A 57,671-nucleotide genomic window follows, 5' to 3' on the forward strand; every position below is an offset into this window, starting at 1 on the left:
CCAGCTTAAAAATGGAGAACAAATGATGCGCTTCATGCAACAGGAAGAACTCTGTCCACTGCAGTATGTTCAAACGGCCATAGCGTTTGTGCACACCTACCCGCTGTAATTGTTCCTCCGCAAGGCTTTGCAGCAGCTGAATGATCTTTTGCCGGTCGGTTTCCAGCTCTTCCAGCAACGTGTTCATCGACTGGCGGCGCCAGTACAGGAACACCGGATCATCATCGCCCACATACGGCTCAAACAGCGGGTCCTGCGTATCCAGGATACGATACACCCTGCTCAGGAATGCCGGCTGATAGCTCACCAGGTGGGCTACCTGCTCCTGCACCGACCATTTGCCGGGCAAAGGCTGCGCCAGCAGCTGCTCCTGCGTTAAAGCCGATAGCATAGGCGGTAGTGCCTGATACTGGTTCAACAGACGTTCCAACAATGATGGATAAAACATATTGGCGAAAGGAGTTAGATATGGCTGCAAAATAAATAGTTTGCAGGTTGCCAAAACAGATGCAGTTTTAGTAATTTTGACCAGATCAGATCTTTAAGCCATGTTAAAAACCGCGGAGCATTTATACCTGCAGATAGCAGACCGTATAGAACAGCTGATAGAAAAAGATGTATTGAAAATAGGCGACAAACTACCTTCTGTACGCATGCTCAGCAAGGAACAGGGCGTAAGTCTCAGCACTGCTTTCCAGGCCTATTACCACCTGGAGGGCAAGGGATTGATTGAGCCCCGGCCTAAATCCGGCTACTATATACGTTTTAGCCCGCGTAAGCTGCGCGATATTCCCAAAACCTGCGAGCCGGTAAAAAAAGCATCGGAAGTAACGGTGCATGAAATGATAGACCGCGTGTTTGCACACATGGCGGCCGATAACATACTGAAGTTCTCCATTGCGGCTGCTGCCGATTCCCTGCTTCCCGCAGCCAAGATCTCCAAGTCAATGGTGCAGGCCCTCCGTAATATGCCCGGTAATGGTATTGGATACGAATCCATACAGGGGAATTTGCAGTTAAGACGGCAAATTGCACGCATGAGTATTTTATGGGGTGGCGTGGTAAGTGAAGAAGATGTGGTAACCACCAATGGCTGTACCGATGCCTTAACACTCAGCCTTTGCGCCGTAACACAACCCGGTGATACCATTGCGCTGGAGAGCCCCTCCTACTACGGCTCCCTGCAGCTGGCTGCCAGCCTGGGTTTAAAGGTGCTGGAAGTGCCTACCAACCCGGTAACCGGCGTGGAGCTGGATTACCTGGATAAAGCCATTCCACGGCATAATATTAAAGCCTGCTTATTTGTAACCAACTTCAATAACCCACTGGGCTCCTGCATGCCGGATACGCATAAACGCGAGCTGGTACATATACTTGAAAAGCATGGCATTCCCTTAATTGAAGATGATATTTACGGGGATATTTATTTTGGAAGGGAAAGGCCTGCCCTGTGTAAAACCTTTGATGAAAGCGGTATTGTGCTGGCCTGCAACTCCTTTTCCAAATCCCTGGCGCCCGGCTACCGCGTAGGCTGGACACTTCCCGGGAAGTATAAGGAAAAGGTGCTGCGCCTGAAACGTAATCACTCCATTGCCTGCGCCTCGCTGCCCCATGCAGCCGTAGCGCATTTCCTGGAAAATGGCCGTTATGAACACCACCTGCGCAGCATGCGCAAACAGCTGCATACCCAAAGCCTGCGCTACTTACAGGCAGTGGCGGATTATTTCCCGGAAGACACTTTGGTAACAAGGCCTATGGGTGGCTTTGTACTATGGCTGGCCCTGAATGAGAATATTAATACCTATGAGCTGTATGAGCTGGCGCTAAAGAATAAGATCAGCTTTGCACCCGGCCGTATTTTCTCCCTGCAGGACCGTTACCGTAACTGTATGCGCCTGAGCTACGGCAACCCCTGGAATAAACAGGTAGAGGAAGGCATTAAAACATTGGGGAAGCTGATCCGGAAGCTGAAAGGTTAAGCATAAAAAAAGCCGGAGCAAGAGTGCTCCGGCGTGCCTAAACCTACAACTGTTACACTGTAACAGACACTAAAGATCTTATGTTGTTTTCCGGTAATTCCAGATAGCAATACCATTCATCACTACTGCATATGCCAGCATAATCAGCAGGTATATTTGTATGTTGGCCCAGCCACTGCCTTTGAGCAATACCATACGTATCACCTTTACAAAGTAGGCAATAGGATTAAACCAGGTGAGCACCTGCGCCCAGTGCGGCATGTTCTCCACCGGGGTAAACAAACCACTCATGAGTATAAAGACGATCACAAAGAACCAGGCAATAAACATAGCCTGCTGCTGCGTTTCCGTAAAGGTGGAGATCAGCAAACCCATACCCAGCATAACCCAGAGGTAAACGGCGGCAAACAGGAACACCAGCCAAAGGCTGCCTACCATGGGCAGATGGAATACCAGCTTCCCTACCAGCAATCCCAGGGCCAGCTCAAACAACGCTACGATCCAGAACGGGATGAGCTTTCCTAGTATAAAGTGATGTTTACGTATAGGAGTTACGTTTAGCTGCTCGATGGTACCGATCTCTTTTTCTTTTACGATATTCATCCCGGACAAAAAAGCCCCGATCATAGTTACCAGCACCACAATAATGCCCGGCACCATGAATACTTTATAATCCAGGCGGGTATTGAACCAGTTTGAATAGGTAACCTCAATTATGGCAGGGCCATTGCGCCCATCCAGCGCCAGCCACTCCGTGCGGATGTTCTGGTTAAAGCTGCGGATAATATTATTGGCATAGCCATTTGCCAGGCCCGCCTTGCTGCCGTTAATGGCATTTACCAGCAGCTGCAGGGAGGCTTTATCTTCCCGTACCAGGTCGCGCTCAAAATGCCGGGGTATCATCAGTACGATGTCTGCTTTATCCAGCTGCAGGTCTTCAAAAGCGGCTTTTTCATTAAACGTTTGCCGGTGCAGCTTAAAGTAACCGCTGGCTGTAAGCTTATTTACCAGCCGCTGCGACCAGGAGGAATGATCCTGATCCACTACATCAATAGCCAGGTTCCTTACTTCATAGTTGGCAGCATTGGCCAATACCAGCAGCTGGACAATCGGGATCAGGAAGATGATGGCCATCATTCCCCTGTTCCGGAAGATCTGCAGGAACTCTTTTTGCAGTATAAAAAAGATGGTACGCATCAGCTTAAACGGATTTTGAATTTACGTATGCTTATTGTCACAAATAATAACGTCATACCGCACAGTACAAGGCTTTGCGGCCATACTTCACGCAGGCCGGAACCTTTGAGCATAATATCCTTGAGGATGATGATGAACCATTTGGCCGGCATTATGTTAGATAGTAGCCGCAGCGGAAGGGGCATACTTTCAACAGGAAAAATGAAGCCGGACAATAACACAGTCGGCATCAGTAAGCCCATCATGGAAGCCATCATGGCGGTTTGCTGTTTATCTGTAACGGTGGATATGAGAATACCTAAACCCAGAGAGGTTAGCACAAACAGCGCACATTCCAGCAACAGCAGCACAATACTGCCCTTAATGGGCATTCCAAATAACCAGACGCCCATGCCAAGGATCACCAGTGCATTTATGAACGATAATACAATATAAGGCACCACCTTCCCTGTTACGATCATTGCCGGCGGTAATGGCGATACCAGTAATATTTCCATGGTGCCCAGCTCTTTTTCCCGGGCAATGGTGATGGAGGTCATCATGGCCGATACCAGCAATAATATTAAGGTCATTACACCCGGCACAAACAGGAATACACTTTTTAATGCAGGATTGTATTGCATGCGCACCGTGGTGTTAATGGTAAGCGGCATTGCCTGCGGCCCGTTCAGCTCCTGCTGGTAATTACCGATAATGGCCCGGGCATAGTTAATGAGCGTGGTAGCGGTATTAGGGTCACCGGCATCTGCCAGCAGCTGCACCTGCGCTTTATGTAAATGGAAAAACGATTCCCCGAATTTAGGCGGGATCACCACCACCATTTTTATACGTCCTTCCCGGAAAGCCGCTTCAATAGCCTGGTGGCTTTGCAACTCCTGGTCTATTTTAAAATAACTGCCTGCCTGCAGCTGCTGTACCAGCCGGTTGCTGTAATAGTCCCTGGATTGGTCCAGCACAGCGATTTCCGCGTTTTTGATCTCATTGGTAATGGCAAAACCAAAGAGCACGATCTGCACCACTGGCATTCCAAAAAGAATGAGCAGCGTACGCTTATCGCGGAAAATATGGTAAAATTCTTTTCGGGCAAATACAAAGAATTGACGCATGAGATTCAATTACGAATTATTCAATTACGAATTACGAATTATAATGCAGCGATTGAGTGAAGCGATTGCTTATCCTGCCTTCTTTTTTTTAATTTTTACTTTTTTATTTTTTACTTTACTTCCCTCTTGCCAGTTTCAGAAATACATCATCCATCGAGTCCGCCTGGAACTGCGCTTTTAACTGCCGGGGCGTATCCAGGGCTTGTATACGGCCATCCACCATTATAGAGATCCGGTCACAATACTCCGCTTCATCCATATAGTGTGTGGTTACAAATACCGTTACCCCGCGGCCGGCTGCTTCATAGATCAGGTCCCAGAACTGGCGCCGGGTAACCGGGTCTACCCCACCGGTAGGTTCATCCAGGAACACTATGGACGGATCGTGCAGGATGGCTACGGAAAAGGCCAGCTTTTGCTTCCAGCCTAATGGCAGGGCGCTTACCAGCTGGTCTGCTTCAGCTTCCATCTGCAGCTTTTGCAGCAGCTGCTTTGTTTTTTCCTTGATCGTATTATTGCTTAATCCATAAATGCCACCGTAAAAGCGGATGTTCTCTTTTACCTTCAGATCTTCGTACAGGGAGAACCGCTGGCTCATGTAACCGATATTCTGTTTTACCTTGTCGGCCTGTGTGTACACATCAAAGCCGGCAACCTTAGCTTCCCCGCTGCTGGGCTTCAACAAGCCGCAAAGCATGCGCATGGCGGTTGTTTTACCGGCGCCGTTAGCACCCAGGAAACCGAAGATCTCCCCCTCCTTTACTTCAAACGTAATGGCATTGGTGGCTATGAAAGCGCCGAATTTTTTAGTAAGCTCTTTTGTAACGATGGGATGCATAACTTAAACTTTTTCGCTTTTCATCAGCTCCATAAAACAATCTTCAATACCCGCCTGTATGGGATGCATGCTAAACTCCTCGTGCCCTTTGGGCTGCAGGTAAGCCTGTAGCTTATCCAGGTCGGCCTCCCCGTGTTTGAGCGTAAGGTGCAGGTACTCTCCAAAAGCATAACAGCTCTCTGTTTCCGGAAAACTGCGCAGGTCCTGGATTAGCGGGTACATACGTTTAGCGTGAACGGCCCACATCGGTTTGTTGTATTGTTCAATGATATGCTGCGGCGTATCAATTTCCAGCAGGCGGCCATTCTGGATCAGCGCTACCCGGTCGCAGAGCATGGCCTCATCCATATAAGGTGTGGATACCAGGATGGCAATGCCTTTTTTGCGCAGGCGTTGCAGCATTTCCCAGAACTCCTTACGGGATACCGGGTCCACACCGGTAGTAGGTTCGTCCAGGAACAGCACCACCGGTTTATGCACCAGCGCGCAACACAGCGCCAGCTTTTGTTTCATCCCCCCGGAAAGCTTCCCTGCCGGCCGGTCTTTGAAAGGCGCTATCTGTACATATATTTCTTCTATCAGCTCGTAGTTGGCAGCCACCGTGGTATTAAAAATGGTGGCAAAAAAATCCAGGTTCTCCTGCACTGTCAGGTCCTGGTACAGGGAAAAACGGCCCGGCATATAGCCCACTATTTTGCGGATGGCTTTGTAGTCCTTTACCACATCCAGCCCATTTACGGTAGCCTGTCCTTTATCTGCCAGCAGCAGGGTCGTAAGAATGCGGAACAGCGTGGACTTACCGGCGCCGTCCGGTCCTATGAGCCCGAACAATTCTCCTTCATTCACCGTGAAAGAAATATCGTGCAGGGCTTTTACCTTGCCGAAGCTTTTGTGCACATCCTGTACAACAATGGGTGTTTCCATGAGTTATTGTTTTGCCAGTTTCAGCTCAGCGGGCATACCTATTTTCAGGCTGCCATCATTCTCTACTTTCACTTTTACGGCGTATACCAGGTTAGTCCTTTCTTCTTTAGTCTGTATTTCCTTGGGGGTGAATTCTGCTTCGGCAGATACCCAGGTTACGGTGCCGGGCCACTCGTGGTATTTACCTTCCGGCAGGTCGGTGCGTACAGTTACCTGCTGGCCTATCTTTAACAGCCCTAATTGTTCTTCACCCACATAAGCCCGCAGCAGCAGGGAGGAAAGGTCAGCTACTTTATACAGCGGTTTACCATAGTTCACCACCTCTCCCTTTTCCACATACTTTGTAAGTACTGTGCCGCTAACGGGGTTTACTATACGCGACTGGCGCAGCTGATCATTGAGCTGCAACACCTGGGCTTCCAGGGGCTGTGTTTCGCTGCTGTAGCCACTTACCTGTGTATTGAGGGTAGAGGCCAGGGAGCGGTATTGTTTTTCCAGCACAGCTACCTGCGCATTAATATCATCCAGCTGTTTAGTGGTAGCGGCGCTGGCTTTTACCAGGTTCTGTATACGCAGCTGCTCCCGTTTCTGGGTGGCTATCTGTTCGCGGATCACTTCCAGCTGGGGTGCGGTTTCCGGTATTTTACTCAGCACGGCTTTAATGTTGGCCTTTACCTGTGATTTTTTCAGGGCGAGCTGGGTGGAGTCTATCCATCCTACGATGGTATCAGCGGGTAAGGTCATTCCTTCCTCTACTGCAAAGGATAACAGCTTACCGGTACCTTCTGCAGATACCACTGTTTCTATGGCTTCAAAATTCCCATAGGCGTCTGCGTTATCATCATTAGAGCGGCAGGCCGGCAGCATAATAGCAAGTACTATAACATTGAATACAGTACGCATGGTGCAAATGTTTTTGAGTACAGGTAACATATGTTTAATAACCTTTTATAAGTTGATAATTAATATGGGCCAGCGCCAGCTGCACCTGGTGCGTGCTTTGGTCTACCCGGGCCTGCATTACGGCATTCAGGTCGATAATGTAATCGTGCACGGTAATAACCCCGTTATCCAGCTGGGCAGCGCTGGCATCTTTTACCCGGGCGCGCAGGGTCAGGATGTCGTTATCTTTTTCCAGCGTTTGCTGCAGGCGGCCTATTTCGGTTTGCTGCTGCGCCAGCTGTACCCGGGTGTTGAGTGTAAAGGTTTCTGTTTGCTGGTTTATGTTCTGCTGCTGCAGGCGCAGAATGTTTTGTTCCGTGCGGTTATAGCGCCAGTTCCAGAGGGTCCAGTTCAACCGGATGCCGCCCAGGTAAAAAGCAGCAAAATCATTTTTCAGCATATTTAAACCCGGCCGGCCGTAACCGCCCTGCACAAAAGCGCTTATACGGGGCAAGGGCTTGGTGGCGGTAAGCCTGGCCTGCTGGTTAAGGGCGGCGGATTGCAGCTGGTATAACTGCAGCTCCGGCCGGTTAAGTGTATCCGTTGAGGTTACCCCGGCTACCGTGGGCAGGGACAGTTTTATCGCCCCGGTTGTTTCATAGCCGGTAAGCAGCTGTATCACGGCCAGGTTAGCGCTGCGCGAGGCATCGGCGGAGATCTCCTGCTGGCTCGCCCTTAGCTGTTCTGCCTTTAACATATCTACATTCGAGGGCAGCACCGTACCATTCTGTACCCCGGCATTTAACCGGTCTATCCGCTGTTGCAGGTCCTGCTGCGTTAAGCGGGCAGCCTGTATGTATTCCGCTGCCAGCAAGGCATTGAAATAAGCCTGTGTTACCTGTTGTTTTACCTTGTACAGCTCTACTTCCACTTTCTGCTGCTCCGTTTGTTGCTGGATGGTTTGCAGCTCCCGCTGCTGGCGGGTAGCGCCGCCATCGTACAGCAGCTGCTTTACATCAATGGTAGCCCGGTACTGGTCTTTGGAAAATTCCGGTATGTTCACCCCCGGCACTTTAAACGGAAATTCTGTAACGGCGCTTTGGTAGGTAGCCTGCCCGTTCAGCTCTGCCTGTGGCAGGTAAGCGGTATTGGTATTTTTTACCTGCAGTTTTAAAATGCTGTCCAGCACCTGCTTTTGGCGTAGCAAAGGGTAATGCTCACGGGCCAGCTGCTGGCATTGTTCCAGGGTAAGCAAGGTGCTGTCCTGTGCATATAGCTGCGTGGTAGCGAATAGCCACACCCAAACGATATACTTCATTGTTAACTATTTTATTTAACTATTTGGTTAATTCAAAAGCAAAAAAAACTACGGTGTAATAGCTGCTAAAATAAAATCCGCCACAAACTGTTTCCGTTCTTCGATCAGGAGCTTAAACTGTACCTCATCTATCCCTGTAACACCCTTCAGCAAAGGTTTTGCCGCGAAAGGAAATACGCACATCGACAAAATATTCAGCATTAATTGCAGGGGGCTTATCTTTTTAATGATCCCCTTTTCTCCTGCCACGGCTATTTCCATAAGGAACTGCTGGATGTTCGGGAAGTTAGGTTTGGTTTTGAATTGCTTTACCAGCAGCTCCGGCTGCTGCTGCAGCTCGTTCAGTACAAATAAAGGGAGCTGCGGATTTTCCGTTAACCCCTCAATATAATTTTTAACGATCTCCCGGATTTTATCCGGCAGCGGCAAGTTAGCATTGATAACATTGCTCATACGATCCATTAGCTTATCCAGGGCTTCCGTGAAGACTATTTCAAACAGTTTCTCCTTGCTGCGGTAGTAATAGTGCAGCATGGCTTTATTAATGCCTGCTTCGTCTGCAATATCCTGCATACGCGCGCCTGCCAGTCCTTTGGTTGAAAATATCTTTTTGGCTGCCGCTATGATCTGTTCTTCCGTATTCCTTTCCTGGGACATAAACTATTTAGTTTAACCATTTGGTTAATGCAAAGGTATAAAAAGATTGGAAAGCGCAAAATAAATTTTAGTTAGGGGAAGGGAAGACTCAAAAGGGAACCTACATTTCAATATTAAACCGGGCTACCACTTTCTCCGGCGGCATTAACCGGGAAAAGAACCGGACACCATAGCTACCCATCCGAAGGCCAGTATGAAACGCCGCATTTGACTTTTTACTCAACTCCTATGCAGTCCATAAATGGCAGCACATCATTATTAGTATACACATATGCAGGAAGCTGTCCGGATACACATATGAGCCATCCGGGAAAAATGCCTTAACTTACCAGGCGTAAAGAAAAAGAGGAAAGGTTAACAAACAAGGTGCTGACAGCCGTTATCGGGTGCTGCCCTTACGTTTTGGGGTCAAACGCTATATGCAGAGAAAAGTACGATCGATTTAACAGTACAAATTTACTACCGGCCGGCCATGGGGGCAAGCGAAGTAACACCTGAAAAGATTGCGTATTTATACCTGTTTTTTCAGGCAATTCTACGAAGGGGTTTGTAGGGCATATCGGCTATTTTGCAGCTCAGTTCACCAAAAAAACCTCATACTCATGAACAAAAACCGCTTTACTTACATTGCCGCCCTGGTGGCAATTGTTTTGTTAAATGCATGCCAGCAGCCACAAGGCCCCATCCCTTTTGATCCCCAAAAGGCATCGATCCACACCATTCCCATAGACGAAGCCGCGAACCTGACCAGAGATTTCCGGAACACCCGGGACCAGCTTATAAAAAACATCCGGCTGGATTCGTCCCTGAAGATACCCACTGCCGAAACCTTTAACCGCGACGCTTTTGCCGTATTATTAAACCAGAAAGATGCACAGGGCATCCGCATTTATTATGGCCGTGGTAAGAATGGGGAAGTGAAGCTGGTAATGGTACCGGTTAATTCCAAAGGAGAAGATATTGTTGTAAAACTGCTGGACGGTAAGAACAGCAGAGGCGAGAAAGCCGTTGGTTTTATACCCGGTATTTCTACTGCCCAGGCGCAGTTTGATGATGCACAGGCCATGGAAAACGGCCAGCGTTGCGATCCCCCGCCCTGTGCCGCCAGCAAGCTAACCAGATAATCTACCCAATTTTTTTCAATGATCCCTGACCATATTGCCAGTTTCCTGTTAAGTGAAACAGTGGTTATCCCGTTGATTATAGGGGTGGTACGCTTTTATAAGATCAATACCAGCTACCACCCTTTTATTCTCTTATTACTGATGGCCTTTACCTCTGAGGTCATTAGCTTTATCTGCATCAGCTACCTGCATGCCAACAATGCGATCACGGTAAACCTGTACGCATTAATTGAATGCCTGATCCTGTTGTTCCTGTTCCGCTCCTGGGGCTTCCTGCAGCGTAAGCAAAAGCTGTTCTATTTCCTGATGGCTGCCTTTATTATCATCTGGATCACAGAGAACCTGGTATTCTTTAAGATAGAAACCTACAGTCCCTTTTTTAAGGGCGCCTACTCCTTTGTGATCGTATTGCTTAGCATCAATGAGATCAATTATATGATCGTACAGGATAATAAACAGCTGTTTAAGAACGCCAAATTCCTGATCTGCCTGGGCTTTATCATCTATTTTATTTACCAGATCATTTACGAAGCATCCTATTATGTGCTGGGGAAGGATAATGTGGTAAGCGTAGCTACGAAGATCATTAGTATGTTCGGGTATATGAATGCTTTTGTAAATTTGCTGTATGGAGTGGCAACGTTTTTAATCCCCGTAAAAAAGAACGATCTTTATTTTAACAGGCACTTTGAGTAAATAAAGGAGAAAGTAAGATGTAGGCCCCTGGCATCATCTCCAACGTCCTGCGGCCTACATCCTACTTTTCCTCCATTATGAAATTTTCAACAATGGGAGATAAGATCTTTTATACCACCGTCTTTGTTTCTTTGCTCATTGCAATTATCATCGTTTTTTTTGTAGTATCCATTATCCTGTACCACCGCCGTTATATTAAATTACAAAGGGAACGGATCACCGCGGAGATCACCATACTGGAAAACGAACGCAAACGTATTGCCACAGACCTGCACGACAGCGCCGGCCCGCTGCTGTCAACCGTAAAACTTTTCATTAACAGCCTGGATGTACGTACCGATGAGGATAAGCAGATCATAGCCCGCTCCAGCAAGTATATTGACGAAACCATCACCAACCTGCGGCAAATATCCCATAACCTGCTGCCCAATGCGCTGGAACGAAAAGGACTTACCGAAGCGCTACGCGAATTTATCCAGCAGATCAGCGAAAAACAACCCCTGCACATTGAGCTGCGCACCAGCGGCGACATACAGATACAGCCGGAAAAGGCCATCCACATCTTCCGCATTATCCAGGAAATTATCCAGAACACGCTCAAACACGCGCACGCCAAACAGCTGCAGATATCCCTGAACAAGGAAGAAGACCTGCTGCTGTTGCTGATCCGCGAAGACGGCGCCGGTTTTGACGTAAAAAAAGCCAAGGCCAACTCCACAGGCCTGGGTATGAAAAGCCTGGAAATAAGGACCGACATTATGCATGGCTCCCTGGCCATTGATTCCGCGCCCGGACAAGGCACCAACTACCTGATAAAAATACCGGCCTGAGTGCAGGCCCCTCCTGCCTTCCCTGCCGTCTGAACAAAAACTGCCGGAAATTTGTATATTTACCTCCTCAAAAGAGGCACTTATCCACCCCAATATTGCAGTTCGCAATTTTCAGTTGGGGCTCGTGGGGCACGCAACGCTTGTACGGCGATCATTATCACTCCGGAAACAATGGACCAACAAATCAGATTATTAATAGCAGACGATCATGAGATCTTCAGGGACGGACTGGCACTAATGCTTTCCAGGCAACCCGATATTCAGCTGGTAGGCCAGGCATCTGATGGCCGGGAGCTGGTGGACATGCTGGAAAATGTGCAGGCGGATATTGTACTGACCGATCTCAAAATGCCCCGTATGGATGGGGTAACTGCTACCCGCCTGCTGCTGCAAAAAAATCCCCTGCTCAAGATCATTGCCCTTTCTATGTTCGATGAGGAAGACCTGATCGTGGAAATGCTGGAAGCCGGCGCCAAAGGGTACCTGCTTAAAAATGCCGATAAACAGGAGATACTGGAAGCCATTACACAGGTGTATGCAGATAATATCTTCTACTGCAAACAAACTTCCGCCAAACTGGCCACCATGATCGTAAAGAGCCGGTTTGACCCGCAACGCAATAAAGAAAAAGTTTCCTTCACAGACCGCGAAAAAGAGATCATTAAACTGATATGCCTGCAATTCACCGCCCAGCAGATCGGTGAAAAGATCTTCCTGAGCAAACGCACAGTGGAAGGGCACCGCACCCGCATCCTGGAAAAAATGAATGTGAAGAATACCGCCGGCGTAGTAGTATTTGCGCTGAAGAATAACCTCATTAAAGAAGAAGACCTGCTCTGATATTTACTCCCCCACTACTAAGCGGCTGGCATATTTATATTCCTTAGATTAGCATGATTTCTGCTAATAACAGCTACCTACCTAACTACCATAGGCTATGAAAAAAGCACTTTTCTTTTTCCTCGCGTTATGGAGCTGTGCGCCGGTATTGACGGCGCAAACCATTCAGCCCCCGGACCAGTTATATGGCCCCCTCTTTAAAACCGTACAGTTATCCGGTATTTTCCGCGACAACAAAACCTTTGTAGATGCCGTGCCCAAAGAAGATCCCAAACAGGTAATGGCACAATACCTGGCTGCCGGGCAACCCAAGGATAGCGCAGCACTGCGGGCATTTGTACAGGCACATTTCCTGCTGCCGGATTCTATTGCCGTTCCACCGGCTTTTAACGGGCACGAAACCTCCGTAACAGCCCACATCAACCATTTATGGAATGTGCTGCAGCGGGATACCACCCATGCCCTGCCCTACAGCTCACTGTTAAACCTGCCCTACCCGTATATTGTACCGGGCGGCCGCTTCCGGGAAATTTATTACTGGGATAGCTACTTCACTATGCTGGGGTTGGAAGAAAGCGGGCGCATTACCATCATAGATAACATGGTCAAAAATTTTGCGTACCTGCTTACCCGTTATGGACATATTCCCAATGGCAACCGTAACTATTTCCTGAGCCGCTCACAACCGCCCTTTTTTTCACTGATGCTGGATATACTGGCCAAACACAAGGGCGATAGCATTTACACCGCTTACCTGCCGGTGCTGGAAAAGGAATATGCTTACTGGATGGACAGAACAGCGCCTACCAAGCACGTAGTAAAGATGCCGGATGGCAGCTTGCTGAACCGCTATTATGACCAGGATAATATTCCGCGGCAGGAAGCCTATAAAGAAGATATAGCGGTAGCTAAGCTTACACCCTATAAAGATATTTACCGGGAGCTACGTTCTGCCGCAGAAAGCGGCTGGGATTTCAGCAGCCGCTGGTTCCGGAATACCAAAGACCTGCACACCATTCGTGTAACCTCTTTTGTACCGGTGGATCTGAACGCCCTGCTATTTCACCTGGAAAATACACTGGCGCGCGCCCACCAGCTGGCCGGGCATGCACAGAAAGCCGCACAATACAAGCTGCTGGCCTCCAGGCGCCAGCGCAGCCTGGAAAAATATTGCTGGTCGGCCGCCGCGGGCTGGTATGTGGATTATGACCTGCTTAGCCACCGCCCGGGTAGCGCATTAACACTGGCCGGTATGTACCCCTTATTTACAAAAGCAGCTTCAAAAGCGCATATTACCATCATACAACAACAGATCAATCAAAAATTCCTGAAAGCCGGCGGCGTAACCACCACCCTGAAAAATACCGGGGAGCAATGGGATGCCCCTAATGGCTGGGCGCCATTACAATGGGTAACTATTGCGGGGTTGGAAAACTACGGCGCATCTGCGCTGGCTAAAAAAATTGCGGAACGCTGGGTGGCGCTGAATATACAGGTGTACCATAACACCGGTAAGCTCATGGAAAAATATAATGTGATGGATCTGCAGCTGGTAGCCGGCGGTGGTGAATATCCCACGCAGGATGGTTTTGGCTGGACCAATGGTGTGTTGTTGAAGTTACTGCAGCAATACCAGTTGAATGCGGAACGCTGAACGCTTAAGGCTGAACGCTGCTTGCGTTATGTTTAATACACGGAGGTAATTACCAGCTAAGCTTAATGCTGAACGCCGAACGCTTAACGCTGCCTGCATTATGTTTAATACATGGAGATGATTGCCAGTTAAGCATTCGGCGTTAAGCATTTCACATGGAGTACTAAGCGTTAAGCATTCAGCGTTAAGCGTTCCGCACATTTTCCGCAATGGTTTTCAATGCAGGCAATAACTCCGGTGCATTCCATACAGCGCCCATCGCAATGCGGATGTAGCCCTGATCTCCATGCACAGAAAAACTTTCACTGCTCATTACATCAATACCTTTCGCTTTCATTTGCGTCACAAAAATACCAGCCGGCAAATGTACAGGCAGCTTTACCCAAAAATGATAGCTACCGGGAAATATATTATAGGTCAGTCCTTCAAAGAGGGTCGTTATTTTTCCATATAATGCCAGCGCTATCTGCCGCTTTTCATGGATCACCTGTGGCAGCAGATCATGCTGTAGCAGGTGCTGCACAAAAGCATGGAATAATGCGGAGCTGCCGCTGGTAGTGATACTGATGATACTATCCATACCCTGTAGCAATCCTTTGGGATAAATAATATAAGCCAGCCTCACAAAAGGATTAAAGACCTTGGAAAAGCTGCACACATAAACAGTACGCTCCGGCATCAGCTGTAAAAAAGCCGGCGGCGGGGACGGATGCAGAAAACGGTAGGCATCATCCTCTATTAAATATACATCCTTAAAAGAGCGGATCACCCTGACGATAGCCTCCCTCCTTTGCAACGACATTACACTGCAGGTGGGATTATGTACCGTAGGCTGCACATACACGAGCCTGCTTTTACCGGTTTGCAGGTATTGTTCCAGCGCATCCGGCAGCATACCTTCTTCATCACAGGCAATGGTTTGAAACTGGTAGCCCAGCGCCTGCCCGCTCAGCTTAAAATTGTTGTAGGTAAATTTTTCAATAGCCACCGTTTGCTCCGTATGGCGGAAAAAAGAAAGAATGCAATACCCGGCGCTGTTTCCACTGGCAGTGGTGGTTACATCCATTTGCTGCTGCAGGGTATCCGGCGGCAGCTGCAGCCACTGGCCCAGGCGTTGTAAACCTGCAGCATTGGGCGTCATAGGGGCCGGTGATAACAATGCAATTTTTTCCTGCTCCGTTAATCCATTTACATATCTTTGAAAAATATCAGCCTCCTGTTTAACCGCAGGGTAGTTCAATCTCAGATCCAGCATAAATTAAAAATTACTTCAAAAATAAAAGATTCAGCTTATCCGGTTTATTTTTTATAAGAAGTGTTAAATTGACATTTATTTTTTTTACTTTTACTTTACATGGAACCAAACCCATAAAAATCGCGTTACAAGCACTATCAGCCAGGACCATATTTTTTATCAGCCATCAAAAAATTCCCGTATGAGAAGTCTATTCCACCTCATCGCTATTGAACCCAGGTATCCTTTTTTGTTGTTACCTGGAACTGATCAAAATACAGGTAAGCATCGTAAAAAACTTTACAAAAAACCACCGCCAGCTGTATGCTTTACCTAGCAGCCTAAAACACTTTTCAAATATAACAACGTATCACCGTGGTGCATAACTCCGATGGTATTATTTTCCATTTACCCTTTAAATTAAAATCCAGCGTTATGAGATCACTATTACACTTCCTGCACAGGAAGCGGCTGTTGGCGTGCGCACTGGTGGCTGCCATCATCAGCACGTTTTCTGCCTATGCACAACAAGGCAATCCACAAACCTACCACGGTACGGTTACAGACTCCGCCGGGCTGCCCATACCCGGCGCCTCTGTTATCCTAAAGAACACTAACCGTGGCGCCATCACCGACCAGAATGGCGTTTTTAACCTGCAGGCCCCGCAGGGCAGCACTATTGTGGTGACCAATGTAGGTTACCAGAACCAGGAAATTTTACTGGGCGGCGGCAGCACGCTGCGCATCCGGCTGGCCCAGGCATCCAGCAGCTTAACAGATATTGTGGTAGTAGGTTACGGCACACAAAGAAAGGCCACGGTGAGCGGCGCTGTAAGCTCCGTAAAATCAGAAGACCTGGTACGTACGCCTGCCACCACGGTGTCTGCCGCACTGGTAGGCAGAATGCCCGGCCTTACTGCGCGGGCTCCGGATGCAAGGCCCGGCAGAGGCACCAACATACAGATCAGGAACCTGGGTAACCCGCTGTATGTAATAGATGGCGTGCCCTACACCGGCAGCCCCAATACTACTGCATTCGGTTTTACGCAAGGCAGCGGACAGGACGTGTTTAACAGCCTGGGCATAGAAGATATTGAAAGCATTACCATCCTGAAAGATGCTTCTGCCTCCATTTACGGCTTGCGCGCATCCAACGGTGTGGTACTGGTAACCACCAAAAAAGGCAAACGCGGTGGTAAGCCAAACATCAATGTTTCCGGTTATTATGGCCTGCAGAACTTTACCCGTTACCCACATCCTGCTAATGCCGGGCAATATGTGCGCGCGCTGGTGGAATCTGAGCAGAACCTGGGCCGCGATCCTTCGCTGCTGTACTCCCCGCAGGAGCTGGCCAAATGGGAGGCCGGCACAGAAAAGGGATACAAGAGTTATGACTATTACAAAGAAACCTTACGCCCCAATGTACCGCAGTCTTACCTGAGTGCAAGCGCATCCGGCGGAGGCGAACGTTCTACCTATTATTTAGCCGTAAGCCGTATTCAGCAGGATGCTATTGTAAGGGATTTCAGCTTTGAACGCACCAACCTGCAGGCTAACCTGGAAAGCAGCCTGGCCAAGGGTTTGAAAGTAGGCACGCAGATCAGCGCCCGCCTGGAAAAAACGCATAATGTAGGCGTGCCCGGGCTGGATGATTACTTTAATCCTTTCCTGAGCATTTTCAGCATGTGGCCTACAGAAAGCCCGTATGCCAACGATAATCCCAACTACATTAATCAAACGCATAACGTAAACGTGAACCCCGCTACGTATAAAGATGATGTTACCGGTTACCTGGATGAGTGGTGGCGCGGCATTAACGTGAACCTGAATGCGCAGTATGATTTTAATTTCGGGCTAACGGCAAAAGGCATTTACTCTTACAACTACATGAACGAAGATTTTGACGGGTTTGAATATACCTGGGATGCGTATAAGTATGATGCCAACACAGATACTTATAACACACAGCCCGGCTTCGGTAACCAGAACCCCTGGCGTGAAAGGCATAAGCGGAATGTGATCTCCCGTTACGGGCAGTTCCAGCTAAGCTATAACAAGCAATTTGGCCCGCATGCTATATCAGCCGTGGCAGCCTATGAGCGGTCTGATTATGATAACTCTTATTACGTAGTACACACCATTCCTACTAACAACTACATCCCTACGCAGTATTTATCGGAACAGGATTATTTGTCGGATGAATGGACTACGGAGGCCCGTGCCGGTTATATAGGCAGGGTTAACTATAACTTTAAGCAAAAGTATCTGCTGGAACTATTGGGCCGGTATGATGGCTCTTACCTGTATGCCAAAGGCCACCGCTGGGGCTTTTTCCCGGGCATATCCGTTGGCTGGCGTATTTCAGAGGAACCTTTCCTGAAAGATAAGCTGGGCACCTTTTTGAATGACCTGAAGATCAGGGCATCCTATGGTGAAACCGGCAGCGAGATCGGCTTCCCGAACGGCGATCCTCCCCAACCCTTCAGCTACCTGTCTGGCTACAACTTTAACCAGGGCGGCGCTGTGCTGAATGGCGCATATGTGATCGGGATCCGTCCGCGCGGGCTGCCTATTACGCAGCTTTCCTGGGTAAAGAACCGCTCCACCAACATTGGTATTGACTTTACCCTGCTGGATAATAAGATCAGTGGCCAGGTGGATGTATTCAAGCGCAAACGTACCGGCCTGCCGGCAGCCCGTTATGATGTGCTGCTGCCCAGCGAAGTAGGCTACACCTTACCCAATGAGAACCTGAATGCAGATGCTACCCGCGGTATAGAAGGCATGGTTACCTACAGTGGCCAAACCGGCCAGGTAAATTATTCCATCGGGGTAAATGCCACGTATGCGCGGCTGAAAAGTGTAAGCACCTATAAACCCCGTTTCGGCAATGAGTGGGATAAGTACCGCAACTCTGTAGAAGACCGCTGGTCCAACATTACCTGGGGATACCATGTAACCGGACGTTTTGAATCACAGGAGGAGATTGATAACTATGGCATTAATAACGACGGGCAGGGCAACCGTACCGAGCTGCCCGGTGATTTCAAGTATGAAGATGTGAATGGCGATAAGATCATTAACGACATGGATCAGCGTCCCATTGGTTATGCACAGGGCGCGCAGCCATATGTAAGCTTTGGCATTAACGGCAGTGTGGGTTATAAAGGCATTACCCTGCGTTTTGATTTTGCAGGTGCCACTATGCAGTCTTACCTGCGCGACTGGGAGCTGCGTTATCCTTTCCAGAACAACGGTTCCTCACCGGCCTATATGTTCACCGACCGCTGGCACCGCGAAGATCCGTATGATCCAAACAGCAAATGGATTGCCGGCACCTACCCTGCCATCCGGAAAGACAATACCACGCATGTGAATTACCGGACCAATGACTTCTGGATCACCAACGTACGGTACATCCGGCTCAGGAACCTGGAACTGGGTTACAACTTTCCTAAAGCCTGGCTGAACAAGATTGGAGTGAACGCCTTCCGGATATATGTGAACGGCACTAACCTGTTCTCCCTGGACAATGTAAAGAAATATGAAATTGATCCGGAGATCAGCTCCAGTAACGGGCTCGTATATCCGCAGCAACGGCTGTACAATTTTGGTTTTAATCTTTCCCTTTAATGATGATAATTATGCAAAAGACATATAAATACATACTCCTGGGCCTTTGCCTGCTCACTGCCGGCGCGTGCAAAAAAGACTGGCTGGAGCGGAAGCCCCGCACCATATTGCTGGAAGAGCAGGTATGGAATGATCCCAAACAGATCGTAGCCCTGCTGGCTAATTTTTACGACCGCCTGCCGGTACAAACCGGCCTGCAGGATATTAATAATAATGGCGACCTGGACGGGCGCATAGCCCAGTGGCGCGATATGGCCAATATTGACGATGCCATGTGGTCCGGCCAGTCTAATGAAGACGGGCGTAATAACATTCCTGCCTATGGATTTGAAAGCTGGCGTTTATGGAACTATTCTTATATCCGCGACATTAATCTGGCGCTGGAAAACATAGCCCAGTACGGCGAGCGCTTAACGGACGATCAGAAGAAACAGTTCACCGCTGAGCTGCGTTTCCTGCGGGCTTACGATTATTTTGAGCTGGTAAAAAGAATGGGCGGTGTGCCCCTGGTTACCAAACAGCTGCTTTATGATTACAGCGGCAATGCCACTCCCCTGCAGGTACCACGCGCCAAGGAGGAAGCGGTGTATGATTTTATAGCCAGTGAAGTAGATGCTATTAAAAATGATCTTGGCAATGACGGTAATGTGTCCCGCGCCAACAAGTACACCGCCCTGGCGCTGAAAAGCCGGGCCATGCTGTATGCCGCCTCGATTGCCAAATACAATAACCTGATGCCCGCACCCATCAGCACCCCCGGCGGTGAAGTAGGTATCCCTGCATCTAGGGCCACGGAATTTTATACCAAATCGCTGGAAGCATCCAAAGAGATCATTAACAGCGGCGTATATACGTTGTACAAGGTGAACCCCATCCCAGGCGAGAACTTTTATGAGGCCATCACCAAAAAATCCGGCAATAAGGAAGCCATTTTTGTAAAGGATTTCCTGACGCCGCAAAAACGGCATTGGTTCTCTTACGACAATATTGTGCGTGGTATCCGCGAGGATAACCTGGGCTCCTCTTCCGTAACGCCTTCCCTGAACCTGGTGGAAAGCTATGAGTACCTGGATGGTACAGCTGGCGCGTTAAAAACCCGCACTGCCGATAACAGCGATTATATTTATTATACCAATATTGGTGATATATTTGCCAACAAGGATGCGCGTTTATACGGTACCGTTATTTACCCTGGTACCACCTTCAAAGGTTTGCCGGTAGGTATACAGGCAGGTGTAATGGCCTGGAATGCCACCCGTAATGCATATGATGTGGTGGAAGGCAGCGACCTGAATACTACCTACACAGATGGCAAAACGCTCACCGGCAGCTCCGGCCCGCACCGTTCCATACAGGAAGTATCTAACACCGGGTTTTACCTGCGCAAATATATTGATGCAGGCGCGCGCACCAGCACCCGCGGTATACAGAGCGATATCTGGTGGATCTGGTTCCGGTTAGGGGAAGTGTACCTGAATGCGGGAGAAGCCGCCTTTGAGCTGGGATTAACCGGCGAAGCGCTTACCTACATCAATGCCATACGTGAACGGGCCGGATTTGGCACCAACAGTTTGACCACGCTTACCCTGGCCCGCATACAGAACGAGCGCCGCGTAGAGCTGGCCTTTGAAGATCACCGCCTGTGGGACCTGAAACGCTGGCGTATTGCAGATAAGCTTTGGAATGGCAATGTGAGTAACCCGAATGCCATGGTGTATGCACTGTACCCTTACCGCGTAGTACGCCCCGGGGATGCAGCCCGCAACGGCAAGTATGTATTTGTGAAAATGATCGCACCACGGTTCAGGGCGCCAAGATTTTTCCAGCTGGGTAATTATTACTCCTCGATAGACCAGGCGGTGATCAATAATAATCCAACAATTGTTAAAAATCCCTTTCAATAACTCAATATTATGCAACGTATCATCATCTCATTCCTGGCGATCGCATTCATAGCAGCCGCAGGATGTAAAAAAGATAATTACGAGGAGCCCAAGGCTATCCTTACCGGCCAGGTTGTGTACGATAAGCAGCCGGTGGGCTTACGCTCTAACGGTGTGCAGCTGGAGCTGTGGCAACATGGTTCAGCCCTGTTCACCAAAATACCCGTGTATATAGCGCAGGATGGCACCTTTTCCGCATCCCTGTTCAACGGCAGCTATAAGCTGGTGCTGTTACGTGGTAATGGCCCCTGGGTAAACAATTCCGATTCGCTGGATGTAACGGTAAATGGCAATACAACCGTAGAGGTACCGGTAGAGCCCTTTTTCATTATTAAAACCGCCAACATAGGGCGGAGCGGCTCCGATATAACAGCTACGGTTACACTGCAGCAAATAAATAACAGCCTGCCGCTGGATGCCGTATCCATTTACCTTGGCTCCACTACCGTAGTAGACCAGGTGAACAGTGTGGCCGGTACAACGGTAGCTGCTGCAGACATTCCCAACATTACGCAGCCGGTTAATTTAACCGTGGCTATCCCGCCTTCCCTTATTGCCAAGGGATATGTGTATGCACGGGTAGGCGTTAAAACCGCCGGCATAGCGGAATTGCTGTACACCATGCCACAGAAAATCGAGCTGAAATAATATAACACCTGCCAACGGAAGCTGGCAGCTTTCGCCGTCCGGTTTGTAATGATTATCTTTATTACAACCCGGATGGCATTCTTAAACGGGCGGCCATAACCGCCGGAAATTTTAGCGCATGAACGAAGCAGCATTACAGGGCATTGCCCGCCAACTGAGCCACCCGCAAGGGGAAGAAGGACTTAAAATAGCCGCCAATATGAAGGTTGGCAATGGCGGCATGATCCAGCGCACCATTGACCTGCTGGCTTGTGAAAGCAATAATACCGTGCTGGAAATTGGCCCGGCAGATGGTGGTTACGTGCCTTACCTGCTTTCCCGTGCCCTTCATTTAAGATATTATGGCATTGATATTTCTGAAACCATGTTAGCGCAGGCCCGGCAGCAGCATGCAGCGCTCATCACCAACGGCATGGCTTCCTTTACATTAGGGAATGGCCGGGAGCTGCCCTATGATAATGATTTCTTTGATAAGGTATACACCGTTAATACCCTGTACTTCTGGGAAGAGCCTTTGGCTTTATTAGCGGAAATTAAACGGGTATTAAAACCCGGCGGCCGGCTGGCCATTGGCATACGCAGCAAAAGCATTATGGAAAAACTGCCCTTTACACAATACGGCTTTGAATTGTATGATACCGCCAAAGCCACTACCCTGCTGCAAAAGGCCGGCTTTACTATTCAGCAGGCTGTGGAAGAAAAGGAAGAAGTGGTGAAGATCATGGAAAAAGAATTTCAAATGGACAGGATTGTACTTGTGGCCGGCAAATAACAATTACGAATTGTCAATTACGAATTGTGTAGAGCGTTTTGCATAATCTTCGCTGCATTATAATTCGTAATTGACAAATTCGTAATTCGTAATTACTTTTTAAGTAGCTTATTCTTCAATATCTTCTCCAGCACCGCATCCTTCATGCTGCGTGATACCGGTACCTGGTGCTTGCCCAGCTCAATCAGGTTCCCCTCAATACTGGTAATTTTAGCGGCATTGATCACAAACGATTTGTGTGTTTGAATAAAACCGGGATCCGTAATACATTCCAGCACAGATTTTAATGTGGTATGCGTAATATAGCGGGTTTGTGCCGTGTAAATGTTTATATAATTTTCCATTGCCTCTATATATACAATATCGTTAATGGAGATCTTCACCAGCTTATCATCTGTTTTAATAAACAAATGGTCGGATGCTGCGGGCGCTGAGGTTTGGCGAAACAGATCGTACACACGGTTCACCGACTTCAGAAAGCGCTCAAAGGAAATGGGTTTCAGTAAATAATCCACTGCTTCCAGCTCAAAACCTTTTATAGCATATTGCTCATAGGCGGTAGTAAAGATCACCTTAGGTGGGTTAGTAATACTTTGCAGCAGCTCCAGGCCATTGATGTAGGGCATTTCTATATCCAGGAACAGCAGGTCCACCGGCTGCTCACGCAGCAGGCTGTTTAATGATACGGCATCTTCACAAACTCCTACCAGCTCCAGGAAATCCACTTTCTCCACATACCCTTTAATGCCTTTGCGGGCCATTGGCTCATCATCTGTAATTACACATTTGATCCTGATCATAATCCTATATTTAAATTAGCCGTAAAACTTTGCCCGTTATCTTTAATGGCCAGCGTATGCCGGTTGGGGTATAGCAGGGCCAGGCGCCGTTGCAGGTTATCCAGCCCAATGCCGCTCCTGCCCTTTCTCTCCGGAATGATCTCCGGTTTTGCATTACTTACCTCAAAGTGCAGCTCTCCGTTATTTAACCTGGCAGAAATATTGATCCAGTATTCACCGCCGGCGTATTTAAAAGCATTTTCCACCAGGGGTAATAATAGCAAGGGGTACACCTGCTGCCCGTCTAGCGCTTCATCAAACTGCACCTGCAGGTTAAGATGATCATTCATCCGGCTTTTTTGCAGGTGAATATACGATTGCAGGTACTGCAATTCCTGCCGGATGGAAACCAGCTGCTGCTGGTCATACAGCTGGTAACGCAGCAGCTCCGAGAGCTCTTCAATGGTTTGCTTGGCCCGGCTCACATCCTCATCCATCTGGAAATATACCGTATTCAATGCATTGAACAAAAAGTGCGGATGGTACTGCGCTTTCAGAAAACGTAATTCTGTTTGCAGCTGATCGTTACTGATCTTTTCTATCTGCAGCTGCTGCTCATAACTTTTTCTCATAGAAGCATTTCCCCTTATAAAAGCGTAATAGAACAATAAGTAAAGCAGTGGTATCAGGTAAATGAGCACCGCATCGTACCAGGTAAGCCCGTCATCTGTAAGAGCGGCCATGGGTATTATGAATACAGTGCTCACCAGCTCCACATACAAACCTACCACAGCAAACTCCTTCAGCAAACCGCGGTTACGTACCGGCGCCTTAAAATGGCGCTGGTTCCTTTCCAGTAATTTATGAATACCCCATATATTAATGTAGCTGATAAGCGTTACCACCGTTAATTCAATGGCATTAACAGCCCAGGGCCTCAGCCAGAAGCGGGTACCGGTGATCACATCATTTACCAGGCGGATGGTCATATAAATGAGCAACCCGTAAAAAACCGGAAATATCAAACGCCACCATTTATACTGCATAGTCATGAAGTTAAGCAAAGATCAGTAAACTTTTTAGGATACAACCAGCTCCGGTGCTACCTGCGGGGTCGGCTGCGGTACCGGCTTTTCACTTACCGGGGCCTGTACCTTTTTCTCAAGAGGCCGCATTCCAAACAGGTAACGGGTAAGGGCAAACGGTTTTATAAATACATGGTAAATACACATGCTTACACATAAAGAGGTTATTACAATAAAGCCGTACTTCATGCCAATGGTATCGTTGGTTTTTACCACATACCAGGCAATGATCACGATCACTGTCTGGTGCAGGATGTAAAAGGGATAGATGGCCTGGTTAATATAATCCATCACCTTTACTTTCCGGTTCAGGTATTTCTTACCATACCCTATCAGCGCAAATACCCAGAACCAGGAGTTCAGCGGCTGCCTTGCCAGGTATGGATACAGATACCAATGCTGATCCCAGTCCGGGACCCAGGTGCTCAGCCCTACATTATTCCAGCGCAGGTAGTTAATGAACCCCATCATAACCAGGGCCATGCCCAGCGAAAAACGGCGGTTACGTTCCAGGCTGTCCATCAGGGCGGGTTGCAGCATGCAAATGAAGCCTGCTACCAGGAAAAGCATCCAGTACACAAAAAAGCAGTAGTCGTGCACCAGGTCACCGGTCATGGGATATTTCAGCACGGTTAATGAAAACCATGTGGCGGAAGGAAGCATTAACAGATATACATTTTTGCCACGGGCAAAGAATTTCAATTTTTCAACAAAGCCTTTGGCCTTCGGGGAAACAGCCCATCCGAAAAAAGGCGTCAGCAACAGGTCAAACACCAGCAGGTATGCAATAAACCACAGGTGATGCCAGCTGGTATTACCGTGCGGGTAAGGGCGCATCTCAAAAATAGAAGGGTAAAAATGCCAGAAGTTCCCCTTAAAACCCTGGTTTAACCGCTCCATATAGATCTGGGGCGGCACAATTACCAGCATACCTACCAGCAGGGGAATGAACAGGCGCTGGAAACGCAGCCACATAAAACCGCGGGCGCTTTTTTTGCTGACCATAAACCAGGAAACCGTTCCGGAAATAAAGAACAGCAGGTGCATACGGAAACGGCTAAGCCAAAAGGCAAACTCCGTCAGCACATTGCTTTGGGTGGCATTGTTCACATGCCAGGGATCATCTACCATAAACGGGCGGGCGGAATGGAATAACAGCACGCCAAAGATCGCTGCAATACGCAGCCAGTCAAGGTAAGTTTGTCTATTTGTAGGTTGCATTTCTTTTTTTTACAAACCTAACGACTGTAAAAGCGTTACAGGCCTCTGTTTTGACCACCTGCAATTTTAGGGTGACAACCCGCACACTGCTATCCTGCCGCAGTAGGCTACTTACCCGTTATGCGAATTAAAAAAGTTAGTATATTGATTATGATAAATCCTATTTCTGCACTCAAATCCATTAAACGATGAAGAAAACCTGTATTTTCCTGGGCTTTGCCCTGGCAGCTGTATGTAGCTGGGTACCTGGAAGCTCCACCCCCTGTGAGGTAAGTCCCACTTTTTTGAACGGGAAATGTAAAGCCGAGTACATTGAAGGACACGCGTATTATTACTGTGGTTCTCCAATAGCAACAGAAAAACCCAATTGTACGGCTTATGTACAATAGGAGAAATTATCAGTGGGCTACCGTAATGGTAGCCCTGCTGTTTTGTATGACCACTGCCTGTAAAGAAACCGCAACACCGGTTGTTCAATCCTGCACCACTGCTACAGACAGCCTTATTCCCCTGAAGATCAATATTGGAAAGCCCTTAAACCTGTACCTGGACAGTATGCTGGTAATAGGCGTACAAACACCGGTGCAATACCTGGAAAAAGAAAATGCCCTGCTGATACTGGACACCTATGGCAAACGGCTGCTGCAATACCCGCTAACGGCTGCTGATACCGTAACAAAACCCAGCCGGGCGCAGGCACTGCACCTGAATTATAAGGTGATGTACATGCATTACCTGAACCGCGATAGCCTGCTGTTGTACACCTATGGCGTATTTCGCCTGTCTTATTATAACCTGGATACAGATACGGTATATAAAACACTGTCTTTTTACGATAGAAAAATAAAAACCAATTTTGCCTTTAACCCCGCGCCTCCCAATGCCAGTAATGCCGCCCCTATTATTTTTAAGGGCAATAATATTATTGGTACCGGTTATTTAATGGGCGAGCATGACAGCGAAGTGCCGGCAGGGCGCACGCTCTTCTCCATCCTTCACTTACCGGATGGCAGCCTGCAGCACAAAGTACCTTACTCCGCTATTTATAAAACCGGTAACTGGGGCGGCTCCCATATGCGCACAACTTATTCGGCGTATAACCGGCAGCAGGGCACACTGTTGCTTAGCCTGCCGGCAGACCATCACCTGCAGGTGATTGACAGCGCATGGCACATAACCAACGTATATGCGGGCAGCCGGCAAAAGCTATGCATAAGCTCCATGCCTATACCTAAGAATAGCCCGCAGCTACAGGACCCGGATAATGCCTTACGTTATTTTACAAACACAGCTGCTTACCGGGATATTATTTATGATGCTTACCACCAGCATTATTACCGGGTATTACAAACCCCGCCTGCCGCCGCTGAGCTGAATGCGCAGCAGCTGGGGGAAAAACATGCCACGCTGATCGCTTTTGACAATACCTTTCATTACCTGGGCGAAGGCCCCTTACCCAAAGGGCTTGCGCTGGATAATTTTTTTGTAACGGAACAAGGCCTGTATTTTCTGAATGTAGCTAACCATGACCAAAACATTGGGCAATATGTACACATCAACCCGGAGTTATAAGATCTTCCTATATACGTTACTGTTAGGCTTTATGGCTTGCTCCGCACCACCGGACAAGCTGCTGCAGGCCTTACATGCAGTGGATGCCAAACCATTGCCTGCCGGGCATTACGTGGTAATACCCAACCAGGGCTGTGAAGGCTGTATCAGCACCGCAGAAGATTTTGTGAAAAGGAATTACACCCGGTTCCCGCAGGCGAAATACATTTTTACGCGTGTACAATCCATTAAATTATTACGGATAAAACTGGGTAATGAAGTAATGAACAATAGCCGGGTATTAATTGACAGCAACAATATTATCCATTACCCCGAGCAGGGAAAGGACATTTATCCGATGATCATTACTATTAAAGGAAATGCAATAAAAGGGATCACCTATCAAAGCCCGGGGTCAGACGGGTTAGCTGAGCTGCTGCGGGGGCAGTGATCAGGGCTGGTACGGCCCGCCGGGTTCACCCCATCCCCATTTAGGCATGGGCTCACCTTCTTTAACAGGGTTTTCGGTGGTAGTGGAGTTCATTACGGCAATACGGCTGCCCCATTCCAGGTAGCCTACCAGCGCAGCGCGGAACTCCGGGTCACTAGCCAGGCCTATCTCATCCGCGGTTTCCAGCAAAAGAGCCATCCATCTTTTGCGTTTGGTCTCATCCAGCATCTTTCCTACGTGATGGGCCACCATAGATGCATGACTGCCGTTATCCTGTTCTGAATATAATTTAGGACCGCCAAAAACTTCGGCGATAAAATGCGCAACATGCTTGCTATGGTCGCCGCTCATATCTTTAAACACCGGGTACAACAAAGGATCTTTAAGCACCTTATCATAGAATACCTCCGTTAGCTTTTCCAGCGCTGCCTGTCCGCCCGCCCATTCATATAAAGTAGGAATTATTTTTTCGTCTGCCATAATACCGGTATAGATTATAGGCGAATATATGGAGACTTTTCTTCACAATGTAGCCGGGTTTACACGATCTTTACAAGTGCAGGTACACCTTGCCGTTATCTTCCGTTAACCGGTATATCACAATGCCCTGTTTCGCAGGCCCGGTTTTCAACTGGCCGGTATTTACATCAAACTGGGAGCCATGCCATGGACACTGCACCGTACCACAGATCATAGCGCCGCCTGCCAGCGAGCCGCCTTTGTGGGTGCAGCCATCGTCAAAAGCTACATAACCGGTTTCTGTTTTGCCGATCACAATACGTTTACCCTGCACATGCACCAGCTTCATCTGGTCGGTTTTCAGCTCATCACTGTTAGCTACTTCTATGGGCTGATCGTTACCAGTGAAACGTTCTTCTTTCCACTTACCACCGCCCGCATAACGGGTAAAAACGCCTATCTGATTGCGATACACCAGCGTACCACCCATCCAGCCGGCAAAGCCCAGGAGCACGATCCCCGCCATTTCCAGCAGCAGGATACCAAAGGCCGGTACATAAGGGTTACGCTTTAGCAGCCAGGCTACAAAGAACAGCACCAAGTTCAGTACGTTCAGCAACCCATGCCGGGTAGCCCGTTTTTTACCGGAGCTTTTAGGAGGCACTGTAAATATGTAATCAATAATACCTGGCACCGCAGCCAGCAATGCCGTGGTGATGCCTGCTATTTGCATACACGATGCCACAAAGGCAAAATCGTAACGGTCGTTCACTAACGCCATTATATCAAATAAGAGCGTGCCTATAAAAAAGGCAATGGGAAAAGTAACCAGTATAGGATGAAGCGGATGCCCCTTAATATGCGCAGTACTTTTCATGGTGGTAAGATTTTGTTTTGGTATACAAAGCCTCTATCAAAAAGTTTACCTGTTTATGGATGGTAAACCGGCTGGCATAACTTACATTTATAATATTTTCACTATATCCCCTATAAAATTCATGAGCATGTTACTGTTTGCCAAGATCCTCATAGGCCTGGTAGCCCTGGAACACCTGTATATACTTTGGCTGGAAATGTTTGCCTGGACCACAGTGGGCAAAAAGACCTTCCGCTCTTTGCCGGCTCACCTGTTTGAAGAAACCAAAACGCTGGCAGCCAACCAGGGCCTGTATAATGGCTTCCTGGCCGCCGGCCTGATCTGGTCGTTGTTTATTTCAGATGTAAGCTGGAGCCGGAATGTGGCCTGCTTTTTCCTGGCTTGTGTGATAGTAGCCGGTATTTATGGCGGGCTTACCGCTTCCAGGTCCATCTTCATAAAGCAGGGTTTACCGGCCGTTATTGCATTAACTGTATTATTGCTGGCCTGATAAATTCATTACTTTGCGGCCTGTTTGAACAGTACAACCTGCATGGCAAATAACAGCAAAACACTGGTGATACTTATACCCGGCTTTCCGGAAAATGAGGCGGATACAACCTGCCTGCCTCCGCTGCAGCTGCTGGTAAGGTCCCTGAATAAAGAGTTCCCGGGGTTAAAGGTGGTGGTGGTAGCCTTTCATTATCCTTTTTTTACACATACCTATCAGTGGCATGGCAACACCATCATCAGCATGGGTGGTAAATACCGTAACAAAGTTCACCTCTTACATTCCTGGTGGAAAATATGGCGGCAGCTGAAAAAGCTCTGGCAGGATCATGATGTGATAGGTCTTTTCAGCTGCTGGTGCGGCCCCTGTGCGCTGGTAGGCCATTATTTTGGAAAGCGTTATAACATAAAACATCACATCTGGATCCTGGGACAGGATGCAAAAAAAACGAACAACACAGTACGTTATATACGCCCCGCGCCGCAGGAGCTGATAGCCATATCAGATTTTTTAGTGCAGGAGTTTAACCGCAATCACCACATTATGCCGCAGCATGTAATCCCCATTGGGGTGAATACGACTGACTTCCCCCCTGCTGCCGCGCCGGTGGATATTGATATATTAGGCGTTGGCAACCTGGTGCCCTTAAAACAATACGAGATCTTTATTGAAGTTATTCATGCCGTAAAACAACATTTCCCCAATATTAAAACCGGCATATGCGGCAAGGGAACAGAAGTGCATCACTTACAGGCGCTGATTGCCAAATGGGGCTTACAGGATAATGTACAGCTATACGGTGAGCAGCTGCACCGTGAAGTATTACGGCTTATGCAACGCAGCCGCATTTTACTGCACCCCTCCTCTTATGAAGGTTTTGGTATGGTAATGCTGGAAGCATTGTATGCAGGCGCACAGGTGGTAAGCTTTGTACAACCCATGCAGGCTGTTATTCCCAACTGGTACATTGTAAAAGATAAAGCGGCGATGGTGGAACAGGTGCTTACCCTGCTGCGCCGGCCGCCTGCGCAACGGCAAGCTGTATTACCTTATGAGATGAACGGCAGCGCCAGGGCCATTATGCAGCTCTTCGGCTATAATGAAGCAATGACCTCCTGAATTTTTTTGGCAATAGCCTCAAAGGAAAGCTGTGACTGGAATTGCGCTAATACTTTACTGCGCTCCACAGCCACATCCAGCGTAGTAACCTGTAAAAGGGCCTGCAGCAGCGCGGCCTCATTACCCGGGGCATATAATACACCACAGTTTCCGTTATTAGTGAGCAACTGAAAAGAAAGGATATCTGTAAGCACAGGAATACATCCGCAGGACATAGCCTCGCACACCGCTATACCACTCCCTTCATAATGTGATCCGGAAATAATAAAAGGCACGCTGTTAAACCAATACAACAGGTCGTCATGCGGCACCTTCCCTACTAAAATAATTTTGTCTTTATAAGCCGCCTCACTTTGCAGCAGGCTTTCAATTTCCGGCAGCAATTCCGTGGTATGATAGATCATATACAAGCGGGCCTCCGGGTACTGCCGGGTAAATTGCAGGAAGGCACGAACCACTGTCAGCGGATCTTTATTATCATTTAACCGCCCTACCCACAGGAAAGCCGGTGCGCCCTGAACGCCCGTTTTTGCCCTTGCCAGGGACTGCGCTACCGGGTAAAAAACAGAAGAGCCTTCCATAACCCCATGAATTTTGCCCGTGCTGCGGATATGCGCCTTTTTCATCCAATCCACCCCCATAGCCTGTGAGGTGAACAGGTAGGCATCAATACAATAAGCCGCAAGCTGCTGCAGGTAGCGCTTAGGCCACCGCGATGGCCTTTCCGCATGGTGCTGGGCAATGATCTTTACCCGGCTGCCTAATTGCAGGCGCAGCTGTATTACCTGTATGGCAAAATGTAAACCGTGCACAAATACTACATCCGGCTGCAGGGCTTTTATATAGCGGTGCTGCTGCCAGGGAAAAAGAACGGTTCTTTTACCAAAATCCATAAAATGGTAGTCTACCCCGTTTTGCTGGTAACGGCCTTCATAGTCAATCTGTTCAATAGAGATGACTTCATTTTCCCGGCTTAAAGCCTCCGGTATGCCGGTATAAAAATTAGTGCGCTGCAGCCATTCCCCCGGGTTTGTAAAACCGGAAGAACAAACATAACTTGCAAATACGATCCTCATAAAAAGCTGCCCGGTAGTAAGTTAAAAAGATGGGGCAATGATAGGCTAAATTCCGAAGACAAATTTTTCCACACCAGGCAACCTTTTATGGCTGTATTGCGTACTGTAACTAACTTATATTATTAAAATAAGTTACGGATAAAAATATATTGTCATTCAATCCAGTACATATACATGAGACGCGTTGTAAAATACCTGGTCACCCGCTTTTATAAGCCTTTACTGGTCAGGTATCTTTCTAAAACAAGGAAGTATACCTTTAAAGGGGTACAGCTTTTAATTCCCCCGGAGGTATTTCACCCGGCCTTCTTTTTCAGCACCAAGTATTTACTGCGTTATATCAGCGGCCTGCCCCTGCAGCAAAGCTCTTTCCTGGAGCTGGGGGCGGGCAGCGGCCTTATTTCTATCTTTGTAGCTGGCAAAGGGTCCAATGTAATGGCTACGGATATTAATCCCGTTGCCGTTGAATACCTGGAAAAGAACGGGCGCGCCAATAATGTGAAAATGGAAGTGGTCCACTCCGACCTGTTTGAGCAGATCCCTTCCCGTACCTTTGATATTATTGCCATTAACCCGCCATATTATAAAAAGCAGCCGCAAACCTTTGCGGAACATGCCTGGTATTGCGGGGAGAATGGAGAGTATTTTGACCGCCTGTTCCACTCCCTGCCGGATTATATGCATGGACAATCCACCGTGTTAATGACGCTGAGCGATGGCTGTGATGAAACTATGATCCGCAACCTGGCCATTAAGAATGGCTGCCGGTTAAACCGTGTGCACTCCATGCAGAACCTGATGGAGGAGATCTACATTTTTAAGATTGAGCGCAATTAAATAATGACTGCATGAGCCGTATACTTTTTTCCCATTCGTACTTTATGCGTTTTGATCCTAAACAATGGTCAATGGGGCAGCCGTATGCCCCCCTGGGTACCCTGTATGCAGCGGCATTAATGCGGGAAAAAGGTTATGAAGTATCCCTGTTTGATACCATGTTCGTAAGCAATCCGGATGAAGTATTGCCCCGGATAGTAGCCCACCAGCCTGACTATTTTGTGATCTATGACGACGGGTTCAACTATCTCACCAAAATGTGCCTTACCAACATGCGGGAAGCCGCTTTCCGCATGGCCAAACTGGCAAAGGAAAAGGGTTGTACGGTTATTGTTTCCAGCTCCGACTCCACAGATCATTATGAGCAATACCTGGATGAAGGCGCTGATTTCATCCTGATAGGGGAAGCAGAAATGACCCTGCTGGAGCTGGTAACTGCCATTGATAATAATGCAACAGATGTTTCCGGCATTATGGGCCTGGCCTACAAACAAAACGGCCATGTGATTAAAACGCCCGGCCGCAGTGTAATGCGTGACCTGGATGCCCTGCCTATGCCAGCCTGGGACCTGGTGGATATGGAGCCTTACCGCCACTCCTGGCAAAAGCATGCGGGTTACTTTTCCATAAACATGGGCACTACCCGCGGCTGCCCTTTTAAATGTAACTGGTGCGCCAAACCCATATATGGCAACCGTTACAACTCCCGCTCCCCGCAGCATGTAGTGAATGAAATAAAATACCTGCGTAAGCAATTCAACTTTGACCACATCTGGTTCTGTGATGATATTTTTGGCCTGAAACCCGGTTGGGTAAATGAGTTTGCAGACCTGGTAGAAAAAGAGCAGCTCTCTTTCAGGTTCAAGATCCAATCCCGCGCCGATCTGCTGGTGCAGGATAATTATGTAAAAGCGCTGGCCCGCGCCGGTTGCGAGAACATCTGGATGGGCGCTGAAAGCGGCTCCCAGAAGATACTGGATGCTATGGACAAAGGCACTACCATTGAACAGATCCATAAAGCCACCCATTTATTAAAGGAGCACGGTATTAAACCTTCCTTTTTTATACAATTCGGCTACCTGGGCGAAACCAAGGAGGATATTAATAAGACCATTGACATGATCAATGAGCTGCTGCCTTCCAGCATAGGCATTTCCGTATCCTATCCATTACCGGGTACTGTATTTTACGATAAGGTAAAAGCAGACCTGAAAGAAAAAACCAACTGGACCGATTCTGATGAGCTGGCGCTGATGTTTGAAAACACTTATCAGCCGGCCTATTACAAACAATTGTATAAGTATACACATAGGAGCTATCTTAAACACCTGGCTTTTGCCAACATTAAGCACCTGCTCACCCACCCGGGTAAGGCCACAAAAAAAACTTTACGGAAAGCCCTTTCAGCGGCCTATTATATACCGGCCGCCTTTATTGCCAAACGCAAGCTGCATACGCTGGAAAAACCTTCTTCTTCAAAAAAATAATTACCTGGCATGGTACAGGGTGAGCAACATACGATGGATGAACAACAGGCAGCAACTGCCTTTAGCAAGCAGTCGGCTATATTTGATGCCATTTATACTCCTAATAAGATCATTCAATATAAACGGGCACGTGTACGGGCGCAGGTGGAGCGTTTCCTGGCGCCGGGCAGCCACATCCTGGAGCTGAATGCAGGCACCGGGGAAGACACGGTGTACTTTGCAGCAGCCGGCCACCATGTGCATGCCACTGACCTGGCCGAAGGCATGCTGGAAAAACTGGCAGCAAAGGTAAAGGCACACCAGTTAAATGATCGGGTATCTGTTGAAAAGTGTTCCTTTAACGCCTTGCCGTCCTTACAGCATAAAGGCCCTTATGATCTTATATTCTCCAACTTTGCCGGGTTGAATTGTACCGGGCAGCTGGATCAGGTGCTGCATTCCTTTGGGCCTTTGCTGAAACCCAAAGGGCAGATAACCCTGGCCATACTGCCACCTTTTTGCCTGTGGGAAACCCTGCTGGCGCTGCGCGGCCATTTCAAAACAGCTTTCAGAAGATTTAACAGTAAGAATGGCGTAACCGCTTATGTAGAAGGTGTACCCTTCACCTGCTGGTATTACAAACCCTCTTTTATTACCAGCACGCTGCAGCAGGATTATGAAGTACTGGGCCTGGAGGGTTTGTGCAGTATTGTGCCGCCTTCTTACCTGGAAAGCTTTCCGGATAAACTGCCCCGGTTGTATCGCTTTTTAATGAAGCTGGAGAACCGGTTCAAAAGCCGGTGGCCCTGGAAGTATATAGGGGATTATTACATTATTACATTGAGGAAGAAGTAGTTTAGTCTGCTACCAGCGTGTATTGCGCCTGTATTTGGTCTATTTTTTCCTGGAACATGCCAAGTATCCTTTGCTGATAGTAATGAGGCATCGGTTTACAAATATGTTTCTCCGATACAAACGCACCAAGAGGAACATTGTGCGATGTGAACTTGTTCAGTGTCCGCTGAACCTTCCAATGTGCGCTGAAACGTTCCATCAGCCAGTTATCCAAACGATCGCCCATGCCGTTATTCATTCCCCATTCCATAACCCGTTTAATGATTGAACGGGACATATCTTTTGCAGGCAGCTTTCTGAAGCTGCCATTAGGTAGATATTCGCTCACCCATTGATTGGATGAAAAGAAATTTTGGAAACCCTCTCGACCACAGGCTGGTAATAAAGTGATAGTTTCAATGGCAGTAAAGATATTCTGCTCTTCAATTTCCAGCGCCTGCTCATCCACATAATAGTTTAAACAGAAAAAGTGTCTTCTTACAAAGAATTTAACCGTTTTGGCCAACAGGAATAAAAAGAACCGCGCAATCCATAACCGGTTGGCAGCTGTTATAATAAAAAAATCCAGGTCGGATCCTTTATAGGCAATATTCTTGGACAAAGACCCTGAAATACCCACTCCCCGCACATACGGAAACCATGACAACACCCGCCCTACCCGCATGGCTTTTTTCAGCTGTTTTACCGCCATCTGGTTGCCCTGCTTTCTCCTTTCAACTAATTGCGGATCGTTCTTGCAGCTATAATACTGGCCATGCTGCCATAGTAATTGCTTATCCAGCAGGGATTTCAGGGCAGCAGGCAGCACATCTCCATGAACCGGCTGGTCCAGGAAATGGCGGATCTCTTCCAGTGTAACCGGGTAGTTAAACAAGTCAAAATAAGCTACTACCTTAAGTACGCTCTCTCGAAGTTGTATCATATATGGGAAACGGTCTATAAAGTATACGCACGAGGAAGCTTATTGGTTGTCTGCCAGGGTAGAAAATATTAAAAAAACCGGAGGCTGTACGGCAGGCGCCCGGAGACCTGCAAATACAAAGGAGAAGGCATTCCTGCCTCCCCCCCTGCTTATTTTACAACCTTAAAAGTCACTGATCGTATAGTTCACCGGATTTGCCCACGGGCCAAAACAGGTATTAGCCCCTGTTCCATCCACATTGCGCCACCGGAAAGTAAAGCTAGCCGGGAAGTTGGTTGCATTGGGCACATAATCCTGCAATTGTTTTATGTACCTTATTTCCCAGTAATAAACATAACCATCTGTTGAATAAGTGGTGGTGCCGGGCAATTTGGTTTGTATGTTCCGGTAATTGGCATCCGGATCACCTGTTTTTTTCACCTGTACCTGGCTGGCCATATTAGGCGTATTATTCTGGCAGGGGCCAGGGCTGCCAACCACATAGCTGCCTGCAATGGAGCCGCAATCATTAACCGAGGGCGGAGGGCTTTGCGAAGTAGCCGGGTTAATGTACACCTGATCTACCCGCTCACAAGGGTTCAGGCCAATGCTGGGCGCAAATGCAGCCACATACGGTGTGGTAATAAAGTAAGTGGAATAAGGAGCTGTACAATCCGAATACACTACCACAGATACCTCTATGGCCGTAAACGCGCCTGGCGACAGGTATTGATGATCAATATTATTCTTAGTATACACCAGGTGGTACAGCTTTACGCCGGGTTCATTAGGATCATCCCCGGTGTAGGTGAGCGCGGTAAGCGGAATGTTCAGATCCTGGAACGTAATGGTAGTACCGGATTTAATCCTTAACCGCCCTTTACTGATCTGGGAAGGCGTAGCAGGATTTGCATTCACCAGGTCAAAGGAGCTGCGAATAGTCCAGTCAACCGTAAGGGAGTGTTTAATATTCTGGCAATCGTAAAGCGTATGGTTCACGCCATTCAGGGTATGAGGGCCTACCACTGCCAGGGAAGGATCGTCGCAGATCTCATCCGGCGTGGTTAACAGCTTTGCTGTTCTGTTGGTTTTAATCTCATTTCCCCGAGCATCCATTAATATACCGGGCACACTTTTGTTGACAGGTATGTAAACTGAATGTCCGCTTTCTTTAATTAGTTGTGTGAGTTTGTCAGATAAGCTCACCGGTTGGGCTGAGGGCGCGGCGTCTTTAATATCGCGCTGGCAGCTGCCGGTAAGTAATACAAAAAGGAAAAGGGTCAGCAAATTTTTTACGTATACTGCGCGTGGTAAAGTTTTCATAAAGGATTTTTTAGTTAACAAAGCCAGGGGGCTAAAAGGATATTACAACGGCTTAACAAACAAGCGGTGTATGGGCGTTTACGGAAGGCTTACTACCCGGGTATAGGCGGCTGTTCCGGAGAAGGGATCAAACTTGTTCAGCAATACACCATATTTACCGGGCGCCAGCGATGAAAAGGACGTTTGCGCCCCGGAGCCCAATGCCTGTGCACCGTAAAGCACCGCTCCGGTGGTGAAGCTGTACAGCCCAACATAAATAGTAAAGTTGAAATTGTTACGGATAGTGATCGTTCTGCTGGGCGACGTAGCGCTGGTTACCGTAACATTGTTGGAAAGGCTGGTACCCACATCATAACCTTTCAGCTGATCATGCCGGATGCCGGACACGCTTACCGTACCGTCAGAGCAGGTAAGTGTCAGCTGCACATCATAGGTTTTCAGGTTGTCAATACCTGAAACCAGTGTAACAATGTTACTGGTAGGTGTTGAAAGCGTATAGTTGGTGAAGGGTGCGGAGGAGTTATACTCCTTAATGCCAACCACCGCAGAGCTCCAGCCCGTGCTGTAGATCTGTATACCGAAAGAATGCGGGGGATCTTCTACCCCGGATTCATAAAAATAATAACCTTCGGCATTGCAGGTACCCAGTGTAGTGGGTGGTTTGATCTTGCTTTCTTCAGCAGGGGTAACGTCTTTTGATATGCTGATGTCATTAACGCCATTTTTAACACAGGCGGTTAAGCTTAGAACACATAGGGATGCGAGGATAGGTAAATTGAGTAGTTTATTCATAACAAAAAAATTTGTATTGAATTTACTCAAGGAACCTTACATACGCATCGTTTTTCTTTAGTTAAATTTAGCTAAAATGCTTACTGCAAAAGGGTTGCAGCCAACACCCATTAAAATAAATAACTGGCACTGAGCTTCCGGCTTTACTACAGCCAGCAAAAATGTTCTCATGATGCATACCAATGCGTGTAAAGGTAATATTTGGAACTATTTTATAGCAGCAGAAAGATTGGCCTTTGAGCTATTACGCCTTCCTTAACCGCAAAAAAAGTATCGCGGAAATAAATGTTAGCACTGCGCAAACAACATAAGGCAGACCTTTATGGATGTTATATAAAAAAGCAGCGGTAACGGGCCCTATTACCCTGGTTAATGATTGCAATGATTGATAAGTTCCCTGGGCTTTTCCCTGCTCATTGTCGTTGGCGGTCTTAGAAACCAGGGAGCTCATGGAAGGCTCAAACAATCCTTTGCCGAAAGCGTAGATCAGATAAGCCACATACACCTCCAGGGCAATGTGAAAACGCATGAACGAGGCAAAGACCAGGTACATTGCGCCCGCAATGCTGATACCGGTCACGGATAATTTTCGCTCATCAAAAAAATTATGCAGCTTGCCTACCAGGTACCCCTGCGTAACCAGGTCGCCAATGCCGACCAGCAAAAATATAATGCCCATTTGAGCAGCATTCCACGATAGCTCCTCTTTGAAATAGACGGTAATATTCCCCTGCAGCTGCGCAAATGCTATAAAATGAAATACTGACGCCAGCAGCAGCGACTGCAATCCTGGATTTGACCGGATACCTTTAAACGCTGCCAGTGGATTAGCATCTGCCCAACGGAACCGGGTATACGCTGATTGTAATGATACAGTTTCGGGCAGGGCAAACCAGGCCCAGCCCAGGTTAAACAGGCACATTGCAGCTGCTATGTACATAGGCGCGGACAGCCCCCAGCGGGCAGCAAAGCCGCCTATTGCAGGCCCTATGATAAAGCCTAAACCGATTGCGCCGCCTATCATCCCGTAGCGCTTTGCTCTTTGCTCCTGGGGAGTAATATCTGCCACATAGGCAAAAATAGTACTGATGTTTCCTGCCGTTAATCCGTCGATGATCCTTCCCAGGAACAGCAGCCATAATGTTTTGCCGCAGCCCAGCAATAAATAACCCAGTGCCGATCCTGCCATACTTAACAGCAATACCGGCCGTCTTCCATACCGGTCACTTAATAATCCCAATGCAGGAGCTGCCACAAATTCGCAGAAAGCAAATAATGCAGTTATAACGCCTACATAAGATGCAATGTGCGTATGCGTGTATTGTGCCACAAGGAATGGCAATACAGGTTGTAAAATGCCGATGCCCAACAGGTCAATGAATGTAGCCAAAAGCAATACAGGAAAAGGGTTGGCTGGTTTTATTCTTAGCAATTGCATTACTGAAAAAGGATACTTTATATACTGCAAAGGTAGAACGCCCATAACAGGGCAGTCAACGCAAACGGAAGCGTGATCAACGCAAAAGGAAGTATTATGGATTGTCGTTTTTTTCCAAAGGCCCGGCAGGTCTTTTCCTTAATTTTGTGCAGAACAAACATCTTCAGCATGAAGATCCTGAGCCTGCCATTTATTATTTTTATCCTGATCGCTGTTGCCTGCAGCGGTCCTTTAGTTCAAAAAAAGCAAACTATGGAACAACGACTGAGCATTTTTACAATCGGTGTAAAAGATCTGTCCGCCATGCGTGCATTTTATGAGCAAAAGTTCGGCTGGACACCGGAAGCTGTGAATAAGGATATTGTTTTTTATAAGATCAACGGTAGCCTTATTTCCTTTTTTTCCGCACGGGCATTAATGGAAGATGCAAAAATTGCCTATGAGGAAAACAGCAACCGGCATTATGCTTTAGGGTATATTGTAAACAGTGAAAAAGAAGTAGATGAGCTGTTTGCACAACTGGAAAGCAAAGGGGTCACTATTATAAAACGCCCTGTAAAAACCTTCTTCGGCGCCTATACCGGGTATGTGCAGGATGTGGAAGGTAACCTGTGGGATATTGGCACCAATCCGCTGATACCACTGGACGCTCAGCATAATGTAGTGACCCATAAGGATATCCGGCACCTTGAACAATAGTGACATTTATCACGCATATTATTTGACAAATATCCTCGGAAGCAAGCACCCTGTTACCTGAACTTTGCCGTGATAAAAATAAATATCATGAAACTAAAGAATAAGGTAAGCGTAATTACAGGAGGTAATAGCGGCATCGGATTGGGCATTGCAATGGCTTTTCAAAGCGAAGGCGCCGTTGGGGCAATTGTGGGAAGGAACCAGGAAACATTAGACCGTAGTATTGCAGCATTAGGTGACCATTTCATTGGAATAAATGCCGATGTAACAAAAATGGAAGACCTAGACCGGATCTTCAGGGATACTTCCGGAAAATTCGGAAAGATAGATAGCCTTGTTGTAAATGCAGGAGGTGCCGTTGAAGGCGCGAGAATGGGGTCAGTAGCCGTTATCAGCGAAACGGAATATGATCATTACATGAACCTTAACCTGAAAAGTGTATACTTCACTGTACAAAAGGCATTACCCTACATGAAAGATGGAGGCACTATTGTTTTGATCGGCTCTATAAGCGGGCATAGGGCATTTCCCGGCCAGTCAACTTATGCCGCGGCTAAAGCAGCCGTAATTTCGTTTGCACGCGGATTCTCTCTGGATCTGCTAGACAGGAATATAAGGGTAAATGTACTTTCCCCCGGCACTATTGATACGCCGGTTTTTGATAAATTCGTACCCGCTGGACAGGTTGAGCATGTCAAAAATCTGTGGACGGATCTAATTCCTATTGGAAGGATCGGGCAGCCATCAGATATAGGAAAAGCAGCTGTATTCCTGGCTTCAGACGAATCCTCTTTCGTAGTGGGGACTGAAATTATTGCAGATGGCGGTGTTATAAACATAACAGTCCTGAAATAACTCATAAATACCTAAGCCTTTCAGAAACCCCATTATGTATGAGGTTTCTGAAAGGCTGTACCCAGATATTGTATCGGGCCGGTTATTCCGTTACTTTTGCAATAAAGTAACCGGTAATGTTTGAAAATTTTGCACAATACCTGAGAAAGAATGCCCTCCTTACCGATCATGAAATAGAGCAGTTCCGTGTTAAGGCTATAACAAAAAAGCTTCGTAAAAGGCAATATTTGCTACAGGAAGGTGATATTTGTCACTACAATTCTTTTATTGCAAAGGGTTGCATGCGTTTGTACCGTGTAGGTGATAACGGAGCTGAACACATCTTGAGGTTTGCGGTAGAAAACTGGTGGATAGCTGATTACGAGAGCTACAATTCAGGAGATCCGGCGAAAGGTAACATTGACGCTTTAGAAGACAGTGAGCTAATATTGATCCGCAAGAGCGATCTTGACGAACTTGTAAGAACTATTCCCAACTTTCATAATTTTAAGGAGAAGCTTGATGCGCGGAGTTTTGATGCGAGCCAAAACCGCATCCTGAGCAATATCAGTGATACCGCAGAAAAGCGTTACGAAAACTTCATTAAAAAATATCCTGACTTTTTTAATCGCGTGCCGCTCCACATGATTGCATCCTACTTAGGGCTGACACGGGAAACATTAAGCCGGATCAGAAGCAATTATGCAAAACCGGAAAAGTAGTTAATTATTGGCTATGAGCTAAAACCCATTATTGAACAGCTCGAAAATTGGGGAAAGAAGCATAAAGAGCTGGTCTTTTGCCCTGAACCTATCCCTTACCTCTTAGATTTTTCAGTACAAGCCGCCATATAAACCATTGATTATAAAATATATAATTTTAAAAACCCTTAGATTTTTTACCGGGCGGCGTTATTGCGGCCAATCCCGCTCCATTAGTGATTAACTTAGATCCGGTTCCTTAAAAGGTCATAACCTATATTACCCAATAATGAAAATTCCACCTTTACGTCCATAAATCAGGTTGTTATACCCAAAGCAATCCTACGATTATATGAACGAACCGGCTGTTAATGATAATGGCCTGCCCAATACCCGGCGTTTGAGCACTATGCTGTACAACACCACAATTGACCACGTCATTCAGTTTCTCCATGAATAATATATGTAACTAAACAATTAACCAAAATCAAAAATTTATGAAAAACTCTACAGCCCTGAAACCCAGGCAATGGTTACTGATAATGCTATGCATTACGGCCTTTTTCTCACACTGTGTTAAGGATGAACAAAAACCCGCCCCCTCCCCTGCTGTTCCCGAAACTGAAAACATAAATTCAAATCCTTTGGCAAGAGGTGGTATTGATCCGGGTATTGACGACCAGGTGTACGATGGCTGGCTAAGGGCTTACCTGATCCGCTCAGGTGGTCAAACCTATTTCTGCAATAGCTTAACGGACCGGTCAAGAGCTTTCATGTGGGGCCAGGCTTACATGATCACCGGAGTGGAGGACTTCTACGATAAGTCACAGAGAGCGGATGCCAAACAGCTGATCATTGATCTGCTAAACACCTTTATCGCCAATGAGATCACTCCCGCAGCTACCAAAGACCTTTCATGGGATAGCTGGAACGATGACATTGAATGGGCCATTATCGCGCTGATCCGCGGCTACCAGATCACCGGCAATACGGCATACCGTGATGCAGCGGTCACCAACTGGAATGTAGTGTATAACCGGGGCTGGAATAACGTGTACGACGGCGGGATCTGGGAGAACATGGAAGATGTACCGAACGGCGGCAAAATTGCCCTGAGTAATTATCCCTTCATCATTGCAGGCTGCATGATCTATAATGCAACCGGTAATACGGATGTGCTGAATAAATGCATTGCAACCTATGCCTGGGCACGCAGGCTTTTAAACACCACTACCGGCAGACTTTATGAAGGCTGGGGACCTAATGGCCTGAGTGTTACTTCAGACGACAATATTTATAACAGCGGATTGTTTGTTAATGCAGCCAATGCACTTTATCAGATCACAAGAACAGCCTCCTATCTTGATGATGCAAAATTTGCGGCTGCGCATGTTATAAATACATGGCCTATCCTGAACCAGGACAAACCGGCCAATGGCGATTTTGGCGCGGATCAGTTTGTGCGTGGGTTAAGCCTGATGGCCACCCAGAATAATCTCTGGGGTACCTACCGGGAGTATCTCACCAAACAATGCCTTGCAGCATGGAGCTGGAGGCGCTACGATTACAACGTTTCCTGGAATATATGGTCTGCGGCTACTCCTACAGGCGATGTTCGTGCTATGGAAGCAGAAGGTTCTGTTGTTTTACAGGCTGTAACTCCGTCTGAACCCTATGAGCCGGTTGCCGATGGCACTTACCGGATCGTTAACCGCAATAGCGGCAAAGTGCTGGATTGCAGGGATGGCAATACCGCAAATGGAACCATCGTACAACAATATACCTGGAACAGCACTAACGCCCAGCGCTGGACGATCACCGGTTTAGGCAACGGACAGTACAAAATTATTAATGTAGCCAGCGGAAGAGCGCTTGACCTGAAAGATGTATCTACAGAGGCGATGGCTATCGTTCATATCTGGGATTATGTTGGCTGGAATAACCAAAAGGTGTCTATTACTTCGCCGGAAAACGGGTATTATACGCTCAGCTTCGTTCATTCCGGCAAAGTGCTGGATGTGCTTAGCGGTTCTACTGACGAAAGGGCAAGCGTTATTCAATATGGTTACCACGGAGGCAACAGTGAGCAGTGGCAGCTTATAAGACTATAAATTAGAATCCCTCAAACCACATCTTTGCTATGAAAAAACTATTTCTTTATTTACTGATCCTTTGCCTTGGCACCGTTGATACGTATGCGCAAACCCTCAGAACTTTTTATGTTGATTTTGGACCCAATGATGTTAGCAACGGCAATATCACCACCAGTCCTGATAGAAATGGCAATTACTGGAACAATGTAACCAATATCAATACCACTGCCCCCCAGGTAAACCTGGTAGATAAAGCAAATGCAGCTACCGGGGCGTATATTAAGATCACTTCCGGATTCCTTTCCAATGGTATTCAAAACGGAGGTTTATTATCACCGGATGCTGGTTTACTAGGTGATCTTGCTATTCCCACAGCTACGCAGGATTATTTCCATACCACCGCATCTTCCAGCCTTTCTATAAGGGGGTTGGATAAAACAAAAGGCTATGTTTTCAATTTGTTTGGAAGCCGGAATGATCCTGAGAAACGGGTCACCACGTATTCACTAACCGGCGCTACGTTCTACAACGGAACGTTACAAACCTCCGGAACCAACCTGGGAGGAACAGGTTACAATGGCAATACGAAAACCATTTTAACCTCAGATATAATAATGCCGGATGATAATGGCCATATAAACCTTACCCTAACCAGGACGGAAGGATCGTTCGGCTATCTGGGAGTAATGAAAATAAGCCAGGTTGATCCTGTTGTTTTTGAGCCCAGCTGCCCTTCAAAGGATCTTAGCCGCATAGCCATTATGGGATCTTCAGTTCCGTCAGGAACCGGCGCCACCAACAACCAGGGATATGCCCAGCTCTATGCCCAGCTGCTTACTGCCCGGGCAAACAGGGGTGTGGGTCAGCCATGGAATGTGTCGAATATTTCAGTGCCCGGCAACAACACCATTAGCGTTATAAACCGTTGGGATAATGACTTATTACCCCTCTGCAGCAGATATGTTATTTATGCGCTTTCATTAGGGAATGAGGGTATCACTACAGGCGGACAAGCAATCTTCAACCAGTTCAGAGACAACCTGCAATTGCTTATCAACAAAGCAAGACAACAAGGCATTGAACCCATTATAACCAATTGCTACCCCCGTGAAGATTACACGGCCACGGAATACAATTACATTAAGCAAATGAATTTGCTGATCCATTCCTGGAACGTGGCCAGTGTAAATTTGTTAGGAGCGATTGATAATGGTGCGGGCAGATGGGCCACGGGTTACAAATATGATGATCTGCATCCCAACGATGCCGGGCATCTTGAATTTGAGTATGCCATTGTTCCTTCCCTGTTCGATGCCTTAAAAGCAGGAAAAACCCAGCCCTACCGGGTGGATGGTACCTCGTTAAGCTTAAGCCCGGCCAGTGGTTATAAGATTCAGATCAAGCCGGAGGAGATCCTTCATCCCTTTACCCTTTCTTTTGATATACAAACTTCATCAACCGGGCAGGTAGCAGAGCTGAGCACCGCTGCAGGGCTGAATAAATTAGTGATCAATGCTGCGGGTAAAATGGATTATTCATCGGCCTCCTCAACCGGCATTCCAGGAATTACTGTTCTTAACGACAACCAATGGCATAAGGTAACGCTCACGCATTATTATGCGATGGGTAAAACGTTCCTTTATATCGATAAAGTACTGCAAGGCTCCATAGCTGAAAAAATTGTTACCACCACCTTCGACTTAAACGGATCAAACGCCCCGGCGGCAAACTATAGAACCTTACTCTTCTATCGTTCCGGTATGACTGCCGAAGAAATAAACGCCATGGTGGATGGCAATTTGCTGAAATCGAGCCTCGAAATTTATTCACCGCTGGATGGCGCCAATGTATTTAGCGCAGATCCCCTCATAAACCTGGCGCAGAGTACCAATAAGGTAAGGAAAGTGAATCTTATTGCAGGCACCTATTACCTCCAGAACCGTTTCAGCAGGTTGTATATGGATGTTGATGCCAATATGATCACACAGGATGGCTGCAATATCCAGCAATGGGGCTTTATGGGTACCACCAATCAGCAATTTATGTTTACCCATTTAGGGAATGATGTTTATAAAATTATTTGCGTTGGATCCGGAAAATCGATGGATGTATCCGGGGTCAGTACTGCAGATGGCGCCAATGTACAACAATGGGGTTATGTGGGTGGCGCCAATCAGCAATTTTTAATGGTGCCTGTTGACAACGATTATTATAAAATAATAGCAAAACACAGTGGTAAGCTGGTGGAGGTTTCTGATTTCAGTACTGTTAACGGAGGGAATGTTCAGCAATGGACGGATGTGAATCAAACCAGCGGCCAGTGGAAATTAAGCCGGCTGAGTGCAACCATGCCAGCTACCATTAGCAGCACTACAGGAAAAGACGGTATAGCCGGTATTTCAGTGTATCCTAACCCGGCCATGACCATACTTTATACTGCTGGGATTAAGAACCCCGTGAATATTGAAGTGTATAATAGTTTAGGGCAACTGCAGCTATCATCCTTTGGAACCTCTATTGTAGTTGAGGGGCTGAAGGCCGGTGCGTATTACGTGCGGTTAAGATCAAAGGGAAAATACCAGGTGTTTAAATTTATTAAGCAATAAGGAACTATCAGGAACTACAAAAGGGACAGATCATCATAAATATGATCTGTCCCTTTTGTAGTTCCATTACCTGATACCAGCAAAACATTGTAAATTGACCTTTTAGAGAGCCCGGTGATACCCTCTCCATGAAAGATGTATGGTCACTAAATTGCAAGTAAAAGATAAAAACGAGTCCGGCAAGTCAATTAAGGTTTCTCCGTTCAGGAAAGAAATCAGGAAGACTACCCCCCATAAGCATAATAACTACTTTGAGATCCTTTATCTGTCCCGGGGCAGCGGTTACCACTTTATTGATTCCCGGAAATTTGAGGTGGCCCCTCCCGTTATGTATTTCATCCGGAAGGACCAGGCGCATTACTGGGAATTGGATAGTGAGCCGGACGGGTTTGTTATCATCATCAAAAAGGCGTTCATTGAAGAAAGCCTGGATGGTGAATTAAAATCCCTTTTTGCGCAGATCAGCAGGGAAAGCTGCATCCACACAAAAGATAATGCCACGGCCTGCATGCTTCTTGAGCTGCTTACGGAAACGAATAAGAAAGAAGGAAAATATGCTTTCCACATGACAGAAGGTTTACTGAAAGCGCTGTTGGCCCATGTGCTGGAAGATATAAAGCCTTATACAGGTAATGCGGAGATCACCTCCAACCTGTATCAGTCATTTCTTGCACTGCTGGACGCGGAACAAACGGTAAAAAATAAAGTACACTACTACGCGGAACAACTTAGCACCTCTCCCCAGAACTTAAATGCCGCCTGCCGCAAAGCGGTCAACCAGTCGTCAGAAGATGTACTGTCTGAATTTATTATCAGTGAAGCTAAAAGATTGTTGCTATATACGGATAATACCATTGCGGAAATTTCTTTTCTGCTTGATTTCAACGATCCCTCTCACTTCGTTAAATACTTCAAGCGCAAAACCGGACAAACACCTCTTTCCTTCCGGAAAAACGGCTGATACTTGACAGCCTGGGGAAGATTTTGAGAAACGTGAGCACCAGCTGTTTGGTGAGGAAAGGTCTGAGCTGTTTGTGATTAAGGTGCTATCTTAATTCTATATTAATACCACAATATTTTCAAATATACCATAAAACCGTACGGTTATTTACAATATTGCGCTCACAACCAGGGTGGCAGGCGGAGTTTGATATATCGCACTGATTTTAAATAAACGAATATGTACAGCGTGCTGTTGAGGCTATTATTATGTTTCGTTTGCCTGTTGATGAACATGCAGATGGTGTTTTCACAATCACCAACGGGTAAAACGCTGAAAGAGCTATTGCGGCTGGCGGAAGAAAACTATCCGTTATTAAAATCCAAAGCGTGGGATGTAAAAGCAGCCGAAAAGGCCATCGTTACCAGCAAAAACTCCCTCATTCCCTCATTGGATGCCTCATACCAGGTGAATTATGCCACCTATAACAACATTACCGGCATGGCATATCCACAGTTCCTAGTACCGATCAGTGGTCCCCCCTCCCCGGCTAACAATTACAATGGCGTATTCGGCAGCGCTACCAGCTTATTATTGAACTGGCAACCCGTGACTTTTGGGCAACGAGGCTCGCAGGTGGATTTTTCCAAAGCCGGGGTACAGTATGCAAAGGCGGATGCGGGAAATGAAATATTTCAGCATAAGATCAGGGTGATTAATGCCTACCTCGATATTATTACTGCTATTGAGCTGGAAAAAGTTTACGATGAAAACATTGCCCGCACAGCAGCTACTTTATCAGTAGCCAGGGGGTTGGTGATAAGTGGTATCAAGCCAGGAGTGGATACTGCGTTACTGAAAGCCGAAATGTCCAGGGCAAAGGTAGAGTTATTGAACAGCCGCAAGTATAAAGAACAAACGATCATTACCCTTTCCGGGCTGTTGGCTACGGACAGTTTACCTGCGGTTACCGACACCAGTTATTTTACCAGGTTGCCCGTTGCTTACCTGCCTGCGGATACTGTGACAAACCCGCTGCTTTCGCTGTATAACTCCAACATTGAATTGAGCAAAGCCCGTAAAAAGGTATTGGGAAAAACAATGCTGCCTACCCTGGGCATGTGGGGCACTGCCTACGCGAGAGGTTCCGGGATTGATTACAGCGGTAATGTGAAATCTACTGACGGCCTTGCGTTTCAGCGATACAACTACGGCGTTGGGTTACAGCTAAGCATTCCTATCCTGCAATTTGCAAAGGTAAGATCACAGGTGCAGCAGCAGGATATGCTGATCCAGTCCAATGAAGAAAGATTAAATGAGGTGACCCTGCAGGTCAGGAAACAAAATGAGCTGGCTGACACTACGCTGGGCACTGCCCTTGCTATATCCAAGGAAACGCCATTGTATTACGAGTCTGCCGGTTTCTCCTACAAGGCCATGCAATCCCGCTACCAATCCGGCCTGGCCAACTTTGCAGACCTGGTGCAGGCGCAGTATGCACTGGTCAAAGCGGCAGCTGATAATAAAACGGCCTATATGGCTGTATGGAAAGCATTGTTGTATAAAGCTGCTGTGAACGGGGATCTCAATTTATTCTTAAACCAGGTTAATTAGCACGGTTATGATCCGATTAATAGCAATGGCGTTGCGTAAGCCGCTGGCCGTGGTGGTGGCCTTTATCGGGATTGTCTTTTTTTCATGGCTGAGTATCAGGAACATGAAAATTGACATCTTCCCTAAAATGGGCCTGCCTACTATTTATGTTGCCCAGCCTTATGGTGGCCTTTCTCCGGAGCAGATGGAAGGATTTATTACCTCTTACTATGAATACCATTTTTTGTATGTCACCGGGGTGAAATATGTGGAGTCAAAATCCATTCAGGGTGCTACGATCATCAAAATAGAGTTTAACGAAGGTACCGATATGAGCCAGGCAATGGGTGAAGTGGTGGGTTATGTGAATCGTGCCCGTGCCTTCATGCCTCCGGGTACGGTGCCTCCCTTCATTACCCGTTTTGATGCGGGTAGTGTGCCGGTGGGACAGCTGGTATTTACCTCTGAAACCCGCTCCCTCGGAGAAATACAGGACCTTGCCTTATTCAAGGTGAGACCGATGTTCTCTACTCTTCCAGGTGTGTCTGCGCCGCCTCCTTTTGGAGGCAACCAGAAAACAGTTATTATAAAGGTAGATCCGGAGAAGATCAGGGACTATAACTTGTCGCCCGATGAGGTAGTACAGGCGCTGGCTAAGTCCAACAGCATTACGCCGGCCGGTAATATCCGGGAGGGCGATCAGACACTGATCACTTCTCAAAACGCGGTGGTGGAGAACGTGAAGGAGCTGGAGAATGTACCCCTGAAGCTGGGTGCTGGTCCGGCAGTGTATGTGAGGGATATTGGTAACGTGGAGCTGGGTGCTGATGTAACCACCAGCTACGCGCTCATTAACGGAAAACGGTCGGTGTATATCCCGGTTACCAAACGTGCTGACGCTGCCACCTGGGATGTAGTGCAAAGAGTAAAGGCGGCTTTGCCCGATATGCAGGCAGCAGTACCGGAAGATATTAAGGTGACGTATACATTTGATCAGTCGGGATACGTGATTAATTCATTGAGAAGCTTAACCATAGAAGGTATTCTCGGTGCTTTGCTGACAGGATTAATGGTGCTGCTGTTCCTGCAGGACATACGCGGCGCCCTCATTGTGGTGATCACCATTCCGCTGGCGCTGTTGTCGGCTATTATCTGTTTGAGGATCTTCGGACAGACCCTGAATGTTATGACGCTGGGCGGGCTGGCACTGGCTATCGGTATCCTGGTGGATGAATCGACGGTGACAATTGAAAACATACACCATCACCAGGAGCTGGGGAAATCAAAGGCAAAGGCGATATGGGATGCTTGCCGGGAGATTGCCTTGCCGAAGCTGCTCATCCTGCTCTGCGTGATAGCCGTATTTGTGCCGGCGCTGTTTATGACAGGCATTCCGGGATCTATGTTCCTGCCTTTATCGCTGGCAGTAGGTTTTGCAATGATCGCTTCTTTCATACTTTCTCAAACAGTGGTACCGGTCTTTTCCCACTGGCTGCTTAAAGACCGCATCCCAAACAGGGAGGCCAATGCCACCAAACGCTTCCATCATTTCCGGATGCGTTATGAGGAATGGTTAAATGGTTTTGTAAAAAAGGCGTCCTGGGCTACGCCGGTATATTTTGTGCTGGCGATAGGGTTAACGGTGATAGGATTTTATTACCTGGGTACGGAGATCTTTCCAAAAACAGATGCCGGCCAGGCACAGGTGCGGTTAAGACTACCTGCAGGTACCCGTTTGGAAAGAACGGAAACAGCCACCCAACAACTGCTACATCTGGCAGATAGTATTAGCAATGGTCAGATAGAGATCAGTTCTGCTTTTGTAGGCGTACAACCATCCAGCTACCCCGTAAATCTTATACATCTCTGGACAAGCGGACCACATGAATCGGTGACAAAAATAAAACTGAAGAAAGGCACTGGCATTGCCATCGAAACTTTTAAAGAAGCATTGCGGAGTGCCATGAAAAAGGATATGCCCACAGCAACACTTTCCTTTGAGCCGGGTGATATGGTAGAACAGGTAGTGAATATGGGGACTGCCAACCCGATTGAGATCGCTGTTATGGGAAAAAACCTTTCCCAAAGCAGTAAGATCGCCAATGACCTGAATAAAAAATTACAGGGTATTTCTTACCTGCGTGATGTGCAGATTGCTACACCACTAGAGTATCCGGGTGTTAAGCTGAATATTGACAGGGTAAAAGCCGGTCAGCTGGGATTAACTGTTGATCAGATCACCAGATCCACCGTGGCCGCCACTTCTTCCAGCCGCTTTACGCAGCCGGGCTACTGGCTCGACAAAAACACAGGTACCGCGTACCAGGTGCAGGTGGAATATCCGCAATACCGTGTGAATAGCGCTGATGAGCTGGGGCTGGTGCCGCTGACAGCAGGTACGGGCAGCCCTGTTTACCTGCGGGATGTGACGACTTTTCAAAAGACAACATCGCCCGGTGAGTATGACCGTATTAACCAACAGCGGTACATTACTATCACAGCGAATATTTACAAAAAGGATGTAGGTACCGCTGTGAAGGATGTGAAAAGCGCTATTGCCTCATTAGGTGAGCTTCCACAGGGCGTTAAAATTATGCTACGGGGGCAGGCGGACCTGCTTACGCAGACTATGAGTGAACTGGAAACCGGTTTGTTGATTGCTATTGTGGTGATCTTTTTAATGCTGACAGTGAATTTCCAATCGTTCCGTTTATCATTGGCGGTGTTATCTGTGGTGCCGGCTGTAATTGCCGGTGCGCTGCTCATGCTGCTGATAACAGGACAGTCATTGAACATTCAATCCTACATGGGTGCTATCATGGCGGTAGGCGTAGCAGTGGCCAATGCCATCCTGCTGATCACCAACGGTGAATTATTCCGGAAACAGGCGATACCCGGTTTTGCGGTAACGGGCGCCAGTAACCGTTTACGTCCTATACTCATGACCAGCATGGCCATGATTGCCGGCATGATCCCGATGGCTATTGGCTTTGGTGAAGGAGGCAGTCAAACGGCGCCGCTGGGGATTGCTGTTATCGGAGGGCTGATCTTTTCCACGATCACCACTCTTGTTTTCCTGCCGGCAATTTACACCGGCATCATGGGCAAGCAGGCGTACCATAGTCCCTCATTACACCCGGAGGATAAAGAAAGCAGGTACTATGAAGCAAGCAATGATTAAACTGATCTTCCATAAAAAATATACCATGAGATTTTCTTATTCTATCATAAGGTTAGCATCGCTGGCAGTTTTATTGACAGCCTGCCAACAGAACAAAGGCAATAAAGAAGCGGCAAAGAAAGGGCCTGATTCGGCGGCTGTTTTTTTGCTACGGAAGGATACCGTCAATAAGCAGATCACGTTTCCTGCGGAATTGATCCCATTGGAACGGGCGGAAATTTTCGCAAAGGTAAGTGGGTATGTGGGTACATTGAAAGTAGATATTGGCGATAAGGTAAGCAAGGGCCAGCTGCTGGCAGTGCTGGAGGCTCCGGAGGCTATAGCTAACTATGCACAGGCCAATGCCGATGTACAAACAGCCCGTTCAAGATATCTCGGCAGCCTGGATGCCTATAAACGGATTGTGAATGCTGCAAAGGTAGAAGGTACGGTGGCCGCAGGTGAGCTGGAAAAGGCCAAAAGCCTGATGATGGCAGATAGTGCTGCACTGAATGCAGCCCGGTCAAAAACAAATGCTTTTGCGCAATTAAAAGACTACCTGACTATCCGCGCTCCGTTTAGTGGTATCGTAACGCAAAGAAATGTAGATCCTGGTACATTGGTGAGTGCCGGCACACCCAAGCCGTTGCTGGTAGTAGAGAATATAAGTACGCTTCGTTTGCGCGTTCCCGTTCCTGAATCCTATACGGCTGCCAATACAGGAACACCGGTCATTAACTTTACGGTGGATGCACAACCGGATGTAACATACCAGGCGAAATTGTCCCGTAAGGCGGGCGCCCTGAATCTGGCTAACAGAACTGAAACATGGGAATTTCTTTTTACCAACAGCAACAACCAGCTAAAGTCAGGCATGTTTGCCAATGCTGTATTGAAGCTGGGAAGGAATGCACCTACTTTCCTGGTGCCGTCATCTGCTGTGGCAACTAATCTGGAAAAACGTTTTGTGATCCGCCTGAAGGATGGCAAGGCGGAATGGGTAGACGTTCGTAATGGTATCAACCTGGGAGATAAGATAGAAATATTTGGCGATCTATCTGTAGGAGATACATTACTTACGAGAGCCACTGATGAAATAAAGGCAGGAACAGCGCTTGTATCAAAGTTTCCCAGGACATAATAAAAGATATTATTCTGCCTGCTGCTGTTTCAGCAGCTCATTGCCGACCTGCCTGTTCTTCAGTAACCGGATATAGTTCAGCGCAAGCCGGTTGTTATATTGTTCGTAAGCTTTCTGTGACCATTTGATCGCAAGGTCCAGCTCCCCGTTGATCTCACAGATGATGGCCATATTATAACAGGCCCTGCCGGCCACGGTGCTGTTAGGGTTCGTGGTTTCTTTCTTCCATAGCTCAGCTGCACCGTCCCAGTTGCCGGTTTGCGCTTTACGCCGGGCTGTCCTGAAATTGTCGGTTCCTTTCACATAGTAATCCCTGATCACCCTTGTCTGATATGGGATGATCCGCATGGCATAAGATTGCCCCGCTTGTACGCTCACTTCCTTTACCGCCTCTTTGCGGTTGATCAGTGCGCCAGCGGCTACCGCTGGGTTAATGCCTCTACCGGAGAAAGTAATATCCCTGGCAACGGGAAATTCATCCAGGATATTCCTGCTGGCGGGGTCATAGATCCTCCACCCTGTTTTCACAGTGGTAAGCATACTGGCCTGGTGCTCTATGCCCGGTACATTGCCCAGCGGTGTTTTCAAAGAAACCGGTACAGCGGCATAGCTGATCTTTGAATCGGTGTCAAAAAGCTCCAGTGAGAAAAGGGCATCCACATGATGTTCCTGGCATATTTTGTCTACGGTTTCCCAGGAGAGCGGCGCAGAGAAAAGCCCCGGGGCATTGGTGGTCAGATCCAGCTCGCCCAGCGCTTTTACATCGCTGAAACGGTTGTTCTTCAGCAGTTCGTCGGTAAGCCCGCTCACGCTGCTTTGTGCCCCTTCCCTGTCAAGCTGTACCCCTTCCAGGCTAAATATCTTGTCAACGGCGTCTACCGCCTTATGCTGTGGGGTAATAGTGGTCCTGTTCACAACACCGGGACTTTTAACATAGGCCGGTATGGTCACAGGCGCCGGTTTCAGTACATTAATGTAAACCAGCTCAGTAGATTTGCAGGAAATGCAGGTGACCGCTGCTAAAGCAATGAAAAACAGGTTTTCCATGCATCTTTTTGTAGGCATAGGATAGTAGTTGATATGATGATTGTCCCTCGTTTAACTAGTGCTATCGACCCTAAATTTACATATAAAAAAATTTACATACAACTATTACATTTATATAATACATTTCCTCTTCATCATGGCAATATACTTTCCTTCCATCCTGACTAAATCATCAGTTGTTAGAAAACCTCTTTTATAAGTTTAAGAGCATTTAAAATGCTGGAATGGCTTTTCCAACCATCTATGAGCTATAGCCGTGTTGGTTATTTTTTTCAGGAATTGTATCTATTTAATGGTGGGATTATGGCTGATCTTCCCGACTGTTTTTAAATACACCTCAAAGTTTACTACAAACTGGTGATTCAACTCCTTCAGGAATATGTTTTTTCGCTTATACTGATGTAACAGGTATAAGCCATTGTGATATGCTAATGCCTCCAATAAAGTTTTTCTCCCGATGTCCCTTCCTGCAGGTTTTTGTTTTATAAGTTCAAGCGAAACAGGTGTTTCCTGTTCATTCAGGGTGTTGCAGATGTTTAAGATCTTGACTAAAACTGTAGTGCATAAGAGTGATTATCCCTAAAACAAAAAAGCCCATAAGAATGATCCTTATGAGCAAATTATTTGAGCGGAGGAAGAGGGATTCGAACCCCCGGACCTGTTACAGTCAACAGTTTTCAAGACTGCCGCAATCGACCGCTCTGCCATTCCTCCGGCGCAAAAGTATAAAAGGAATTTAATTTAAAAAATTTATTTTTCTGAAACTGCCTTATCTCCCACCCACAGGGCATTTCAGGGCAAAAAAAACGCCGTACCTGCGTACGGCGTTCCTGATTCCTTGCTGTTGTGTCTTTTTCCTTTTCTATTGTTTAATTATTTCTTAGTCCATGGTCGATGGTCCGTAGTCCATGGTCCATTCTGTTGTTTATTTCCTTCAGGATCACTGTTATCCCATGCTCACTCTTCCCGCGCAATATGCTATGGACCATCGTCCATCGACCATGGACTCTCTCACTACTTCCATCCGCCACCTAAAGACCGGTACAATTCCACTCCGGCGCTCAGCTGCTGCCGTACTATATCCACACGGGTCAGCTGGGCTTGCAGGGAATTGCTTTGTGCGGTGATCACTTCCAGGTAGTTAGCCAAACCGCTGCGGAACAGCAGGCGGGCCTGGGAAATGGCGGTATCCAGCGTTTGTACCTGGTTGTTAGCTATCTGGCGCTGGCTTTGCAGCTTATCCAGTGTTACCAGGGCATTACTTACTTCACCAATCGCGTTCAGCGCCTGCTGGCGGAAACGGATGGCTGCCTGGTCGCGCTGAATGCGGGCTACTTCCAGCTGCGTTTTCAGCTGGCGGCGGTTGAATACCGGTTGGGTAATTCCGCCGGCTACAGTACCGAACAGGGAGTTGATGTCAAACCATTTGGCTGCTTTGTAGGAGTTTAACCCGCCGGTGCCTGTAATGGTAAGGGCCGGGTACATGCTGGCCTGGGCCACACCTACCTGCGCATTGGCTGCTACCAGCTCCATTTCTGCAGAACGCACGTCCGGGCGTTTGCTGATCAGCTCTGCCGGTACGCCGGTGCTCAGGGAGCTCGCTAAAGTGATCTCTTCCAGGTTAGCGCTCCGTGTAACCGTACCCGGGAGTTTGCCGGCCAGGATCTGCAGCGCATTTTCCTGTATGGCAATGCCTTGTTCCAGCTGCGGTACCAGCAGGGCTGCTGTTTGCTGCTGGGATAATGCCTGTTGCACGGCCAGCTCCGTTACATCGCCGGCTGTTTTCTGCAGGCGCATCATCTGCACAATAGAATCACTCAGGGATACATTACGGCGGGCAATCTGCAATTGCTCATCCAGCATCAGCAGGTTATAATAGCTGTTGGCTACATTGGCTACCAGCTCTGTTTGTACGGCGCGGGCGCCTTCATAGCTTTTCAGGTATTCGGCCAATGCGGCTTCTTTCTGACGTTTGATCTTACCCCACACATCTATCTCCCAGGAAAGGTTAGCAGACAGTGTATAATCCTCAATATGATCCGTCTTCAGGAAGCTGCCCAGGCTAATGCCGTTCAAGCTGTTCTTGGAAGGATGGCTGGTATTGGCTGTGGCCTGTAAATTTAAAGAGGGCAGCCAGGCCGCTTTGGCCTGTTTTACGTACTCCTGTGCACTTTCTATATTCTTTAATGCGTACTGCAGGTCATAGTTGCCTTTCAGTGTACTGTCTATCAGCTGCAGTAACACCGGGTCCTGGAAGAACTGCTTCCACTCCACCCCTGCTATGCTGCTGTCTGAAGGCGCCTGCGTTTGCCCATTGAAGTGCTCCGGCAGTACCAGGGCGGGCCGCTCATAATTACGACCCACCCGGCAGGCTGCCAGCACTACAACTATCAGAAAAAATATTGGTATGAAAATTCTCTTTTGCATGTACAATTTATTTTATGCTGAATGCCTAACGCTGAACGCAAAATGCAATCAGCGTTTAGCCTTCTGCATTTAGCGTTAAGCTTATTTCTACAAGGCTGGTTCTTCCTCCATCTCTTCTTCGTAGACCCTTAAGCCGGCGCGGCCTGTTATCCTTTCCTGTAAGTATTGGAAAATAACATACAGTACAGGAATAATAAACACACCTAATATTACACCGGTAAGCATACCGCCGATGGCGCTATAGCCTATGGAATGGTTACCAACGGCTGATCCTTTCTGCACAAATACCAGGGGGATCAGACCTACGATAAAGGCAAATGAAGTCATTAAGATCGGACGAAGCCTTGCTCTTGACCCGGCCAGTGCCGATTCAAGAAGGCCCATACCATTCCGTCTTCGCTGCACGGCAAATTCTACGATCAGGATCGCATTCTTGGCCAGCAACCCTATCAGCATGATCATCCCGATCTGTACATAGATGTTATTATCCAGACCGGCAAAACCGATGAAGGTAAATACACCCAGGATACCTGTTGGGATGGTCAGGATAACCGCAAGCGGCAACACATAACTTTCATACTGAGCTGCCAGCAGGAAGTACACGAATATTATACTGAGCATAAAGATGTAGATCTGCTGATCGCCCGCCTTGATCTCTTCACGGGTTGATCCTGTCCACTCGTAGCCATAACCTTGCGGAAGCGCCTGTTTTGCCGTTTCTTCAATGGCTTTAATGGCATCACCCGTACTATAACCTGGTTTAGGCGTACCGTTGATGGTAACCGCATTAAACATGTTGTTGCGGGTTACTGTTTCCGGGCCATATACACGTTTTAACGAAACGACTGATTTTACAGGCACCATTTCATTTGAGCTATTCTTCACGTAAATACCATCGAGCGAGTGAATGTCGTTACGATAAGGCACATCTGCCTGTGCTACCACGCGATAGTATTTTCCAAAACGGTTGAAATCCGAAACATAGCTGCTACCAAAGTAGATCTGCAAGGTTTGCATCAGGTCACTGATAGCTATGCCTAATTGCTTGGCTTTAAAATTATCTACTTCTACTCTGTATTGCGGGTTGTTAGCGGAAAAGGTAGTAAAGGCCGCACCGATCTCTTTTCTTTGCATCAAAGCGCCGATAAAACCCCATGCATTCATGCCCAGCTGGTCCAAAGGACGGCCCAGCCTATCCTGCAGCATGAACTCAAAGCCGCTCACGTTACCAAAACCCTGTACTGTAGGGAAGGTAAAGAAGAAGGCGCTGGCGTCTTTCAGCTGGCTTGCCGGTCCATACATCATTCCTGTAACCTGGTCAATATTCTTTACAGCTCCTCTTTCGTGCCTGTCTTTTAAGCGTATGAAACCTGCAGCATAAGGAGATGCGGCGGCATTACTGATGAAGTTAAAACCATCCACCGTCCAGGTATGC

At 47.5% G+C, this 57,671-nt stretch carries 48 protein-coding genes and 1 tRNA gene (2 of these 49 cut by a window edge); 26 read left to right on the forward strand and 23 right to left on the reverse strand.

Translation table 11 applies throughout. The annotated features are described in order from the left end of the window. On the reverse strand, positions 1 to 430 hold the 5' portion of the coding sequence (locus tag BMZ54_RS17075; protein WP_162277574.1) for a DinB family protein. It extends 14 nt beyond the left edge of the window; the window shows 430 of its 444 coding nt (coding positions 1-430); its start codon is at positions 428 to 430; the stop codon falls past the left edge of the window. 118 nt (positions 431 to 548) lie between these two features. Here BMZ54_RS17075 and BMZ54_RS17080 point away from each other — a divergent pair, with 118 nt between their 5' ends. Next, positions 549 to 1,979, forward strand: coding sequence for an aminotransferase-like domain-containing protein (locus BMZ54_RS17080; RefSeq protein ID WP_089914383.1), 1,431 nt, complete (start codon positions 549 to 551; stop codon positions 1,977 to 1,979). 78 nt (positions 1,980 to 2,057) lie between these two features. Here BMZ54_RS17080 and BMZ54_RS17085 read toward each other — a convergent pair whose 3' ends face one another. The 7 genes from BMZ54_RS17085 to BMZ54_RS17115 all read right to left on the reverse strand — a co-directional run bounded on the left by BMZ54_RS17085 (position 2,058) and on the right by BMZ54_RS17115 (position 8,901). Continuing rightward, positions 2,058 to 3,176 (reverse strand): ABC transporter permease, encoded by a 1,119-nt coding sequence (locus BMZ54_RS17085; protein WP_089914386.1) that lies wholly within the window; start codon positions 3,174 to 3,176, stop codon positions 2,058 to 2,060. Beyond that, a complete protein-coding gene (locus BMZ54_RS17090) occupies positions 3,176 to 4,282 on the reverse strand; it encodes an ABC transporter permease (protein ID WP_089914388.1) in 1,107 nt (368 codons plus the stop codon). The genes BMZ54_RS17085 and BMZ54_RS17090 overlap by 1 nt, the downstream gene beginning before the upstream one ends. A 115-nt stretch (positions 4,283 to 4,397) precedes the next feature. Continuing rightward, positions 4,398 to 5,120, reverse strand: coding sequence for an ABC transporter ATP-binding protein (locus BMZ54_RS17095; protein ID WP_089914391.1), 723 nt, complete (start codon positions 5,118 to 5,120; stop codon positions 4,398 to 4,400). Positions 5,121 to 5,123: 3 nt separating this feature from the next. After that, a complete protein-coding gene (locus tag BMZ54_RS17100; protein WP_089914394.1) occupies positions 5,124 to 6,044 on the reverse strand; it encodes an ABC transporter ATP-binding protein in 921 nt (306 codons plus the stop codon). 3 nt (positions 6,045 to 6,047) lie between these two features. Next, positions 6,048 to 6,947: an HlyD family secretion protein gene (locus tag BMZ54_RS17105; protein ID WP_089914397.1), complete on the reverse strand. Its 900-nt coding sequence runs from the start codon at positions 6,945 to 6,947 to the stop codon at positions 6,048 to 6,050. A 34-nt stretch (positions 6,948 to 6,981) separates the two neighbouring features. Continuing rightward, positions 6,982 to 8,244, reverse strand: a complete 1,263-nt coding sequence (locus BMZ54_RS17110) for a TolC family protein (RefSeq protein WP_089914400.1) — start codon at positions 8,242 to 8,244, stop codon at positions 6,982 to 6,984. Between the two features lie 48 nt (positions 8,245 to 8,292). Then, the gene (locus BMZ54_RS17115; RefSeq protein ID WP_089914403.1) at positions 8,293 to 8,901 is read right to left on the reverse strand and encodes a TetR/AcrR family transcriptional regulator; all 609 of its coding nucleotides are present in this window, start codon (positions 8,899 to 8,901) and stop codon (positions 8,293 to 8,295) included. Positions 8,902 to 9,503: 602 nt separating this feature from the next. Here BMZ54_RS17115 and BMZ54_RS17120 point away from each other — a divergent pair. The 5 genes from BMZ54_RS17120 (at position 9,504) to treA (ending at position 14,045) form a co-directional block, all read left to right on the forward strand. Then, positions 9,504 to 10,025, forward strand: coding sequence for a hypothetical protein (locus tag BMZ54_RS17120; protein ID WP_089914405.1), 522 nt, complete (start codon positions 9,504 to 9,506; stop codon positions 10,023 to 10,025). An 18-nt stretch (positions 10,026 to 10,043) separates the two neighbouring features. Further along, entirely contained in the window at positions 10,044 to 10,721 is a 678-nt protein-coding gene (locus BMZ54_RS17125) for a hypothetical protein (protein ID WP_089914408.1), read from the forward strand. Between the two features lie 77 nt (positions 10,722 to 10,798). Then, positions 10,799 to 11,551 (forward strand): sensor histidine kinase, encoded by a 753-nt coding sequence (locus BMZ54_RS17130; RefSeq protein WP_089914411.1) that lies wholly within the window; start codon positions 10,799 to 10,801, stop codon positions 11,549 to 11,551. Between the two features lie 171 nt (positions 11,552 to 11,722). After that, positions 11,723 to 12,391, forward strand: coding sequence for a response regulator transcription factor (locus BMZ54_RS17135; RefSeq protein WP_089914414.1), 669 nt, complete (start codon positions 11,723 to 11,725; stop codon positions 12,389 to 12,391). A 97-nt stretch (positions 12,392 to 12,488) separates the two neighbouring features. Further along, complete coding sequence (gene treA, locus BMZ54_RS17140; protein ID WP_089914416.1) at positions 12,489 to 14,045, forward strand: alpha,alpha-trehalase TreA; 1,557 nt, start codon at positions 12,489 to 12,491, stop codon at positions 14,043 to 14,045. Between the two features lie 184 nt (positions 14,046 to 14,229). On the opposite strand, the gene BMZ54_RS17145 is transcribed toward treA, so the two are convergent. Next, positions 14,230 to 15,300: an aminotransferase class I/II-fold pyridoxal phosphate-dependent enzyme gene (locus tag BMZ54_RS17145; protein WP_089914419.1), complete on the reverse strand. Its 1,071-nt coding sequence runs from the start codon at positions 15,298 to 15,300 to the stop codon at positions 14,230 to 14,232. Between the two features lie 414 nt (positions 15,301 to 15,714). Here BMZ54_RS17145 and BMZ54_RS17150 point away from each other — a divergent pair, with 414 nt between their 5' ends. From BMZ54_RS17150 to BMZ54_RS17165, 4 genes are all read left to right on the forward strand, one after another. Further along, positions 15,715 to 18,912 (forward strand): SusC/RagA family TonB-linked outer membrane protein, encoded by a 3,198-nt coding sequence (locus BMZ54_RS17150; protein WP_089915726.1) that lies wholly within the window; start codon positions 15,715 to 15,717, stop codon positions 18,910 to 18,912. An 11-nt stretch (positions 18,913 to 18,923) separates the two neighbouring features. Next, positions 18,924 to 20,816, forward strand: a complete 1,893-nt coding sequence (locus tag BMZ54_RS17155; protein WP_089915730.1) for a RagB/SusD family nutrient uptake outer membrane protein — start codon at positions 18,924 to 18,926, stop codon at positions 20,814 to 20,816. 9 nt (positions 20,817 to 20,825) lie between these two features. Next, a complete protein-coding gene (locus BMZ54_RS17160) occupies positions 20,826 to 21,503 on the forward strand; it encodes a DUF3823 domain-containing protein (RefSeq protein WP_089914424.1) in 678 nt (225 codons plus the stop codon). A 118-nt stretch (positions 21,504 to 21,621) separates the two neighbouring features. Beyond that, positions 21,622 to 22,275 carry a class I SAM-dependent methyltransferase gene (locus BMZ54_RS17165; protein ID WP_089914427.1) on the forward strand — a complete coding sequence of 218 codons (654 nt, stop codon included), beginning with the start codon at positions 21,622 to 21,624 and terminating at the stop codon, positions 22,273 to 22,275. A gap of 92 nt (positions 22,276 to 22,367) precedes the next feature. On the opposite strand, the gene BMZ54_RS17170 is transcribed toward BMZ54_RS17165, so the two are convergent. The 3 genes from BMZ54_RS17170 to BMZ54_RS17180 are packed head-to-tail and all read right to left on the reverse strand — an operon-like array spanning position 22,368 to position 25,360. Further along, positions 22,368 to 23,075 carry a LytR/AlgR family response regulator transcription factor gene (locus tag BMZ54_RS17170; RefSeq protein ID WP_162277575.1) on the reverse strand — a complete coding sequence of 236 codons (708 nt, stop codon included), beginning with the start codon at positions 23,073 to 23,075 and terminating at the stop codon, positions 22,368 to 22,370. Further along, a complete protein-coding gene (locus BMZ54_RS17175; RefSeq protein WP_162277576.1) occupies positions 23,072 to 24,100 on the reverse strand; it encodes a sensor histidine kinase in 1,029 nt (342 codons plus the stop codon). The genes BMZ54_RS17170 and BMZ54_RS17175 overlap by 4 nt, the downstream gene beginning before the upstream one ends. Positions 24,101 to 24,133: 33 nt before the next feature. After that, entirely contained in the window at positions 24,134 to 25,360 is a 1,227-nt protein-coding gene (locus tag BMZ54_RS17180) for an acyltransferase family protein (protein ID WP_089914433.1), read from the reverse strand. Positions 25,361 to 25,738: 378 nt separating this feature from the next. Here BMZ54_RS17180 and BMZ54_RS17190 point away from each other — a divergent pair, with 378 nt between their 5' ends. After that, positions 25,739 to 26,932, forward strand: a complete 1,194-nt coding sequence (locus BMZ54_RS17190; protein WP_089914439.1) for a DUF4221 family protein — start codon at positions 25,739 to 25,741, stop codon at positions 26,930 to 26,932. Further along, on the forward strand, positions 26,907 to 27,362 hold the full coding sequence (locus BMZ54_RS17195) for a hypothetical protein (protein WP_089914442.1): 456 nt from the start codon (positions 26,907 to 26,909) through the stop codon (positions 27,360 to 27,362). Before BMZ54_RS17190 ends, BMZ54_RS17195 begins: the two co-directional genes overlap by 26 nt. On the opposite strand, the gene BMZ54_RS17200 is transcribed toward BMZ54_RS17195, so the two are convergent. Both BMZ54_RS17200 and BMZ54_RS17205 read right to left on the reverse strand, forming a co-directional pair. Next, complete coding sequence (locus BMZ54_RS17200) at positions 27,363 to 27,842, reverse strand: group II truncated hemoglobin (protein WP_089914445.1); 480 nt, start codon at positions 27,840 to 27,842, stop codon at positions 27,363 to 27,365. Positions 27,843 to 27,912: 70 nt separating this feature from the next. Then, positions 27,913 to 28,698 carry a Rieske (2Fe-2S) protein gene (locus BMZ54_RS17205; protein WP_089914448.1) on the reverse strand — a complete coding sequence of 262 codons (786 nt, stop codon included), beginning with the start codon at positions 28,696 to 28,698 and terminating at the stop codon, positions 27,913 to 27,915. A gap of 127 nt (positions 28,699 to 28,825) precedes the next feature. Here BMZ54_RS17205 and BMZ54_RS17210 point away from each other — a divergent pair, with 127 nt between their 5' ends. Then, positions 28,826 to 29,188, forward strand: coding sequence for a DUF1304 domain-containing protein (locus BMZ54_RS17210; RefSeq protein ID WP_089915736.1), 363 nt, complete (start codon positions 28,826 to 28,828; stop codon positions 29,186 to 29,188). Between the two features lie 42 nt (positions 29,189 to 29,230). Next, a complete protein-coding gene (locus BMZ54_RS17215; RefSeq protein WP_089914451.1) occupies positions 29,231 to 30,307 on the forward strand; it encodes a glycosyltransferase family 4 protein in 1,077 nt (358 codons plus the stop codon). Here the strand turns inward: BMZ54_RS17215 and BMZ54_RS17220 are convergent. Next, on the reverse strand, positions 30,283 to 31,383 hold the full coding sequence (locus BMZ54_RS17220) for a glycosyltransferase family 4 protein (RefSeq protein WP_089914454.1): 1,101 nt from the start codon (positions 31,381 to 31,383) through the stop codon (positions 30,283 to 30,285). The two genes, BMZ54_RS17215 and BMZ54_RS17220, sit on opposite strands and share 25 nt — an antisense overlap. Before the next feature lie 174 nt (positions 31,384 to 31,557). On the opposite strand from BMZ54_RS17220, the gene BMZ54_RS17225 reads away from it, so the two are divergent. Genes BMZ54_RS17225 through BMZ54_RS17235 form a run of 3 tightly spaced genes read left to right on the forward strand, consistent with a single transcriptional unit; the run spans position 31,558 to position 34,541 of the window. Then, on the forward strand, positions 31,558 to 32,220 hold the full coding sequence (locus tag BMZ54_RS17225) for a HemK2/MTQ2 family protein methyltransferase (protein ID WP_089914457.1): 663 nt from the start codon (positions 31,558 to 31,560) through the stop codon (positions 32,218 to 32,220). 11 nt (positions 32,221 to 32,231) lie between these two features. After that, positions 32,232 to 33,707: a B12-binding domain-containing radical SAM protein gene (locus BMZ54_RS17230; protein WP_089914460.1), complete on the forward strand. Its 1,476-nt coding sequence runs from the start codon at positions 32,232 to 32,234 to the stop codon at positions 33,705 to 33,707. A gap of 9 nt (positions 33,708 to 33,716) precedes the next feature. Further along, on the forward strand, positions 33,717 to 34,541 hold the full coding sequence (locus tag BMZ54_RS17235) for a class I SAM-dependent methyltransferase (protein ID WP_089914463.1): 825 nt from the start codon (positions 33,717 to 33,719) through the stop codon (positions 34,539 to 34,541). Position 34,542: 1 nt separating this feature from the next. Here the strand turns inward: BMZ54_RS17235 and BMZ54_RS17240 are convergent, their stop codons facing one another. The 4 genes from BMZ54_RS17240 to BMZ54_RS17255 form a co-directional block, all read right to left on the reverse strand. After that, positions 34,543 to 35,463 carry a hypothetical protein gene (locus BMZ54_RS17240; protein ID WP_143081041.1) on the reverse strand — a complete coding sequence of 307 codons (921 nt, stop codon included), beginning with the start codon at positions 35,461 to 35,463 and terminating at the stop codon, positions 34,543 to 34,545. A 162-nt stretch (positions 35,464 to 35,625) separates the two neighbouring features. Next, positions 35,626 to 36,765, reverse strand: a complete 1,140-nt coding sequence (locus BMZ54_RS17245) for a hypothetical protein (RefSeq protein ID WP_089914469.1) — start codon at positions 36,763 to 36,765, stop codon at positions 35,626 to 35,628. A gap of 78 nt (positions 36,766 to 36,843) precedes the next feature. After that, positions 36,844 to 37,557 (reverse strand): hypothetical protein, encoded by a 714-nt coding sequence (locus BMZ54_RS17250; protein WP_143081042.1) that lies wholly within the window; start codon positions 37,555 to 37,557, stop codon positions 36,844 to 36,846. 244 nt (positions 37,558 to 37,801) lie between these two features. Continuing rightward, entirely contained in the window at positions 37,802 to 38,995 is a 1,194-nt protein-coding gene (locus tag BMZ54_RS17255) for an MFS transporter (RefSeq protein WP_202909276.1), read from the reverse strand. Between the two features lie 252 nt (positions 38,996 to 39,247). On the opposite strand from BMZ54_RS17255, the gene BMZ54_RS17260 reads away from it, so the two are divergent. The 9 genes from BMZ54_RS17260 (at position 39,248) to BMZ54_RS17300 (ending at position 52,762) form a co-directional block, all read left to right on the forward strand. Then, positions 39,248 to 39,694, forward strand: coding sequence for a VOC family protein (locus BMZ54_RS17260; RefSeq protein ID WP_202909277.1), 447 nt, complete (start codon positions 39,248 to 39,250; stop codon positions 39,692 to 39,694). A gap of 87 nt (positions 39,695 to 39,781) precedes the next feature. Then, the gene (locus tag BMZ54_RS17265) at positions 39,782 to 40,549 is read left to right on the forward strand and encodes an SDR family NAD(P)-dependent oxidoreductase (RefSeq protein WP_089914482.1); all 768 of its coding nucleotides are present in this window, start codon (positions 39,782 to 39,784) and stop codon (positions 40,547 to 40,549) included. A gap of 116 nt (positions 40,550 to 40,665) precedes the next feature. Further along, on the forward strand, positions 40,666 to 41,250 hold the full coding sequence (locus BMZ54_RS17270) for a Crp/Fnr family transcriptional regulator (RefSeq protein WP_089914485.1): 585 nt from the start codon (positions 40,666 to 40,668) through the stop codon (positions 41,248 to 41,250). Positions 41,251 to 41,726: 476 nt separating this feature from the next. Then, positions 41,727 to 43,340 (forward strand): RICIN domain-containing protein, encoded by a 1,614-nt coding sequence (locus BMZ54_RS17275; RefSeq protein WP_089914488.1) that lies wholly within the window; start codon positions 41,727 to 41,729, stop codon positions 43,338 to 43,340. Positions 43,341 to 43,369: 29 nt separating this feature from the next. Beyond that, positions 43,370 to 45,928, forward strand: coding sequence for an RICIN domain-containing protein (locus tag BMZ54_RS17280; RefSeq protein ID WP_089914491.1), 2,559 nt, complete (start codon positions 43,370 to 43,372; stop codon positions 45,926 to 45,928). Between the two features lie 139 nt (positions 45,929 to 46,067). Then, positions 46,068 to 46,889: an AraC family transcriptional regulator gene (locus BMZ54_RS17285; RefSeq protein WP_089914494.1), complete on the forward strand. Its 822-nt coding sequence runs from the start codon at positions 46,068 to 46,070 to the stop codon at positions 46,887 to 46,889. Between the two features lie 219 nt (positions 46,890 to 47,108). Continuing rightward, on the forward strand, positions 47,109 to 48,482 hold the full coding sequence (locus BMZ54_RS17290) for a TolC family protein (RefSeq protein WP_089914496.1): 1,374 nt from the start codon (positions 47,109 to 47,111) through the stop codon (positions 48,480 to 48,482). Positions 48,483 to 48,489: 7 nt separating this feature from the next. Further along, on the forward strand, positions 48,490 to 51,642 hold the full coding sequence (locus tag BMZ54_RS17295) for an efflux RND transporter permease subunit (RefSeq protein WP_089914499.1): 3,153 nt from the start codon (positions 48,490 to 48,492) through the stop codon (positions 51,640 to 51,642). A gap of 25 nt (positions 51,643 to 51,667) precedes the next feature. Further along, positions 51,668 to 52,762, forward strand: a complete 1,095-nt coding sequence (locus BMZ54_RS17300) for an efflux RND transporter periplasmic adaptor subunit (protein WP_162277579.1) — start codon at positions 51,668 to 51,670, stop codon at positions 52,760 to 52,762. 9 nt (positions 52,763 to 52,771) lie between these two features. Here BMZ54_RS17300 and BMZ54_RS17305 read toward each other — a convergent pair whose 3' ends face one another. The 4 genes from BMZ54_RS17305 to BMZ54_RS17320 form a co-directional block, all read right to left on the reverse strand. Next, positions 52,772 to 53,827 carry a DUF6340 family protein gene (locus BMZ54_RS17305; protein WP_238386604.1) on the reverse strand — a complete coding sequence of 352 codons (1,056 nt, stop codon included), beginning with the start codon at positions 53,825 to 53,827 and terminating at the stop codon, positions 52,772 to 52,774. Between the two features lie 611 nt (positions 53,828 to 54,438). Further along, positions 54,439 to 54,523 (reverse strand) — tRNA-Ser (locus BMZ54_RS17310). A gap of 300 nt (positions 54,524 to 54,823) precedes the next feature. Next, complete coding sequence (locus tag BMZ54_RS17315) at positions 54,824 to 56,236, reverse strand: efflux transporter outer membrane subunit (RefSeq protein WP_089914507.1); 1,413 nt, start codon at positions 56,234 to 56,236, stop codon at positions 54,824 to 54,826. An 87-nt stretch (positions 56,237 to 56,323) separates the two neighbouring features. Continuing rightward, positions 56,324 to 57,671 carry the 3' end of an efflux RND transporter permease subunit gene (locus BMZ54_RS17320; protein WP_089914510.1) on the reverse strand. 1,817 nt of this gene lie beyond the right edge of the window, so 1,348 of the gene's 3,165 nt are visible here — the last part of the coding sequence; its start codon lies beyond the right edge, outside the window — the gene reads right to left on this strand; it ends in the stop codon at positions 56,324 to 56,326.

Origin of the sequence: Chitinophaga rupis (assembly GCF_900109685.1) — a bacterium.
In the GTDB taxonomy this organism is placed as follows: domain Bacteria; phylum Bacteroidota; class Bacteroidia; order Chitinophagales; family Chitinophagaceae; genus Chitinophaga; species Chitinophaga rupis.

Coding starts and splice junctions, on each gene's coding strand:
- BMZ54_RS17080 (WP_089914383.1), top strand. CDS start 549: ATGTTAAAAACCGCGGAGCATTTATACCTGCAGATAGCAGACCGTATA.
- BMZ54_RS17085 (WP_089914386.1), bottom strand. CDS start 3,176: ATGCGTACCATCTTTTTTATACTGCAAAAAGAGTTCCTGCAGATCTTC.
- BMZ54_RS17090 (WP_089914388.1), bottom strand. CDS start 4,282: ATGCGTCAATTCTTTGTATTTGCCCGAAAAGAATTTTACCATATTTTC.
- BMZ54_RS17095 (WP_089914391.1), bottom strand. CDS start 5,120: ATGCATCCCATCGTTACAAAAGAGCTTACTAAAAAATTCGGCGCTTTC.
- BMZ54_RS17100 (WP_089914394.1), bottom strand. CDS start 6,044: ATGGAAACACCCATTGTTGTACAGGATGTGCACAAAAGCTTCGGCAAG.
- BMZ54_RS17105 (WP_089914397.1), bottom strand. CDS start 6,947: ATGCGTACTGTATTCAATGTTATAGTACTTGCTATTATGCTGCCGGCC.
- BMZ54_RS17110 (WP_089914400.1), bottom strand. CDS start 8,244: ATGAAGTATATCGTTTGGGTGTGGCTATTCGCTACCACGCAGCTATAT.
- BMZ54_RS17115 (WP_089914403.1), bottom strand. CDS start 8,901: ATGTCCCAGGAAAGGAATACGGAAGAACAGATCATAGCGGCAGCCAAA.
- BMZ54_RS17120 (WP_089914405.1), top strand. CDS start 9,504: ATGAACAAAAACCGCTTTACTTACATTGCCGCCCTGGTGGCAATTGTT.
- BMZ54_RS17125 (WP_089914408.1), top strand. CDS start 10,044: ATGATCCCTGACCATATTGCCAGTTTCCTGTTAAGTGAAACAGTGGTT.
- BMZ54_RS17130 (WP_089914411.1), top strand. CDS start 10,799: ATGAAATTTTCAACAATGGGAGATAAGATCTTTTATACCACCGTCTTT.
- BMZ54_RS17135 (WP_089914414.1), top strand. CDS start 11,723: ATGGACCAACAAATCAGATTATTAATAGCAGACGATCATGAGATCTTC.
- treA (WP_089914416.1), top strand. CDS start 12,489: ATGAAAAAAGCACTTTTCTTTTTCCTCGCGTTATGGAGCTGTGCGCCG.
- BMZ54_RS17145 (WP_089914419.1), bottom strand. CDS start 15,300: ATGCTGGATCTGAGATTGAACTACCCTGCGGTTAAACAGGAGGCTGAT.
- BMZ54_RS17150 (WP_089915726.1), top strand. CDS start 15,715: ATGAGATCACTATTACACTTCCTGCACAGGAAGCGGCTGTTGGCGTGC.
- BMZ54_RS17155 (WP_089915730.1), top strand. CDS start 18,924: ATGCAAAAGACATATAAATACATACTCCTGGGCCTTTGCCTGCTCACT.
- BMZ54_RS17160 (WP_089914424.1), top strand. CDS start 20,826: ATGCAACGTATCATCATCTCATTCCTGGCGATCGCATTCATAGCAGCC.
- BMZ54_RS17165 (WP_089914427.1), top strand. CDS start 21,622: ATGAACGAAGCAGCATTACAGGGCATTGCCCGCCAACTGAGCCACCCG.
- BMZ54_RS17170 (WP_162277575.1), bottom strand. CDS start 23,075: ATGATCAGGATCAAATGTGTAATTACAGATGATGAGCCAATGGCCCGC.
- BMZ54_RS17175 (WP_162277576.1), bottom strand. CDS start 24,100: ATGCAGTATAAATGGTGGCGTTTGATATTTCCGGTTTTTTACGGGTTG.
- BMZ54_RS17180 (WP_089914433.1), bottom strand. CDS start 25,360: ATGCAACCTACAAATAGACAAACTTACCTTGACTGGCTGCGTATTGCA.
- BMZ54_RS17190 (WP_089914439.1), top strand. CDS start 25,739: ATGTACAATAGGAGAAATTATCAGTGGGCTACCGTAATGGTAGCCCTG.
- BMZ54_RS17195 (WP_089914442.1), top strand. CDS start 26,907: ATGTACACATCAACCCGGAGTTATAAGATCTTCCTATATACGTTACTG.
- BMZ54_RS17200 (WP_089914445.1), bottom strand. CDS start 27,842: ATGGCAGACGAAAAAATAATTCCTACTTTATATGAATGGGCGGGCGGA.
- BMZ54_RS17205 (WP_089914448.1), bottom strand. CDS start 28,698: ATGAAAAGTACTGCGCATATTAAGGGGCATCCGCTTCATCCTATACTG.
- BMZ54_RS17210 (WP_089915736.1), top strand. CDS start 28,826: ATGTTACTGTTTGCCAAGATCCTCATAGGCCTGGTAGCCCTGGAACAC.
- BMZ54_RS17215 (WP_089914451.1), top strand. CDS start 29,231: ATGGCAAATAACAGCAAAACACTGGTGATACTTATACCCGGCTTTCCG.
- BMZ54_RS17220 (WP_089914454.1), bottom strand. CDS start 31,383: ATGAGGATCGTATTTGCAAGTTATGTTTGTTCTTCCGGTTTTACAAAC.
- BMZ54_RS17225 (WP_089914457.1), top strand. CDS start 31,558: ATGAGACGCGTTGTAAAATACCTGGTCACCCGCTTTTATAAGCCTTTA.
- BMZ54_RS17230 (WP_089914460.1), top strand. CDS start 32,232: ATGAGCCGTATACTTTTTTCCCATTCGTACTTTATGCGTTTTGATCCT.
- BMZ54_RS17235 (WP_089914463.1), top strand. CDS start 33,717: ATGGTACAGGGTGAGCAACATACGATGGATGAACAACAGGCAGCAACT.
- BMZ54_RS17240 (WP_143081041.1), bottom strand. CDS start 35,463: ATGATACAACTTCGAGAGAGCGTACTTAAGGTAGTAGCTTATTTTGAC.
- BMZ54_RS17245 (WP_089914469.1), bottom strand. CDS start 36,765: ATGAAAACTTTACCACGCGCAGTATACGTAAAAAATTTGCTGACCCTT.
- BMZ54_RS17250 (WP_143081042.1), bottom strand. CDS start 37,557: ATGAATAAACTACTCAATTTACCTATCCTCGCATCCCTATGTGTTCTA.
- BMZ54_RS17255 (WP_202909276.1), bottom strand. CDS start 38,995: ATGCAATTGCTAAGAATAAAACCAGCCAACCCTTTTCCTGTATTGCTT.
- BMZ54_RS17260 (WP_202909277.1), top strand. CDS start 39,248: ATGGAACAACGACTGAGCATTTTTACAATCGGTGTAAAAGATCTGTCC.
- BMZ54_RS17265 (WP_089914482.1), top strand. CDS start 39,782: ATGAAACTAAAGAATAAGGTAAGCGTAATTACAGGAGGTAATAGCGGC.
- BMZ54_RS17270 (WP_089914485.1), top strand. CDS start 40,666: ATGTTTGAAAATTTTGCACAATACCTGAGAAAGAATGCCCTCCTTACC.
- BMZ54_RS17275 (WP_089914488.1), top strand. CDS start 41,727: ATGAAAAACTCTACAGCCCTGAAACCCAGGCAATGGTTACTGATAATG.
- BMZ54_RS17280 (WP_089914491.1), top strand. CDS start 43,370: ATGAAAAAACTATTTCTTTATTTACTGATCCTTTGCCTTGGCACCGTT.
- BMZ54_RS17285 (WP_089914494.1), top strand. CDS start 46,068: ATGGTCACTAAATTGCAAGTAAAAGATAAAAACGAGTCCGGCAAGTCA.
- BMZ54_RS17290 (WP_089914496.1), top strand. CDS start 47,109: ATGTACAGCGTGCTGTTGAGGCTATTATTATGTTTCGTTTGCCTGTTG.
- BMZ54_RS17295 (WP_089914499.1), top strand. CDS start 48,490: ATGATCCGATTAATAGCAATGGCGTTGCGTAAGCCGCTGGCCGTGGTG.
- BMZ54_RS17300 (WP_162277579.1), top strand. CDS start 51,668: ATGAGATTTTCTTATTCTATCATAAGGTTAGCATCGCTGGCAGTTTTA.
- BMZ54_RS17305 (WP_238386604.1), bottom strand. CDS start 53,827: ATGCCTACAAAAAGATGCATGGAAAACCTGTTTTTCATTGCTTTAGCA.
- BMZ54_RS17315 (WP_089914507.1), bottom strand. CDS start 56,236: ATGCAAAAGAGAATTTTCATACCAATATTTTTTCTGATAGTTGTAGTG.